This is a genomic window from Rouxiella sp. Mn2063 (assembly GCF_049319665.1).
Classification (GTDB): domain Bacteria; phylum Pseudomonadota; class Gammaproteobacteria; order Enterobacterales; family Enterobacteriaceae; genus JBMOUD01.
This window is the reverse complement of sequence record NZ_JBMOUD010000006.1, coordinates 1-57,671: the sequence shown is the minus strand read 5'-3', so window position 1 is coordinate 57,671 and position 57,671 is coordinate 1. Positions and strand designations below refer to the sequence as shown.

Genomic DNA, 57,671 nt, shown 5'->3' with positions numbered 1-57,671 from the left:
CTTCCAACTGCCAAAAGCTAATATGCGCCCGGCTTCGGTGACCACTAAATTAGGCGGTAACATGCGGGTACGGCGTAAAATCGCTTTGATTCTTGCCAGCAGCTCACGCGCGACAAAAGGTTTGATCAGGTAGTCATCCGCCCCCATTTCCAAACCAATAATGCGGTCAGTCTCTTCACTGCGCGCCGTGAGCATTAATACCGGTATCGCTTTATGTTTACCGCTGCGCATTTCTCGACACAGCGTTAATCCATCATCGCCCGGCATCATGACGTCCAACACCACAAGATCAATCGGCGTGGTGTCTAATAGCGCGCGCATCTGTTTGCCGTTAGCAGCAACCGTTACGCGCAGGCCGTTTTTTTTCAGGTAATCGGCGATTAAATCGCGGATATCGCGATCGTCATCAACAATAAGAATGTGGTCTACATGTTCCATTTATACGTCCAGCATTGAGCGTTGTTACTGATGTCATTATTCAGAGTGTAACGCAGCGCTGATGGGCGATATATTGGCTTTGTATCCTATTGTATTAAATGCCCGGACAGTCACATTTTCTTCCAAAAAAGTCATTACTGACTCCCCGCAAAGTGACCGCCGGGCATGATTTGGCGGGATATTACAAAGTAAGGCGCATTAATCTATACGGCGAGCAAATTCACGAGGCCGGAAGCCAAGTAATCCCAACATAGCGAAATAAGCCACCACGCCCGCCACAACAACAACGGCCAGGCGCAACATACGCATCATCATGTCGCCCTGCTCCCAATCAGGCATCAGAGTCATCACGCCGATTAAGGCTGCTGACATCGTCAGCACAGCAATCAGTAATTTAAACAGGAAAATACCCCAGCCCGGCTGAGGTTGGAAGATATCTTGTTTACGCAGTTGCCAATACAGCAGTCCGGCATTTAAACAGGCCGCCAAACCAATCGACAGCGAAAGTCCGGCATGTTTCAACGGGCCAATAAACATCAGGTTCATTACCTGAGTCATGATCAAAGTAACAATAGCAATTTTAACCGGCGTTTTGATGTCCTGACGCGAGTAGAAGCCCGGTGCCAGCACCTTCACTACGATTAAGCCCATCAACCCAACAGAGTAAGCCACTAACGCCCGTTGAGTCATGGAGGCATCAAAAGCGCTAAATTTCCCATACTGGAACAGCGCAACGGTTAACGGCTTAGCCAAAATCCCCAAGGCCACCGAGCTTGGCAGTGCCAACAGGAAACATAAACGCAGGCCCCAATCCATCAAACGATTGTATTGTGCGTGGTTACCGCTAGAGAAGCTGCGCGACAGTGACGGCAGTAAAATGGTACCCAGCGCCACGCCAAGCACACCGGATGGAAATTCCATCAAACGGTCAGCGTAATACATCCAGGATACCGAACCAGACGCAAGGAACGAGGCAAAAATGGTGTTGATGATCAGTGAAATCTGGCTAACAGAAACCCCGAGAATAGCGGGCCCCATCTGGCGCATCACTCGCCATACGCCAGCATCTTTCAAATTGATGCGCGGTAAGACCAACATGCCGATTTTTTTCAGGTGTGGCAGTTGATAACCGAGTTGCAGCACGCCACCCGCAACGACCGCCCACGCCATCGCCATCATTGGTGGATGGAAATACGGCGCGGCAAACAGCGCAAATAAGATCATACTGACGTTTAAAAACGTCGGGGCAAAAGCCGGAATCGAGAAGCGGTTCCAGGTATTGAGTATCGCGCCAGCAAGCGATGCCAGCGAGATCAGCAAAATATAAGGGAAAGTAATGCGTAGTAATGATGTGGTTAGCGCAAATTTATCCGGCGTATCGGCAAAACCGGGCGCAGTCACAAAAATCACCCACGGCGCGGCGAGCATCCCTAGCAAAGTAATCGCCGCCAGTACTAAGGTCAGTAATCCCGAAACAAAGGCAATAAAAGTACGCGTTGCCTCTTCACCCTTCTGGTTTTTATATTCGGCCAGAATCGGCACAAATGCCTGAGAGAATGCCCCTTCGGCAAAGATTCGTCGTAACAAATTAGGTAACTTAAACGCGACGAAAAAGGCGTCGGTCGCCATTCCGGCACCAAAGACTCGTGCCATAATGGCATCCCGGATAAACCCGAGGACACGTGAAAACATGGTCATTGAACTGACCGCAGCTAAAGATTTCAGTAGATTCATGTGACTTATTCTTGTGGCCGCACGACACAGTAACGCCTGCAATCGCAGGCGTTACATCGTTAGGCAGATTCTAAGAGCCCGATACTTTACCGGTTGATAACCAGCCGTTAGTCTATGCATCAAAAACACAATTGCTACCGGCAGTTGTTAGTTATTATTACTCGCCTTGTGCCGAGACAATCTCTAGCAAGTTATTGAGGCGTTCGCGCAGTTCTGCTACTTCAGCTTCTAGCGCATTCACCCGCAAAAGCAGGCTGTCATCAGCAACGCCAAAAGCAGGTTGCGTTAATAGCGGGGCATCTTCTCCCCCTGTTTCAACCTCGCCGCTAAACAGGTGCATATAACGGCTTTCTCGTTTGCCAGGCTCACGCGCCAGACGCACGCAGAACGGCCCGTCTTCACGATTAGCCAGTGCGTTCAAGGTTTGCTCTACCTCCGCCACATCAGAAAAATCATGCAGGCGATTAGTCCGAGTTCTTAATTCGCCGGGGGTTTGCGGGCCGCGCAATAATAAGGTGGCAACCGTAGCGACTTCTGCTGAGGAGAACTTCAGATTACCGAATTCCGAGTTACAGAAACGATGCTCATATTTCATGGTACGGCTGCCGCTCAAAGTGCGGATAATATGTTTGCGCAGCAGTAAATCCAGCGTTTGTTGCACTTCCGATTCCGCCAACTCCATCACCGGCTCACGGTTGGTTTTCTGATTACAGGCCGTGGTCAGGCCATTTAATGACATTGGATATTGTTCAGGAGTAGTAATTTGTTTTTCCAGCAAACAACCCACAACACGCGCTTCAATGGGGCTAAGTAAATATTTCATCCGTTTCCCTTATGCTTATTATTAACGCGGCGGTTGCCACTGCGGATCGGTTAAAGCCGTCAAGACGTGATCCTGCCAGACCCCATCAATCAATAAGTAGTTTTTTGCATAACCTTCACGCTCAAACCCCAAACGTGCCAATAAGTTACCACTGCGTTCATTATGTGGCATGTAGTTGGCCATAATGCGGTGCATGCGCTGTTGCCGCTGCATATAACGAATCAAAGATTGCAGCGCTTCGTACATCAGTCCTTGTCCTTGCCACTGTTCGCCGAGTGAGTATCCAAGGAAACAAGCATGGAAGGAACCGCGCAACACGTTACTAAAATTGGCCACGCCTTTAATATGATTCTCATCAGGATCGAGCAGAATGAAATAGTAAGCGCTGCCCTGTTTTTGCATTTCGCTAATCAGCCCTAACCGGGCTTGCCAACCAGAGGGATAACAGTGGCTTTCATCGCGGATTGGCTCCCAGGGTTTAAGAAACGCCCGGTTTTCAGCATAATAATCAGCCAAACGATGCGCATCGCGCTCATAAACCATGCGTACAACCATACGGTCAGTGGTCAGTCTTACCTTTGGCGCTGTAGAACGATAGCCAAACATCCCTTCCCTCCAAATCAATCAAGCGCATCCCCGGCCAACACTCGTGCAGACAAGCAGCGAGTTGTGTGGTGAGTCGATAAGAACCATTTATAGTCCCCGTATACTCAGGTCTTTTATTCATCCGCCGATAGCACTAAAAGCGCCTTTCTTTCGGTCATTTTAGCGCTTTTAGACGTCGTAATACTTAGCGCGCTAGCATTACAACAAATCAACACAGCAATCAGCGGATAATATCCCGATATTTCGATAATTTTGCCACTGTGTTAATCGGTTGACGATAAAAAAATATTATCTATAGCGCACTATCTAGTTAGCATTGAAAGGTTCAAACTGGCTAAATTGTTTTTACATTTTAGTCACCTGTCGGAACAGGTGCTATTCAGGGTGCAGCATGTCACTGGTATCACAAGCAAGGAACTTGGGTAAATACTTCCTGTTATTAGATAATGCGCTGGTTGTACTCGGCTTCTTTGTGGTTTTCCCCCTTATCTCCATTCGTTTTGTTGATCAGTTAGGTTGGGCTGCGCTGGCCGTCGGTTTAGCATTGGGTCTGCGGCAACTGACTCAACAAGGGTTAGGTATTTTCGGTGGAGCCATTGCCGACCGCTTTGGTGCTAAACCGATGATCATCACAGGCATGTTACTGCGTGCCGCCGGTTTTGCCGCCATGGCACTGGCTGATGAACCCTGGATTCTGGTCTGTTCCTGTATTCTTTCTGGTATTGGCGGCACGTTGTTCGATCCTCCGCGCACCGCGTTAGTCATCAAGCTAACCCGACCGCATGAACGCAGCCGTTTTTACTCCATCTTAATGATGCAAGACAGCGCAGGCGCGGTGATTGGTGCCTTAATTGGCAGTTGGTTGCTGCAATACAATTTTCATTTCGTCTGCTGGACCGGCGCGGCAATATTTGTCTTGGCGGCGCTGTCTAACGCTTGGTTCTTGCCCGCTTATCGCATCTCAACCACCCGAACGCCAATGCGCCAAGGAATGCTGTATGTCCTGCGCGATAAACGCTTTATCGCTTATGTGCTGACGCTGACCGGTTACTATATGTTGGCCGTACAGGTGATGCTGATGCTGCCTATCGTGGTCAACGATATCTCCGGCTCGCCTGCCGCCGTGAAATGGATGTACGCCATAGAAGCCACGCTATCCCTGACGCTGCTTTATCCTATCGCTCGTTGGAGTGAGAAACGCTTTAGCCTGGAGCAACGCTTAATGTTTGGATTGTTAATCATGACATTAAGCCTGATCCCTGTTGGCATGGTAAGTAGCCTAAATCCATTGCTGCTGCTAATCGGTTTTTTCTATATCGGTTCAATTATTGCTGAGCCGGCGCGAGAAACGCTGAGCGCGTCATTGGCCGATGCACGAGCCCGCGGCAGTTATATGGGCTTTAGCCGCTTGGGCCTCGCCTTGGGAGGGGTGATTGGTTATACCGGCGGAGGCTGGATGTATGACACCGGGCGTGCATTGCAGCTCCCGCAATTACCCTGGCTTCTATTAGGGATTGTTGGTCTGCTGACGTTAACCGCACTGTACTGGCAGTTTCATTTGCGGCGGATAGAGCCGGCAATGTTAAACGGCGGCTAATTCTCATCTTCTTGTGGTATCGCCGCAGGTTGACGGCATCTCGACATTACTGAGCTATAAGCTTTTATGTGGCATAAATCAGCGATGTCTGATTGGCCTCATCGGCGAAAATAAGGCATCCTTAGCCGCTGGCATCGTGCCAAGGAGCTATTCCTACCGTTCAGAACCAGTTAACTCAGGTGAACTACGTCTAAGAGGAAGTAATGAGAAAGTTATTTTTAGGGGCGGCTGCCCTGATTTTTACCGGCCTGTTGGTCGGTTGCAACCAGTTGACGCAATACACATTGAGTGAGCAGCAAGTTAACGAGTATCTGCAAAAACATAACGATTATCAGAAACAGCTTGGCGTTCCCGGTTTGGTGGATGCACGCATTACGCTGACCGATTTAACCAGCCAGATTGGCCGCGCAGAGCCGGGTAAAATCACCCTGTCAGGCCATGCCGATGTCGATATTTCTTCGCTGTTTGGCGCACAGAAAGCCAATATGGTGCTGACGTTAAAAGCGACCCCGAGTTTTGATAAAGCACAGGGTGCGATTTTCATGAAAGATATGGAAGTGACGGATTACACCATACAGCCAGAGAAAATGCAGTCGGTGATGCAGAATCTGATGCCATATCTTAATCGTTCACTGAAATCCTATTTCGATCAAAAACCAGTTTATGTATTAGATGGCGATCGCAGTAAAACCGAAGCGCTGGCGAAAAAACTGGCGAAAGGGATTGAAGTACAGCCGGGCCAACTGGTGATCCCGTTCACTGATTAGTTTTTATCCCCTATTAATGATAAAGCCCGCGAATTTAAGTCGCGGGCTTTTTTATGCCAAGCTTTTTGCTAAAGAATAGGGCTAACGCTTATTGCTCGTCATCAGCATCATCATCAATATCGTCTGGCAATGATTCTTCCAGCTCATCACGCATTGCCTGCAATGCTTCACGGCTGATCTCAGACAACGTACGATAAAAGCCGCTGGTCGCATGTGCTTCAACTTTGCCCAAGAATTTACCGCACCATGGGAAGAGATAATCATCAAACAGAGTAATCTGCGCCTGAGCCTCATCTTCCTGCGACTGATCTTCTAGCCAGGAAGCCGCTAACAGTAAAGAACCGAAATGATCGGCAGGTGTATCACCGAGCGGCATGCCACGTTGTTGTAAAAAGCTTCTGACTTCAAGCTCATTGGCATGCTCCACGTAATCGCTACGATACGGCGATACCGCGCACTCGGTCCCCACGAACAAGTGGTTAAACTCTGTTGCCAACGCTTGTGGATTGGCACTTTCCTGCAAACGCACCAACAGTGCGTCTTGCTCTAACGGCCAATGCTCCCGCAATTTTCCCGATTGAATCAGGGCAAATAACGGCTCCAACAACGGGTCTTGCGGCTGGCGATAAAACAGCGTGCCTAACACGCGACAGACGATGGAAAATTCGTTCATGATGACAATCCACTTGTGAGACCAGCTATAACATTAGCCGATACAGAGTAATACGTATTAAATTTTGCGTGACAATGTCACAACTGAGCGAATTCTGCAATGGCAGGACGGCCTCTCCCCTCAAGGAAATCAAGGAATCGGCGCGGACTGACGTTGAGAATACGATCTTCAGGGAAATCGACCTCACGCAGAATACGTTCACAATGCTCAAAACCACCCATCGAGTAAGCAATATGAGAATCCGACCCCAGCGCTAACCAGCCACCAGCCTCTTTTACAGCCGCAGCAATCGCGCGGCAATTAGGCTCGCTGCCTTTACGAGAATGTGTAAAGGACGAGTTATTAAGTTCCAACGCTACATTATACTTAGCAGCCGCTGCTGCAATCGCCGGAATATCGACCGGATAACGTGGATTGCCAGGATGGCTAATAATATGCACATCCCCACCGGCCATCGCAGCAATCATCGCTTTAGTATGCGTATCTTTATCCTGTGGCGGCATCACTGGCTCATGAAAACCGGCGATAACCACGTCGATATGATCAAGCATCACGCCAGTACAATCGATATCGCCATTAATATTTTTAATGTTGGATTCGATACCACGCAAAATGCCGACCCCATTAACTACGCGCGGCCAAACGTGGGTATTCATAAAATGCCAATAATGCGGTGCATCAGCCATATCCGGGCCATGATCGGTGATCGCAAATAGCTTGATGCCTTTTTGTTCTGCTTCGGCAATATAGTCATGTAACGTGCTATATGCGTGGGTACTGGCAACGGTGTGCATGTGTAAATCAACCGGGTACATATTTTCTCCTGGGTACGTTTAGCCAGCAACGGGATGCTGGCTAAAGAAACGTTACGCACTGTTAATGCTTAATGCTCGGTAAGTAGTCGGTAAATTAATACCCTCGCGCTCTATCCACCAATCCTACCGGTTCGCGCCCTGCTTCTATCGCCTGAATATTGGCAACGATGTTGTCCATCGCCAGCTCTGGACGCGTGTCGGCACCGATATGCGGAGTGATGCTAACACGTGGATGTGACCAAAATGGGTGCATGGAAGGTAAAGGTTCTTCAATAAACACATCCAACGTGGCGGCGGCAATTTGCCCATGCTGTAAGGCATTTAACAGGTCGCCTTCAACCAATTGCATCCCTCGGCCAAGGTTAATCAAATAAGCATGGCGCGGTAAGGCATTGAAAAGCGTCTGGTTAAGAATGCCAACGGTTTGTGGCGTATTCGGCAGAAGATTAATCAGTAATTTACAGCCGCTGGCAAATTTATGCAGTTGTTCAGCACCGTGGAAGCTTTCAACATCGGGAATATTTTTGGCGCTGCGGCTCCAGCCTCTGACGTTAAAGCCTAATTCAACTAACTTTTGCGCAACCTGTGTACCCAGGACACCTGCGCCAAGAATACCAATCGTGAAATTTTCGCGTTGATGCGCCACCAACGGTTTCCACTGTTTTTGCTGCTGCAATAATTGATATTCATCGAGGCGGCGGAAGTAGCGTAAGACGGTAGCCAGCGTGTACTCCTGCATTTGTAACGCCATACCGGTATCTTCCAGACGCATCAGCGGCACGCCTGCTGGCAGGGTTCCTGGCTGTTGTTGCTCCTGGCTCAGTAACGCATCAACGCCTGCGCCTAGTACAAAAATGCCTTTCAGTGAGGTGCGTGATGCCAGCATGTCATGCGGCGGTCGCCAAACTAATGCGTAATCAGCGTGTTCTTTATCTTCAGGATGCCAGGCTCGAATCTTGGCGTTAGGCAGACGTTTGCTAATGCCATCGATCCATTCTTTATTATCAGATTTAGGGGTATAGAGAATAATGTTCATCGGTTGCCTCCTTAGCCCCGTTAGATTTCAACGAATAGCATTTAGATGCAACCTTTTGTGCAAAAAAAAAGCCCTGATGAACAGGGCTTACTTCGCAAAATAACGCAAAGGGATCTGGACTCAGCTATCAGGCAGCAGCGCGTTGTTGAATCAAACGACGCAGCAGCGGGATAAGCACCAGCAACACGACGCCGGTCGCCACCGATCCCCAACCCAATGCGCTAAACACGGAGCTGTAACCAGGGTTAGTCAGCACCGGAGTGCTGCCGGTGTTGGTTGGCATCAAGCCAGAGATATAGCTGGCCAGTACCGAACCAACGCCAGTTACCATCATCCAGCAGCCCATCATGACACCTTGGTAGCGGGTCGGCGCGAGCTTACCAATCATTGCGTAACCGATAGGTGAGATCAGTAATTCACCGATACTCTGTAAGATGTAGCTGATGAAGATCCATTTAAAGGCAACCAAACCATCGCTTTGCGCCAGGCTAATACCCCACGGCAGCACCAGCATCCCCAAACCAATGAAGAACAAAGCGCCAGAGAATTGCAGTGGGATATCAATACGCCAGCCGCGATTACGCAGACGGTTAAACCACCACGCCATCAGCGGGCCACCGATAACAATCACTACAGTGTTAATGTCCTGAATCCATTGTGGCGCAATGCGGATACCATAGACATTCAGGTTAATATTGTTTTCAGAGAACAACATCAGGCCCATAGGCGCGAGCTGGTACAGCGTCCAGAACACCAGAGAACCGGCGGCCAGAATGAGATACGCCCCCATTTTGCGGCGCTCTTCGGCTTCGCGATGGCGATACGTGACCACGCCCATTGCCAGGAAAATCAACCCGCCCAACACCACGACGAAATAGCTACTAAATGCAGCGTGGGTCAGCAATACGCGGATAATCGGTACCAGCACAATCAGAATGGCAATACCTATCAACATACGGCGGATAAACTGGCTGCGGCCAACTTCAATCAGCGGGGTATTGATATCTTTGAGGATATTCCAACGTGACATTGTCACTATAATTGCCGCAATATTTCCCAGCGTGGCAAACAGGAACAGTGCACGGTAGTTATCGCTCAGCTGATAATAACCGGCGACCGCAAAACCTATGAAGAAACCGAGGTTCATCCCGGCGTAGTTCCATAGGAAAGCGGATTCGCGACGGTTGTCATCTGGCGCAAAGCGCTGAGTCAGCATCATGTTCAAACAGGTCACGTTAAGGCCGCTGCCGGTCAGGAACATCGCCAGCCCCCAATACAGCCCCCAAACGCCCTCCATCGCAATCAAGCCACAGCCCAGTACCTGCAATACCATGCCAAGCACGAACAGGTTACGGTTGCTAAGATAGCGCCCACCGAGATAGCCGCCGAACATATGCAGGCCGTAATTGAATGCCCCAAATACGCCCATGATGGCATCGGCATCTGCCTCACTGAAACCGAGCTTTTTGGTCGCATACAGTACCAGTGTGGAATACAGCACGGCGAAGCCAAGCGTGGCAAATGTCTGGATGAAGAATAGTGTGCCTGCCCCTGATGGGATTGCAGTGCGATGTTTTTGTGGTGTTGTGTTTGTAGAATGATTCAAAAGAAACCCCTGTACTACTTTCTGTATAAACAAATAGGCTCGGTAAAAATAGCCTTGGCAAAAATGAACCGCTTTAAAGTAAAAATCCGCAAGATTCTAGTCCTATACTTGCTATGACTAAATAGTTTTCTGCTTTTAATACGGTACTAAATGTTTCTAGATCAACAATGGCTGTATTTTATGCTGCCTTAAATCGGTATTCAGCAGCATAAAAAACCGTCTTATTGCATTTACCCTTCCTTTAGCCATCGATAACAACGCTCATAGCTAAAGCAATTTTTGCTCTGTAAATCAGCAAATTGCTTTAAGTTTGTCTCATTGAAAGGATTAGATGAAAAGAGTGTTGACGGACAGAGCAGTTTTCCCTACATTAGCGCCGATTGAGCAGCACGCGAGTGTACTCAATCATACGGTGAGGTGTCTGAGTGGCTGAAGGAGCACGCCTGGAAAGTGTGTATACGCGAAAGTGTATCGAGGGTTCGAACCCCTCTCTCACCGCCAAATATTCGAAAAAAGGTCCTGATGAAAATCAGGGCCTTTTTTCGTTTTGGGGCAATAGCAATAGATAGCAATAGAAGGAGCCATTGCGGGATCTCCTTATATACATTATTCAGTATTTCTATAAGAACGGTGTACGTTCGGTCGCTTTTCTCTACATTCGAATATGTCAGTGTTGGCGAACGCGACCGGCAAGGGTTTTAGGGCGAAAGCCCCTGCACCCAACGCCTGCGCTTAGCTTATCGGGTCGCTGCGCGACTGCCCGCGCTTACTACTTCGGCCTGTCGGGTCGGCTGGGACGGGCGTCCTGCCCGGCTCAACCTAAATCGGCCGGTCCATGGCCGATTTCCCCTGGCCTCATTCGTTCGCTTGGCCGATAAGATGCGCTATTGAAGGTCAAAGTCAAAAGATGAAGGTCAAGGTCAAAAGATAGGCTGAGGTGTTTGTTTTTGGGCATTAATTGGCGATGAAACAGGCAATGCGCTGGCAGGTTGAGCAAGTGAGCGGTTATCGAGAAATTCTTCTTGACCCATTGCGCTTGTCTCCCTATAGTAGCGCCCCGTTGCACCGCTAACGCGATGTGACGCCACGGTGAGGTGTCTGAGTGGCTGAAGGAGCACGCCTGGAAAGTGTGTATACGCGAAAGTGTATCGAGGGTTCGAACCCCTCTCTCACCGCCAAATATTCGAAAAAGGTCCTGATGAAAATCAGGGCCTTTTTTCGTTTTGGGGCAATAGCAATAGAAGGAGCCATTGCGGGACCTCCTCGTTTGATACCTACGTATTCTAGTAGAACGGTGCACGTTCGGTCGCTTATCAATACATTGTGAATATGCAGCGTTGCCGAACGCGAACGGCAAGATGCGCTATTGAAGGTCAAGGTCAACAGATCAACATAGTAGAAATGCAAAAGGCGACTCGAGGTCGCCTTTTAAAATCACTCAGCAATGTTGTTACTTGCTGGTGTCTAGCGCTGGGAAGCTTTTGACTAAGTCGTCGATGGCTTTCATTTGCACCAGGAACGGTTCTAGTTTATCGAGCGGCAATGCTGAAGGACCGTCGCATTTAGCGTTAGCCGGGTCTTCGTGTGCTTCGATAAATAGACCTGCGATACCCACTGCCATGCCTGCACGTGCCAGCTCGGCAACCTGCGCACGACGGCCGCCTGACGCAGCGCCGAATGGGTCACGGGTTTGCAGAGCGTGGGTCACGTCGAAGATCACTGGGTGACCGCCGGTCGCGTTAATCATTACATTCATACCCAGCATATCGACAACCAGATTGTCGTAACCAAAGTTACTGCCACGATCGCATAGAATAACCTGATCATTACCGCCTTCTTTGAACTTATCAACGATATTCCCCATCTGGCCCGGGCTAACAAACTGTGGTTTTTTTACGTTGATGACAGCGCCGGTTTTCGCCATAGCTTCAACCAAGTCGGTTTGACGTGCCAGGAAAGCAGGTAATTGAATAACGTCAACAACATCGGCAACAGGCTGTGCCTGCCAGCTTTCATGCACGTCGGTGATGATTTTCACGCCAAACGTCTCTTTCAACTCTTGGAAGATCTTCATCCCTGCTTCCAGACCCGGCCCACGGTAAGAGTGGATTGAAGAGCGGTTAGCTTTATCAAAAGAGGCTTTAAACACATAAGGGATACCGAGCTTCTGGGTCACGGTGACGTAATGCTCACAAACCCGCATTGCCATATCACGAGATTCCAGCACGTTCATGCCGCCAAATAAAACGAACGGCAGATCGTTTGCTACTTTGATGTCCTGAATGCTAACCACTTTATGTTTCATGCGTTGGCCTTATCGGTATTAATTAAAATTCTCTCTGCCACAAAGGCGGAGAAATAGTACAGAGATAGCGAAGAACAGACTCAGTGTAAAACGACCTGGTGATCTTCAATTGAATGAATCTGTAGCTTTATCACTTCAGAAATCGGGTCTTCTGGACACTGTTCAATAAAATAGTTTAAGTCTGAAATGGCGATGTGATTACAGCCAAGTTGGGCATAAATCAAACCACGGTCGCGGATTTCATACGGATCTTCCGGATCAAATTGCAATACGGTCTGGCTAGCACGCAGCGCCATTTCCATCTGCTTTTCTTCCATTAACGCCGCTTTAAGAGTATCGAGCATCTTTTGCACGATAACGGAATGTTCGGCTTCTTCAAGGTCGTCATCTTCAATTTCAGCGCTAACGCCCAAATTACCTTTCAGCCAAATTTCCAAAACATGTTCGTTCAGCGTTTCACCGTTGATTGGATTGATCAACCACATCTCTTCATCCATCCAATCGGCTCGCAAGATAAGCTGCGTCGGGAAAATCACCGGCATCAAAGGCAGCTCTAACGCATGGGCGATATGCAAGAATATCACGCCAAGAGAAACAGGCGTTCCACGGCGTGTCGCTAATACTTTATCCAGCCAAATCGCTTCGGACAGTAAATAAACCCCACCTGCGCCAGCAAAGCCCCAAGTGTGATAAAACAGGTCGATCAGGACTTCAAGTTGCTGGTCCTGATGGAGATCTTCAGGAACAAGGCGGCGTGCTTCATCCACCAACTCCTGGAGTTGACGCTGCACGTTATCCGTCTCAAAGTCTAAACGGATAACCTGACTTACCAGGATGACACCGTCGCTAAGTGGAGCGGAATTGAATTCAAAATCAGCAATGGCGGTCATAATTATCCCATAAATAACGATACTTTCGTCAACGCGAGCTTAAGCACTACATATAAGCAACCCATCGCCAAGATAAACGCAATCCAACGAATTTTCTGGCTACGAGGACGTTTGCTCAGCGCAATAAAGCCCAAGACGATGTAGATAATAACGCCAAAAAGCTTTTCGGTCAGCCATGTTCCATCCGCAGAGAACGGATAAGTACTGGTCTGAAACATCAAACTGAAACCACTTACCAGAACCACAGTATCGTTGATATGTGGCGTAATCTTCACCCATTTCTTTTGCAACATGGATGAACCAGACCACATCCAGAAAAAACGCAATACAAACAAAGAAATACTCAAAATAATAACGACAATATGCAGATTTTTAACCCATAAGAATGTCGACATTGCTGTGCCCTCATCTGCTAACTTTTTTGACTTTATTGCAATACGTCCATTTTGTGCGCAATGCAGTTATTGTGTGTCTATTCAGTCCATATGCTGCACTACGGCTCGGTTCCCCATTGAGCCAAGGTCACACGATCGTTATCGCCGTAATCTTTTACCGTTTCTATCTGCTGATAGCCAGCGTTGGCAAACAACTGACGTACGACTTCGCCCTGCTGCCAGCCATGCTCAAGCAGCAGCCAGCCAGACTTTTCAAGATAGGCGGGCGCGGTCTGGATAATATAGGCCAAATCCTTAAGCCCCTGCTCATCGGCAATCAACGCACTTGCCGGTTCAAAGCGTACATCGCCTTGCACAAGGTGAGGATCGGTGGCGTCAATATAAGGAGGATTACTGGCGATTAACTGAAAACGCTGCCCATCAAGCGGAGTAAACCAACTGCCACACACAAAACGGGCGTTGGTTATCTTAAGTTTTTCAGCATTATGCTGCGCCAGCGCTACGGCATCGGGTTGCAAATCCACGCCGGTAATCTGGCAATCAGGCCGCTCACTGGCCAGTGCTAATGCAATCGCGCCGGTGCCGGTACCCAAATCCGCGATATTGACCGCAGCAGAACTCAAGCGTAATAGCGCCTGCTCAACCAAACATTCGGTATCAGGACGGGGGATCAACGTGGCGGGAGAAACGCTTAACGGTAAAGACCAAAATTCGCGCTCACCGGTCAGATAGGCGATAGGTTCGCCCTGCTCGCGACGCTGCAATAATGCCTCGAGCTGTTGCAGCTGCGAGGCACTTAATACGGTTTCACCAAAGGCCATAATAAAGGTACGCGTACAGCCAGTGACGAAACCCAGCAGGATTTCAGCGTCACGCTTAGGGCTTTCGCCCCCGGCCAGACGACCTGTGGCAAATGCCAGCCAACGCTTAAAATCCATGCGTACTATTACTCCTGCTCAGACAACGCCGCCAACTGGTCAGCTTGATATTCCTGAATGATAGGTTGGATCAGCGAATCCAACTTACCTTCCAGCACTTCGTCCAAACGATAAATGGTCAAGTTAATGCGGTGATCGGTCACCCTTCCCTGTGGGAAGTTATAAGTGCGGTTACGATCCGAACGGTCGCCGCTTCCTAACAGATTACGGCGGGTTGATGCTTCTTCCATCTGGCGCTTAGCCACTTCCGCAGCACGAATACGCGCGCCCAGCACTGACATCGCTTTGGCTTTGTTTTTATGCTGTGAACGTTCATCCTGACACTCGACCACAATACCGGTTGGTAAGTGAGTAATACGAATCGCAGAATCGGTGGTGTTAACGTGCTGACCACCAGCGCCCGATGAGCGGAAGGTATCAATACGCAAATCACCGGCATTGATCTCTGGCAATTCTGCTTCAGGGATCTCTGGCATCACCGCCACAGTACAAGCTGAAGTGTGGATACGTCCCTGAGATTCAGTTTCTGGTACACGCTGCACGCGGTGGCCACCGGATTCAAACTTGAACTGCCCATAAGCGCCCTCACCGGACACTTTAGCAATCACTTCTTTATAACCGCCGTGCTCACCTTCGTTGGCGCTCACCAGCTCAACACGCCAGCGACGGCCTTCTGCGTAACGGCTGTACATGCGGAACAGGTCTCCGGCAAAAATTGCCGCTTCATCACCGCCGGTACCGGCACGCACTTCAAGGAAGCAACTGCGCTCATCATCAGGGTCTTTAGGTAACAGCAACAGTTGTAACTGTTGCTCCAGCTCTTCGAGCGTGGTTTGGCACTGCTTGATTTCATCCTGCGCCATTTCGCGCATTTCAGGATCGGCCAGCATTTCTTCTGCGCCTGCCAAATTTTCTTGCGCCTGACGCCAGGTCAGGTAACAGGCAGAAACATCAGAAAGCTGCGCATATTCACGAGAGAGATTACGAAATTTTTCCTGATCGGCGATCACGGTGGCATCGCCAAGCATCGCCTGAATTTCTTCATGGCGCTCTTGTAACGCTTCCAGTTTAGCAACAATAGAAGGCTTCATGCGTGATGTATTACCCTGTAAGAAGATGTATTACTTGAAAAAAGGGAACTATTGCTGATCCAGCCCCAGGCTGTCACGCAAAATATTTAAACGTTCCAAATCGCCGTCACTGGCGGCTTGCTGCAGAGAGCGGGTAGGCGCGTGGATAAGGCGGTTAGTCAGCTTATGCGCTAACTCGTGGATCACCGTTTGAATATCTCCGCCTTGTGCAATAGCGGCGATGGCTTTGGCTTCCATCTCGGCGCGAACGGCATCCGCACGCGAGCGATAATCACGAATGATTTCTACCGCGCCTTGTGAGCGCAGCCAAGCCATAAAATTAGAACTTTCTTGCTCAACAATAGATTCAGCCTGAATAGCTGCGGCTTTACGTTGCGCCAGATTATTTTGAATAATGCTATGCAAATCATCAACACTATAAAGGTAGGCGTTTGGTAATTTGCCTACTTCAGGTTCGATATCACGAGGTACAGCAATATCCACCATCAGCATTGGCTGATTGCGGCGCGCTTTCAGCGCACGCTCTACCATCCCTTTACCAATTATCGGCAACGGACTGGCGGTCGAGCTAATAATAATATCGGCTTCCGCCAGACGTGCATCAATATCCTGCAAAGTGATCACTTCAGCGCCCACTTCGTTAGCAAGCCCCTGCGCACGTTCACGGGTACGGTTAGCAATCATCATATGGCGAACGTTATGTTGACCTAGATGGCGAGCGACCAGTTCAATAGTTTCACCAGCGCCCACCAACAAGACATTGACCTCTGAAAGAGATTCAAAGATTTGACGTGCCAGCGTACAGGCCGCAAAGGCAACTGATACTGCGCTAGCGCCAATATCTGTTTCGGTACGAACTCGCTTAGCAACCGAGAAGGACTTTTGGAAAAGACGCTCAAGTTCGCCAGAAACCGCCTGCCCATGCTGCGATTCTGCAAACGCCTTTTTCACCTGCCCCAAAATTTGCGGTTCACCCAACACTAAAGAATCTAAACCACTGGCGACACGCATCAAATGGCTAACTGCCGCATTATCATGGTGCCAATACAGGCTTTTATTCACTTCGTCAGCATTGAGATGGTGATAATCGCATAGCCATTGCACCAGTTGCTGATGAACCTGCTCATTACGCAAATGCTCCTGTTGCTCAACGCTGAGATACAATTCAGTGCGGTTACAGGTAGACAGCACAACACCGCCTTGCACCAGCGGCTGCTGGAGGAGGCTGGAAAGGGCCTGTTCAATGCTTTCAGGTGAAAAGGTTACCCGTTCACGCAAAGAGATTGGGGCTGTCTTGTGATTAATACCTAATGCTAGCAGGGTCATAAGCGCGATGTCTGTCTAATAGGACTTATCTTGGTATGGGATTGCGTCTGCTGCGCATAATACAAGATGCGCGTGCCCAATAAAAGAGACAGCGCATTTAACATCACCATAATAAGCAGCCGTTACCTTTTAAAACGCATTTTTACGGCGTTGTTTTCGCACGAAACAGATAAACCTGCCGGTTGTATGTTAAAATCCGCTAGTCTTATTCGCATGATAAAAAGAAAGGATCCCAACGGTTATGCCAATGCCTAAAAAGCTTCTACTTCGCCTGCTACCCGCAGCCAGCCTGGTTCTCACCGCATGTTCGACCATGACGCCTTCATCAGGACCGGCGACCAGTGCAACCTCTCCGCAGTGGTTGGCGCACCAACAGCAGGTCAAACAGTTGGATCACTATCAAACTCGTGGCTCTTTTGCCTATATCTCCGATAAGCAAAAAGTATATGCGCGTTTCTTCTGGCAACAATATAATGCGCAAAGCTATCGCCTGTTATTAACCAACCCGCTTGGCAGCACCGAAATGGAGCTTAAAGTACAAAGCGGCGTGGCAGAGTTAACGAATAATCAGGGCAAGCATTACACCAGTGATAACCCAGATGACATGCTGCAAAAACTGACCGGCATGGCGATCCCACTCAATAATCTGCGCCAATGGATGCTCGGCCTGCCGGGTGATGGCACTGATTTCGCGCTCGATAGCCAATATCATCTGCATCAGGTTAATTTCACCCAAGATGGCAAGCCAGGCAAAGTGGTCTATCAAGGCTATGATTCCACCGTTACGCCAACCCTGCCGCAGCGTTTAGAGATGGATCAGGGTGAACAGCGTATCAAATTAAAAATGGATAGTTGGACGCTGAACTAAGATGACGTCAATGTGGCCCTCGCCGGCAAAACTCAACTTATTCCTTTATATCACCGGCCAACGTGCCGATGGCTATCACAATCTGCAAACCCTATTTCAGTTTGTCGATTATGGTGACAGCCTCGGCTTTACTGTGCGCGATGATAACGGTATTAATTTGCTCACACCGATTGATGGCGTCCCAAATGAGCAGAATTTAATTGTCCGCGCCGCCCGTCTATTACAACAGCATGTAATAAAGTCGGGCGAACTGGCGCCACGTTCACTCGGCGTAGATATTACACTCAATAAACGTCTACCAATGGGCGGCGGATTAGGCGGCGGCTCATCCAATGCCGCCACCGTGCTTATTGCGCTCAATTATTTATGGCAGTGCGGATTAAGCGATCGGCAATTGGCAGAACTTGGCGTCACACTGGGTGCCGATGTTCCCGTTTTTGTGATGGGGCATGCCGCCCTTGCCGAAGGGATTGGTGATATTTTGCATCCTGCATCACCGCAGGAAAAATGGTATTTGGTCGCACATCCTGGTGTGACTATTCCTACGCCGGCTATTTTCGGTGATGCCGAACTGTGTAGGAATACGCCAATACGCTCAATAGACGAACTTTTAAACTCCCCTTACGCAAATGATTGTGAACCTATTGCAAGAAAACGTTTTTCTGAGGTTGAACAGCTCGTTTCATGGCTGTTAGAATACGCTCCGTCGCGCCTTACTGGCACCGGAGCTTGTGTGTTTGCAGAATTCGACACCGAATCCGCTGCTCGTCAGATACTTAATCAAGCGCCAGCGTGGGTAAATGGCTTTGTTGCTCAAGGGATTAACCTCTCTTCACTTCATCGTTATCGCGCTGAACTGATGAGAGTTTCAGACAAAGCCTAGAGCGCCCTTCCCGTTAGGGTTTCTGCTCTTTGTCAGCCTCTCACCGATTAAGTCTGTGATGCTTAAGTTGTGATGTAAAATTTGCAAGTAGACGTATTGTAAGTAACCGAATTGTAAGTAATAAGTAACCCGTATGCGTATTGCTGTGGTTTCACTCACCGCCCAGTGATCCCAACAGCTGATATCTTCTCTGGACGCAAGCCTGAGGTTTTTCTCGTGCCTGATATGAAGCTTTTTGCTGGTAACGCCACACCGGAACTAGCACAACGTATTGCCAACCGTTTATACACCAGCCTTGGAGACGCCGCCGTGAGTCGTTTCAGCGATGGCGAAGTAAGTGTGCAAATTAACGAAAATGTTCGTGGCGGAGATATTTTCATTATCCAGTCCACCTGTGCGCCTACTAACGACAACCTGATGGAGTTGGTTGTTATGGTTGATGCATTACGCCGAGCTTCTGCCGGCCGCATCACTGCAGTAATCCCTTATTTTGGTTATGCTCGTCAAGACCGCCGCGTACGTTCAGCACGTGTGCCAATCACTGCAAAAGTTGTTGCAGACTTCCTTTCAAGCGTTGGTGTTGACCGTGTATTAACCGTCGACCTGCACGCAGAACAGATTCAGGGCTTCTTTGATGTCCCGGTTGATAACGTATTTGGCAGCCCAATTCTGCTGGAAGATATGTTGCAACAGAATCTGGAAAACCCAATTGTTGTTTCTCCAGATATCGGTGGCGTTGTTCGTGCACGTGCTGTCGCTAAACTGCTGAACGACACCGACATGGCCATCATTGATAAACGTCGCCCTCGCGCAAACGTTTCACAAGTGATGCACATCATCGGTGATGTCAGCGGACGCGACTGTATTTTGATCGACGACATGATCGACACCGGCGGTACGTTGTGTAAAGCCGCTGAAGCATTGAAAGATCGTGGTGCCAAACGTGTGTTTGCTTACGCCACTCACCCAATCTTCTCGGGTAATGCCGTAGAGAACATCAAAAACTCTGTTATTGATGAAGTGATTGTTTGCGACACTATTCCATTGTCACCAGAAATCCGCGCATTGAAAAATGTTCGTACTCTGACGCTGTCTGGAATGTTGGCAGAAGCCATTCGTCGCATCAGCAACGAAGAATCTATTTCTGCGATGTTTGAGCATTAATCAGCCCTGCCTGATGTAAATCGGGCAGTATGATAGATAATGCATCGACATTAAAACCGCTTAGCTTCGGCTTAAGCGGTTTTTTTATACCCGTAATATTTCAGGCTACGGCCAGAAATGACAAAGTCCAGCGTTATTAAGAACGCCGGACTTTCATATTTTATAGATCTACAGGTTATTCTTTAAATAAGAATTAGCGGCCCAAACAGCCAAATATCATTAGTTTACTTAATGTATCCATGAAAGAAACATTAAGGATGGCGATGATTCTTTCTGCAACGGGCGTCATATCTACGCACCCACCAATAATGATCGTGAACGCTTTCACGCCCGCTGATACTCGCGCCTGCCAGCCACAAAAGTGCACCGACAAAAATGCCCATTATCGCCGAATGAGCCACATAATCAGGAAAACCTAGATTTGGCAGCTGGTTCATTACGGTAAATGCGATACCGCCAACCATGCTGACTAATCCCAGCCCCATTAGCACATTACCGAATAAACTTGCAGTTTTACGTTTCATCATCGCCTCCCAGAATCCTTGAACTCATGAAAAAATAGAGTAGAAGTGCTTACCTATCATCCTATGGCGAAAGTATAGTGACTAAAGTGATAAAAATTTGCGCAAGCGATCACAAACGGTAAAGACAGAATGACAAATCTTTACTTATTTTCCGCACTTTTTACTGAAAAATGTATTTTAAACTGCAAAATGAATAATATAACTTCGCGACAATTCAACTTTTAACTAAAAATCATCAATATCGTTTGCCGATTTGGCAGCATCGCCTGCGACAGGTAAACTAGCGCCCTATTCACCCTTGTATAAAGAAGCGAAAAGAACGTGAGCAGCATTAAATTGATCGTCGGTTTAGCTAACCCCGGCGCTGAATATGCCCAAACCCGACATAACGCGGGAGCATGGTATGTGGATTTACTGGCACGACAACATAACCAGCAATTAAAAGAAGAGAGTAAATTCTTCGGTTATACCGCGCGACTGATGCTCAATGGTCAGGATGTCCGCCTATTAGTGCCGACAACCTTTATGAATTTGAGTGGCAAAGCCGTCTTAGCCATGGCGAACTTCTATCGTGTCGAGCCTGACGAAATCCTCGTCGCACATGATGAACTCGATATCCCGCCGGGCCTTGCCAAAATCAAACTCGGCGGCGGCAACGGCGGCCATAACGGCCTAAAAGATATTCAAAGCAAACTGGGTAACAACCCGAATTTCTACCGTTTACGTATTGGTATTGGGCATCCGGGCGATCGCAATAAAGTGGTGGGATTTGTTCTTGGCAAACCACCGGCCAGCGAACAAAAGTTGATTGATGATGCCATTGATGAGTCGCTGCGTTGCACCGATATTCTGATGAAAGACGGTTTAGCAAAAGCGGTAAGTCGATTACACAGTTTCAAGCCAACCGTTTAATTAATATCGCCTGAAAACATGGGTTATTTCAGGCGAGCAACCCTGTTCGTTATGAGGGAAACTACGCCTTTGGTGTGGTAGCGGGCTTGCCCGCCTACGTGCCCATAGGCGTATTATATGTAAGACAACGTTGTCAGCAAACTGAAGGCCCGAACTTCAGGCCAAATAGTTTACGTCCGCAATGTAAACGACTCTTCACCCACCTTTTTATCACTAGCCTGATAATCATCCTCGGCGATGTAATAATCTGGATCATCTAACTCGTGGCTACAGAATGGCCCCGCCTGCTTAAGTAAGCCAATACAATCGGCACTAAGGTGACGAAGGCGTAGCGTTTTACCCGCTTCCAGATAACGTGTGGTCAGCTTATCTATTGCCTCAACGCCACTGGAATCCATCACTCGGGTTTGTGCAAAATCCAGCACCACATTTTGTGGGTCTTGCTGCGGGTCAAACAATTCAGCAAACGATGTGGTGGAGCCAAAGAACAGCGGTCCATCGAGTTGATAAACTACGGTATCGCCCTGCTGATTGCGGCTTCGCACGGCAATACGCGCATGCTGCCAGGCAAACACTAAGGCAGAAATAATCACCCCGCTTATCACCGCTATCGCTAAATCGGTGAAAATCGTAATTAGCGTCACGCTCAACATAATTAATACATCAGATTTCGGCATCCGACGTAAGCGCTTAAATGAACTCCACTCAAAGGTGTTATAGCAGACGATAAACATGATCCCGGCTAACGCCGCGACAGGTAATAGACCAATATAGCCAGACAGGCTCACGACAAACAAAATCAATAATATTGCCCCAACAACGCCTGAAATACGCCCGCGCCCGCCAGAGGTAAAATTAATAATAGATTGGCCAATCATTGCACAGCCGGCAAAACAGCCGAACAGGCCACAAATTGTATTCCCCGCCCCTTGTGCAATGCTTTCGCGATTAGTATTGCCTTTCTTCCCGCCCATTTCGTCCAACACTGTCATTGTCAGCAAAGATTCGATTAACCCTACCAGCGCAATCACCACTGCGTAAGGCAACACTGTCTTCACCAAATCTAATGTCAGCGGTGCCGCGGGTAGCGCAAAACTCGGTAACGAACCAGAGATATCGGCCAAGTCACCTACCCGCAGCGTGTTAAGATGAAAACCAATCGCCACCGCAGAGACAATAATCAGCGCAGCAAGAGAAGAAGGGATCACTCGGGTGATCTTTGGGAATAACACAACCACCAGCATCGCCAATGCTACCAAGCCATACATAATTGGCCCCTGCCCGGCAATCATATGGAATTGCGCCAACATAATGACAATCGCCAGTCCATTCACAAAGCCATGGATCGCGGGTAACGGCACCAAACGAATAAACTTCCCTAAGCGCAGCACGCCAATCGTAATTTGAATCAGTCCGGCAAAAATCGTCGCCCACAGCACGTAACCCATGCCATGCTGCGCGGCCAGGCTCATTAGCACCACCACAATCGAACCCGCCGCACCTGAAACCATCCCAGGCTTACCACCAAACAGCGCCGTGACTAAGCCGATAATAAATGCAGTATGCAAACCTACGATTGGCGACAGCCCCGCCACCAGAGAGAACCCCACCGCTTCGGGGATCATAGAAACCGCCACCACAAAGCCGGCCAACACGTCATTTTTGACGTCAGCAGCTCTGAAGTTCTTCAGAGAAAACATAGGATATTCCGTATTTTTTATACCAAAGATAAAGCTGCACCTTGCACAATAAAGACAAGATGAACTTGAAATGATGAGCCGCAAAAAAGGGCTTAAGAGGGGTAACTCATGGTGGCGTAGGCGAGAAATACATCCAACACATATCCTGATTATTTATCGACGATGTACGCAGTATCTAAAAATGTGCTATCTGAGGCAAGTCTTAATCCCTCTTATGAGGCCAGTGCTATATCAGGATCGAGATAAATCCCCATTCTGTGTATAATGAGCGGAATTATGGTCATTACATCGCGCGATTACTCTTAGTCGCTTGATAATTAAGATATTTAAGGTGATAAAAACATGGGATTCAAATGCGGTATCGTGGGCCTGCCGAACGTCGGTAAATCAACTCTGTTCAACGCGCTGACTAAAGCAGGCATCGAAGCGGCTAACTTCCCGTTCTGTACTATCGAGCCAAACACCGGCGTTGTACCAATGCCTGATGCACGTCTCGATCAACTGGCAGAAATTGTAAAACCTCAGCGTATCCTGCCAACTACTATGGAATTCGTTGATATCGCCGGTCTGGTAAAAGGTGCATCCAAAGGTGAAGGCCTGGGTAACCAGTTCCTGACCAACATCCGTGAAACCGAAGCCATCGGCCACGTTGTTCGTTGCTTTGAAAACGACAACATCATTCACGTTAATAACAAAGTTGACCCGGCTGATGACATCGACGTTATCAACACCGAACTCGCTTTGTCAGATCTCGACACCTGTGAACGCGCAATTCACCGCGTGCAGAAGAAAGCCAAAGGCGGCGATAAAGACGCTAAAGCGGAGCTGACTGCGCTGGAAAAATGCCTGCCACACTTGGAAAACGCCGGTATGCTGCGTTCACTGGGCCTGAGCGAAGAAGATAAAGCGGCTATCCGCTACCTCAGCTTCCTGACCCTGAAACCAACCATGTACATCGCTAACGTCAACGAAGACGGTTTTGAAAACAACCCGTACCTCGACAAAGTGCGTGAAATCGCCGCTGCCGAAGGTTCCGTGGTGGTTGCAGTCTGTGCAGCGGTAGAATCTGACATCGCTGAGCTAGAAGATGCCGACCGTGAAGAGTTTATGGCCGAGTTGGGCTTAGAAGAACCAGGTCTGAACCGCGTGATCCGCGCCGGTTACGAACTGCTGAACCTGCAAACATACTTCACCGCAGGCGTGAAAGAAGTCCGCGCATGGACCATCCCAGTTGGTGCTACCGCCCCGCAAGCTGCCGGTAAAATCCACACCGACTTCGAAAAAGGCTTTATCCGCGCCCAAACCATCGGTTTTGACGACTACATCGCCTGCAAAGGTGAACAAGGCGCGAAAGAAGCCGGCAAAATGCGTTCAGAAGGTAAAGAGTACATCGTTAAAGATGGCGACGTGATGAACTTCTTGTTTAACGTCTAAACCTTATTTTAGATGTAAAAAATCCACGCTGCGGCGTGGATTTTTATTCTGCTAATAGCACTAACACTAACCTCTTTACTTGCTCTTTCATTCACTGACACGTAGAAAACACACAACTAATATTTAACTATATATCCTTCACACCTTTTTTTACCATTAAAGACAATATTTTCTTGCATTCATTATTATATTCCGTTCCTTCTTTAGAATCTTTTATTTGTCTTTTGACTACGGTTAATAATGAAAGGTTGTTAACGTTTACTGGGTTTGGATTAGCTCCTCGCGCCAACAATAACTCTACATGTGCAAATGATGAGCTAATAAAGGCACTCATCACTAATGTTTGTCCAAGCGAGTTTTTTATGTCTATATCTGCACCATAATCCAACATGACCTTTAACGTTTCAGTATTGGAGGCATAGCGGCTTTTAAACATAATGGGTTGGCCATTTATTTTATCCCTAGCGTTAGGTGATAGGCCTCCATCCAACATAGCTTTTATCCAAATCCCCCTATCGGCCTGCATTGCTGATTCGGCAGGACTTCCTGGCATATTTGGCTGAGGCTGCAGAGGGTCAGCTCCTGCTTTGACCAGATCAGTAATTATTTGTAGTCTTTCAGAGGTAGCATTGTCATCGAATGAGTTAGACATTGCCCAAAATAACAAGGTCATCCCTTCCTTCGCAGGATGGTTTAGTTCATTTTTATCTACAGATAAAAGCTTTTTCTTCAGTAGCTGCTCATTGCCATCATAAATTATCTGAGCAATTTCAAATTGCTTGTCTGAAAAAAAATCCTGTGGTTTGTATTCCATCTTTTTTTTACACCCCTGAATCACGAATACTGAAAGTAATAATAAAACTACAATCATCGCCCTTTTCATATTCTGCTCCTGATAGTGGCTGTATCATCATCCTTCTGTTCTTCGATACATCGGATGGCTTGGTCTATGCCATGTTTATCCACATCCGAGTTGAAATCATCAGAAAATAATTAACTCACTATACTTTATTGATTAAACACAATTTAGTAACGTCATACGATGACAAAGTGACCTACCCCAAATGAGTGAAGGAGTTTGTATGTCTGATTGGCAACTGGTTGATAAATGTATTAATGATTACGCGACTTATGCGGACAAACGTGATGCTCAGGCGCAGCGTAATCTGTTTACTCAAGATGGCAAAATGGTGGTTTACTATCCGTGGGGAGACCCAAACAAACCTGATATTGTTCAAGGAAATGCGGCGTTATTGCAGACGTTTGAAAATTTAAAACAGTATCAACATACCCTGCATGTGATTGGCCAAAAAACTATTACTCTTAATCAGGATAGCGCCACGGCTTATGTCTATACCGTTGCACACCACGTCACCTTGAATGACGATGGTTCACGTACTTTAATGGTCGCTTATCTGCGCTATGAAGATACCTTAGTGAAACAGGATGGCGTCTGGTTGTTTAGCGAACGTGTGTTATATGCCGACTTTATTGAAAATCGCCCGCTGAATTAATGTTCATGGCGGTAAAGATTCTATACATCGTCTTTACCGCCAATTTTAAAATACCGCAAAGAGACTTAACAATAATCTAGTCTGCTAAGCCCAACACCGGTCAGATTAAAAGGTTTCCCAATTATCTTTTTCTGTGTGGCTGAGTGCAGGAGCCGCTTTCGGTTTATTAATAACCGCACGCGTCGGTGTTGCTTTCACGTTCTTGCTACCGCTAAGCACAAACACACGGATACTATCGAGCAACAGGCGAGCCTGCTCTTTTAGTGAACCGCTAGCCGCTGACGACTCTTCTACCAATGACGCATTTTGCTGGGTCGTGGTGTCAATCTGGCCCATTGCCAGGTTGATTTGGCCGATGCCGTCACTCTGCTCATGGCTGGCACGGGCAATTTCGTCCACCAGCTGTTGTACGCGAGCGACATTTTCCACAATGTCTTGCATACCGCTGTCCGCCTGAGTCACCAGGCCTCGACCATCGGTTATCTTGCTGACCGATGCACCGATAATATCTCTAATCTCTTTTGCCGAGGCGGAGCTTCTTTGTGCCAGCGTACGTACTTCGCCAGCCACCACGGCAAAGCCACGTCCCTGCTCGCCTGCGCGAGCGGCTTCAACAGCGGCATTCAGCGCCAGAATATTGGTCTGGAAAGCGATGCCTTCAATAACGGTAATAATATCCGTCATCTTCTCCGCGGCATGATGAATATCCTCCATCGCCGCTGAAACAGAGTGCATACGGTCGCTGTTTGCTCTAACCATGTCGCCTGCTTCGGTAAACAGATTGTTTACGCTGCGCGCATTATCTGCCGTGCTTTTAATGGTATTGGTCAACTGCTCTAGCGTTGCCGCCGTCTCTTCGACACTGGCAGCCTGTTGTTCTGTACGCGAAGCCAGGTCTTGGTTGCCCGCATCAATTTCATCAGCAGCCAACGCAATACTTTCTGCACTGGAGTTGACGTTTCTGACGGTCAGATCCAGTGACTCCACCATATCTTTAAGAGACTGCATCAGTTGACCAAGTTCATCCTGAGAATGCACATGCACTTGCATCGTCAGGTCACCTTTGGCGACTTTGCCAGCAACGGTTACGGCCTCTTTCAACGGGCGAGTAATACTGCGCGTGATGAACCAAGCCACGAACCCACCCAGAATAACGCCGAGAATAACAAACACGATCATCAGAATTTCTGTTGTGCGAGATGCTTTCTGAATCCCTAAATGTGTGTCATCGATAAGTTTTTTCTGGAAATCCAACAGCGACTGGAGAGTGTCACGATACTCATCACTAATAGGTAGGAAACGTGAAGAAATAAACTCATCAATATTGCCGTGTTCACCACGGGACGCCATGTCGAGCCCCTGGTTGCGAATCACCAGATACTTCTCGCGGGCAGCTTTGATATTGTGAAGACGACGTACACCTTCAGGAAGCGTTATCATCGGTTCTAGCTGTGCCTGAATTCTTGAGGTTTGTGCTGAATTTTGGGAAATATAACCCATTAATTTTTCACGCAATGCCTTGTTTTCTGTCCCCATCGAAGCAATGGAGTTACCGCTATTTTTATCGACCTGAGCAAGCCATTCTTCTACTAGCCTTTCCTTAAGCAGTTGCCTGTTTATCATGTCATCCATGTCATGGACATTCGCCCGAGTGAATAAATCGGCACTAATTCCCATCAGTATCATCAGAAATAGTACTAGACAAAAACCAGCACTGAGTCGTGTTCCTACCCGCATATTACTCATTTTCATTCTGGCTCCTTAATGACCCCGCATCCTGAAGTGAACAGCCACATTGTTCCATAATGCTGTTAACTGACCGCATAGTTAATTGCTACGCTATCAACAGATATCGGATAAATATTTTTTTTCTGTAGTCAAAACCAGTGAAAAATTAAAATAAAGTCAGCAGATGTATAATAAAAATACTACTAAGATGATCTGTATATTGAAATGACGATAATCACTCAGCAGTATTAGTTTCAGCAATCGTCTGCAAAAAATGATTTCAGGAAATGAGAGGGACAAAACATCAGAGGGAAGAATTGTTATACGGGGGAAATGGCAAGCTATACCCAATAAACGTCGAGATGCAGGTAGGCGGCAACTGAGCCGGCTTAGATAACTAAGTGACTGGGTGAGCAACGGTAGCCACAACCCTGCATCTTGAAGTATGACGGGTATATACCAACTCCCCCAGTGTTGAGTATTTATTGGCTGAGTAACGTTTCTGTGATGGTCCACAGGCGCGCGGCATTTACTTCATCCAGCGCCCAGCCTGCTACCACTGAGAATTCAGCCATTCTGTCGCCGCTAGTATGGGTAATTAATTCTGCCTCATTACAGTCGGCAAAATAACGCCCGCCAATCCCTTCTAACGCAGGCGACGTTGCGACCAGGATAGAGGTTGCTGCACCCTGCTGAGCGGTTTTCCATAAATGCTCAGGTACCGGCAATTCCCCCGAATGGCGCTGCAGATTCGACTTAATGGCGCCTGGCATCACCGCGTTAACAAAAATCCCTTCTTCTTTCCAACGCTTGCTGGCCTCTACCGCAAATAGCACCAATGCCGTTTTAGATTGGGCATAGGCAGTCCAAGGATCATAAGGTCGAATATCGTAATGAATATCGTCGAAGACCAGCGGGCTAAAGTGGTGTGCGCTGGAACTGACCACCACGACTCTGGCGCCGTTGGCCTGTTTTAATGCCGAATGCAGGCCGCACGTCAGAGCAAAGTGGCCAAGATAGTTGGTCGCAAATTGCGCTTCCCAACCCTCTTCGGTACGCGTTTCTGGCATTGCCATCACACCGGCATTATTAATCAGCAGATGTACTGCGCCGGTCCATGAAGAGACAAAAGCAGCAATGGATTTTCTGTCTGTAAGATCCAGGTATGCAACGTGAATACTTTGATTACCGGTGGTTTGAATAATATCTTTAGCCGCCTGCTGACCCGCTTGCAAATTTCTTACCGCTAAGGTCACCTCTGCACCTGCACTCGCTAACGCGCGTGCGGTTTCCAGACCAATCCCAGAAGCAGCGCCCGTGACAATCGCGCGTTTACCGGTGAGATCCTGCCCACGGATCACGTCATCCGCCGTGCTATTAAAATTAAACTGGGTTTTAATTTTCATGATTATTTATCCTCAAAAATAGGCGAGCGGAAGAGCAGCAGTTAATAAACTGCCGGCTCTATTTACTTAAATACTCTATTTATTTGATAACGGAATATTAGTACTTATGCGGAAATTGCATTCCACATCATTCTAAAACCAAGCGCTAACAATGCTTCTTTCTCATCAGGCTTTTTTTCAATTTGATCGCTGGTTGCATCGGAAATATTCTGTAATACGGCATAAATAAACTCTTTTTCATCGGTAACAAAAAGAGAATGTTTAATTGCGCTGTCGAACATTCTATCCGCTAAATTTAGCGACTCTGGTGTTTTAGCCAGCGTTTCCGGCGTTAATAAATCGGAAACGGCCAATAGCCTAAGTACACGCTTTCCTGCCGGATTCCTCAGCGACCATTCGGTATAACTACGCCACACATGGATTATCTGCGTACGAAAATCGGCATCTTTGGGATAATCCGTAACCAGGACATCCGCCATGTCCGCTTTGAGCATCAGATACACATCGTTAAGCAGCTGCTCTTTAGTCGGAAAATAGGTAAAAAGCGTGCCAACCGCCACATCGGCGCGTTTGGCGATGCTTGCCGTTGTGGCCGACAGCCCATTTTCCGCAAGAGTGATAACCGCCGCATCAAGTAGTGCCGCATGCTTTTGCGGGCTGAGTGGTCTTGCCATAACAACATCTCCGGGGTCGGTAAAAAATTCCGGATAGTGTAATAGATTTAGCCACCGGTTTTTTAGTTTTACTCCCCTAATACGCAATAAGGAGCGTGATTTATACCAAAATAATTGGCGTTGCATCGAAACGGCAGGAGAGCGACAAATCAGCAGCAACGCCAAGTATGACGGGTATATTAGCCTGGAATAAACCCAGTCTTGCCTTCAATCGCGACAGAGACAGAAATCTCTTTCTGCGACTCAAGAGATTGCAGGCTCTTGGCATAGCTGCCTTGCAGGATTTGGAAAGCATCCGCTCCCAGCACGGTACGCAGTTCTGGCTGCTCTTTGTGGCTCAGCGTATAAATAGCGTCAGCCATTTTAATTGGATCGCCGGAGTTGTTTTCTTCTCCGTTCTCAATGATCCAACGGCGGAGTTGACCCACAGTGGCGTTTTTATAAGTTTCTGTTTCCGTTGTCCAACGGGCGTTAGCCTGGAAGTTAGTTTTAATCGAGCCAGGTTCGATAATTTGCACTTTAATATTAAATTCTGCCACTTCCTGAGCCACGGTTTCAGCAAAACCTTCCAAACCGTATTTAGCCGCGTGGTAGAATGCACCGCCTGGGAAAGCAATACGTCCGCCCATGCTGGTGATGTAGATCAAACGGCCCTGCTTTTTAGCACGTAAAGCGGGTAAGAACGCACGAGTAATATGTACCGGTGACAGCAGATTAAGCGCAAACTGATGCTCAATTTCTTGTTCGGTAAACTCTTCCATCGCACCGATAATTGCGCCACCGGCATTATTAACGATGATGTCGCTATCGGCATGCTTTTTGGCGATCTCCGGCAGGCTGGCATAATCGGTCACATCCAACTTCTCAACGATCAGCTGTGAACCAAATTGCTGCTGCAATTCTGCTAATGCGGCCGGACTGCGAACAGCGGCAACAACGGTATTGCCCGCCTCAAGCACGCGACGAGTCAACGCTAATCCAAGACCGCCAGAAGCACCGGTGATAAACCATTTTTCATTTTTCGACGTCATCTTTGTTTCCTCAGTTCATAAGTACGGCACGCCGCCAGAAAGGCGTCATACACAGATTATAACGGCCAACCATTAAATGACTGACCACTCAATCAATTATAGGCGTGGTTAGATTTTTTGCAATATACCAAAATGAAATTTGAGCAAATCGAAAGTAAGGAGAGCTATAAAAAATATAGTTATCAATAAATTATATTGATAACTTTTTATTTCACTGCGGAGATGTAGTGATTGAAATGCGAGATTTTACTTAAACATCACCAGAATATTTTCGCTGGTGAAGAAATTCCCCCCGCCCTTACAAGCACGGGGGAAAGACATTAACTCAGGGCATGCACCGCCGCGTTATGCCCTGCTAAGGTACCAAAGATAATAATATCGGCCACGGCGTTGCCGCCGATACGGTTAGCACCGTGAATACCGCCAACGACTTCCCCTGCAGCCCACACACCTTTGATCACCTGTTTTTGGCTATCAAGGACTTCGGTTTCAGTGTTAATGGTGACGCCGCCCATGGTGTGATGCACACCAGGTGCAATGCGAATCGCGTGGAATGGACCTTGGTTCAGTTCACAACGCAGCGCGGTAGTTCGCCCAAAATCTTCATCCTGCTTCTGCACCACAAACTGATTGTAACGCTCTAGCGTGGCTTGCAAATTGCCCGGTTCCATATTCAGTTTCAATGCCAGTTCACCGACAGAAGGTGCGCTGACCACAAAGCCGCGGGCAATATATTCATCGGCCGCTTTGTTGTTCTGGCGCACCTGATCGTCAAAGACTATCCAGGCGCTTTTCTCTGGCAGCGCGATAATCTGCGCAGAGACTTTGTCACGGGTTTCCATCTCATTATAGAAACGCTTGCCTTCCTGACTGACCAGAATAGCGCCGCCGCCGCGAATAGCCTCTGAAACCAGATAAGACGTGGTTTGCTCAACCGTTGGGTGGATCTGGATTTCACTCATATCCACGGTATCGGCACCAATATTCTGCAACAAGACAATGCCGCTGCCGGTCGCACCTTTATGGTTGGTCGTCACAAAACCGTCCAGTTCAGGACGATACTTCACCACCATTGCCCGGTTGGCACTGAATCCACCGGTCGCCACAATCACACTTTTGGCATTCAGGATATGGTGTTCATTGTATTCATTGGCAATTTTGACGCCGGTGACTACGCCATCCGCATGCAAAATTTCTTCAACCGAGGTATCGAGCAGTACATCGATATTGCGCTGATTAATGTTCTTCACCAGACCACTAATCAGGAAACCTCCCACCGCAGAACGGTCAGCCGGACGGTGAGTACGATCGATGCTCATGCCGCCGGTGATGGTAATATCATTCAGCTCGATATCATGGCTTGCTAACCATTCAACTGCTTCTGGCGCGCGCTCAACAAAGGTTCTCAGCAGGTCGTGGTTGTTTTTAAACTTACCGCCTTTGAGGGTCTCTTCGTAGAACAGCTCTTTACTGTCCTCAATACCTTTGAGTTTCTGGAAGCGAGTTTCAGCGGCGTTCATGCCGACAGAAGCTTTGATGGTGTTGCCCCCGATGCTCGGCATCTTCTCGACAATCACCACGCGAGCGCCTTCATCATAGGCTTGAATCGCCGCAGACAGGCCCGCACCGCCGCTGCCGATCACCACAACATCATAACTTTGCGGCGCTTCTGGATTACCGCCCTCTTCAATAACGTGTTCTTTAGTCGAAGTCGTCATCGCACGGGACACGGCTTTCTTCAGCGCTTCACTCTGTGCGGTTGCACCGGTGACCGCATCAACATAAGGGCTGTTAGCCACTAAAATACGCGAACGGAGAATTTCAAAACTGGTACTAAAATCGACATCCAATGTGTCGTCTTGCACCAGCGTGATGTCGGTAATACGGTCAGTATCCAGCGTGACGTTAATTTTTAGTTTCAGCGCCTCAGCTTCCACTTTTTCCTGGAATACACCGGCTTTATATTTACGGCCACCGCTGCTGACATCGCGGATCATGGCGTCCACCAGCGAGAAGCGCCACAGCGGTTCAGGGATAGTTAAGGCTTCGCGTTGAGTGCTATCAATAAACAGCTCTAGGTGTTCGTTTTTAAGAATACGATCGGCCCAGTCTGGATAGGCAATACAGGCTTTACCGACCGCAATCAGATCATAACCTTTGTCCAGCGCGCTTTCAGCATCGCTCTTATTAACCACGCCACCTACGCCAATAATCGGGATTCTTGCCAGCGTATCTGAACGTTGTGCATGATATTTTTCGATAAGCGTCGTGGTGTCAGCGGTGTCATTAATGGAAGTACGCAAATAATGGCCAACGGAGAAATGCAGATAATCAACGCCTCTTGCCGCCAGTTTCTCTAGCAAGTACATGGTATCGTCGAAACGGATCCCCGGTACTTCAATCTCCTCTGGAGAGAATCGGTAGCCGATAATAAAGGAGGAATCGGCAAAGCGCTTCGCCATCTTATGGGTGATTTCTAATACTTCCAGCGGGAAACGCGCACGATTGTCGCGGCTACCGCCCCATTTATCATCGCGCTGGTTAGAGTTTGGCGAGTAAAATTGTTGAATCAGGTAGGTATTAGCACCGTGAATTTCTACCCCGTCAAACCCGGCTTTAATCGCACGGTTTACCGCATCACCAAACTTAGTGATCATCACCTCAACTTCTTCACCGGTCAGCGCCTGTGGCGTGGTCGCCCCCTCACGCGGTGCAGCAATGGCACTTGGCGCAACAGGCTTTTTACCACCAATCAGCTCCGGCTCCACCATCCTTCCGCCGTGGTAAATCTGCAAAATCGCTTTTGAGCCTTTAGATTTTATCGCGCTGGCAATTCTCGCCAGCCCCGGAATTTTATTATCGCTATCAATGGCGATAGCCCCAGGAAACGCCGGACCTTTAGGATCGATAAAGCAGCATTCAACAATAACCGTACCGATGGTACCCGCGCGTGAGCGATAGTACTCAACCAGATCGCCGGTTACACCGCCATCAAAAAAGCCGGCGCATGTCGTCATCGGTGCCATCAACAGACGGTTTTTCAGTACCGCACCATTTGGGAGAGTCAGTGGTTTCAGGATTGGGGTGATGGTATTCATTATTAACAATTCCAAAATTTAAAAGCGTTGGATTCTATGGCCGGCGCATTTTCTACCGCAATCTGAGTGCCGAACAGTTTTTTATGAATAGAGCAGATGAATTGACGTATTTAACTTTTAAATGAACAGGAGTTGACTACTTTATAGAGATAAATAGATTCATCGAATACTAGCCTACAGATGAAAAAAATCAACGCTGAGAAGAGGCAATGCCCACATTAAGAACAGTGGTACTGTACATAAAAATTTCGTCTATCACACTATGATCGTTGGATTTTTTGTAAACCGTCCCTACAATGCCACAAGAATAATGCAGATAGAATGGCCATAAGCACAAACCTCTAAAAAGACTGATCTCGGTCAATATTTTCAATAAGATTTTTATTATTAATATCTACATTTAACAATGTACGAACCATAACATGCATACTGCAACTTTATAGCACGGGGCTATGGCAATAAAACCTATAAAGGGAGTTTCACCAATAGATAAGTCGCCAATCAATAAAACAATCGTAGGATTCAAGGCATATATCGCGTCCTTAAAATAACTTGAAGGCAAAAACTATGAACAAAGTATCAACAGTGAGTGAACCCCCAAAGGTAGCGCCCCCCTCTTCGGGACAAAAAAAGCACCTGATCATGCTATTTTTACCGGTAGTGATCGCAGTACTGTTATTGCTCGTGCCAGTTCCCGCAGGCTTAGAACCCTATGCCTGGCATTTCTTTGCCATTTTTGTTGGTGTGATTGTCGGTTTAGTCTTTGAGCCATTGCCCGGCGCGGTCATCGGTCTAACCGGTGTCGTGGTTATTGCCCTCTGCAGCCAATGGCTACTATTTAGTCCTGCGGAAATCGCCAACCCTAAGTTTAAAATGGCCACCGAATCCTTTAAGTGGGCAGTAAGTGGATTTAGTAACTCGACGGTTTGGCTGATCTTCGGCGCCTTTATGTTCGCAGCCGGTTATGACAAAACGCAGTTTGGCCGTCGTCTGGCGTTGATTCTGGTGAAATATCTCGGTCGTCGCAGCCTGACGCTGGGTTATGCGATCACCTTCGCCGACTTGCTGTTAGCCCCCTTCACGCCTTCCAATACCGCGCGAAGCGGCGGGACTATCTATCCTATTATTGCCAACCTACCGCCGTTGTACGGTTCGCTCCCTAATGATCCTAGTTCGCGTAAAATTGGCTCTTATTTGATGTGGGTAGCCATTACGGCGGCTTGTATCACCAGTTCGATGTTCTTATCCGCTCTGGCGCCTAACCTGCTGGCACTGGCGCTGGTGAAAAGCATCGTTGGCTTTGATATCTCTTGGGGAACCTGGTTCCTGGCCTTCTTACCGCTCGGCGTGCTGTTGATCCTTACCATGCCGCTGTTGGCTTATTTGTTCTACCCACCGGAAGTAAAAATCAATGATGAAGTACCGCGTTGGGCAAGCAGTGAGTTGGAAAAACTCGGCAAACTCAAACGTAATGAAATCTTACTGCTGGTGTTTGTCTGCTTTGCGCTATTGATGTGGATTTTTGCTACCGCCTGGATTGAACCGGCGATGGCGGCCATGTTGGTCGTGGTATTGATGTTGTGGACCGGCGTACTTAACTGGAACGATATTGTCAGTAACAAACCCGCCTGGAATACCTTTGCCTGGTTTGCAACGCTAGTCGCACTGGCAGATGGCTTGGCGCGCGTTGGCTTTATTGCCTGGTTGGGCGCGCAAGGTGGTCAGCTACTCGAAGGGATAAAGCCAGAAGTCGCTGCCGTCATGCTGCTGGTTGCTTTCTTCTTGCTGCACTATCTGTTCGCCAGCACCACCGCTCACACCACCGCGCTACTCCCTGCGGTGTTGACCGTCGCCGCCTCAATCCCCGGTATTAACATGCCGGTATTCTGCCTGATGATGTGTACATCACTGGGCGTGATGGGGATTATTACCCCATACGGCACCGGCCCAAGTCCGATTTACTACGGCAGCGGCTACCTGCCAACCAAAGATTATTGGCGACTGGGCACCATCTTCGGCTTTATTTTCCTGTGTGCATTGATGCTGATTGGTTATCCGTGGATGGTGATGATGTTCTAATATTGTGCCAATTAGGACTGAATTAGCACGTTTCAATCTGAATGCTTTAGCCATAAAAAATCCACGCGAGAGCGTGGATTTTTTATATACCTATCTCATATGCGATGAGTGTAACACCATCAAAGGTTTTATAAATCGATCAACGGAGTCCGGGTTTCTTTCGGCGGTTCAGGTTTTAGAAATTAGTTTAATGCATGCTATTTTCAGCACGAGTAGAAAGATCACCTTAAGAACCATGACCAACCAGAAACTTGACCAAATATTTTAAATAATGGGCCATTAAAAAATGGCCATTATTATTCTTACATCGTGGAATATAAACGACTTTATTATTTTTTATATCTATCGATATTTTTCGATAGTGATACTGGACGTTGGCGTGCTTAAGATACATTTGTTCACGGGTAGCGAGTTCATTTTTAACGGATAAAACGGTGGTTATACTCTCCTCCTTTTTTATCGGGCATTGCATCAAGTAAATAAATATTACCGATAATATCATTTTTACGATGAAAATTTTCATAAAAATTCTGAATATCAGGTGCTTTACCAGGCTATTTTTATTTGCCTTGCTCAAGGCCGAAATCTTAGAACGTATAATTTATTGCGACGATGCCTGTTGTACCGCCTCGTTGCATCACGATGGGACTATTGGCCACCGTTTTATCCAGCCAGGCGTAGTCTACGCTGAGCAACCCGCCCCAATTTTCAGTGAACTGGTGAGCCCAGGTCAGGCTTGCATCGGTTCCGTAAAACCCAGCGGAACTGTTATAACGGGCATAGCCTGAACGCGCGCTTTGCTCATCGTTAACGCCATACCAGGTATTTAAATAACGGGAATCGCCGAATAGTGCGCTAGCCCGCAAAGTGACGCTATTCTCGTCGCTCATAAGTGGGATGTAATCTATTGATGTGCTGTAGGATACTCCCTGACTCTCACTTAGCGGCAGCGTGGCCTTACCTTCCAAAACCAGCCATGGCGTAACGGCCCATCCTACGCTGATACCGGCATTAACCGACGCGGAAATATTCCCCATGCCTTTAAGTTTGTCGGAACCTTTGCGCCGCCCTGAGTTTTTATCAGTACGTCCTGAGTTATAACCAATTGTCGGTTCTAAATATAATCCGTTATCGTTTTGCAGATGAAAGCCAATGCCATTCATCGAATCGACATAAAAACTATCTTGTTGAAAATGAAATAGTGGAACGCCACCAACACTTTGTTCATTAGACCCGCTGTATCTTGGTGAGGATATAGCCCCCAGCCCTAAAGTGATAGCCGATTTATTCGTAGAATTCTCATTCGCCAACGCGGATGAAATACCAGACACAATGAGAGTAGATATTATATAGGTAACGTTTTTTTTAGTTAACATTATGATTCTCGTTGTCATGTATTTATATTTTCATGCATGATTAAAGCAGCAGGTGATAAGAATTATGCGAGGGAGTTATCAATGAACACTCAGGGAATTATCAAGAAATTGTCAAGGTTGCACTAAATGAAAAATAAAAGAGTATTGGTAATTGAAGACGATGCCGACGCGGCGAATGTTCTGGAGGCTTACCTCAAACGTGAAGGTTATAGCGTTGCGGTGGCCGGAAATGGGCTGACGGGCATGAATACCGTGCTAAGCTGGAAGCCTGATCTTATTCTGTTAGATGTGATGTTACCCGGCATGAGTGGCACAGAAATTCTGGCGGCGGTAAGACGCAAAGGGAATACCCCGATCATTATGATCACCGCAATGGGCGAGGCTTATGACAAGATTGGGGCATTGCGTTACGGCGCCGATGACTACATCGTTAAACCCTACAATCCCGGTGAAGTCATGGCTCGCGTACAGGCCGTGTTAAGACGTAGCAATACCAGCCAGGCAACCCAAGAGGAAGTATTGCGCTGGGAAAACCTCGAAATTGATACCGCCAATATCGTTGCTAAAGTGTTCCGTGAAAATGGCGATTTTATCCGCTTAGATTTGACACTGACTGAGTTTTCAATTTTGAGCGCGCTAATGCGTGCGACCAGCAGGCCGCTAAGCCGCCAGTTTTTACTTGAAGAATGTCTGCCAGAAAGTGATGCACTTGAGCGAGTTGTCGATACACACGTTTATAATTTAAGAAAGAAACTCGAAGCGGCTGGCATTGATAACATTATTCTTAATGTACGTGGCATTGGTTATAGGTTTTGTAAACCATGAGAAATAAAAAACACAAGTCACTTTTGCTATGGATATCTACGCGTATTATCGTTGTGGCCGCTAGTGTGTTATTTATTATTATGTTCGCGATGTGGAGTATTTATGCGGTGCAGTATTATTGGGTGATTCATCACATGTCACCTGCTGAATATCAGGAGTTTTTGACCCTTAGAGCAAACCCTCATATCAATATTTCGCGTTTTCATGAGATTGTGGATGCTGGCTGGGGAATTGGCTATAGCACGCCCTCAATTACCTCGCTTAATTGGGGATGGCTGTTAATATTTTTAATTCTGGCAACACCTTTTATTATTTTAAGATGTTTGCGTGCAGCACGCCCGCTCACCGCACAATTTAGCAGCCTTACCGAAGTAGCCGAAATCGTTGCCCAAGGGAATTTCAACCAACAGGCAAAACTGGTGACCGACGGCCCCGAGGAAATGCTCCGATTTTCTAATAATTTCAATAAAATGATTAGCCAACTCGCGCTCTACGAACGCGAGCTAAAAGCCTCACATGTCGCCGCTGCACACGAACTGCGCTCACCATTAACAGCGGCAATGGGCAGATTACAGGGGATGATAGACCATGTTTTCCCGGCCGATGAAAAGCAATTAAATATGGTGATGACACAATTAAAAAGCCTTAGCCATCTTACCGATGATTTACACTTTCTTTCGCTGGCCAGCGCCGGTCAATTAACGCTGCATAGAAACGTGTTAAATTTAGAAAGTGTATTAAAAGAGCGCCTGACATGGCTAAAACCGCAATTAGAAGCGGCTAATATGTCTGTATCTATAGAGGCTGACGATGAATTTTATTATGTCGGTGATGAGTTTAGATTAGGCCAGGTCTTTAATATTATTTTAGAAAACATGCTGCGCTATTGCAGTAAAGGCGATCGCATGTTTGTTCGCCTGCGTCATACGCCACAAGGTTTTGAAATAACATTCCAGGATACCGGGCCAGGAGTTGCTATTGATTACTTACCACATATCTTTGAGCGTTTTACCCGCGGCGAACGTTCCCGCGCCAGAGACTTAGGCGGCAGCGGGCTGGGATTATCTATCGCCAAAGAAATTTGTGTGGCACATCAGGGCTCGATAACGGCAACCATGCCAGTAGATAAAGGCCTGTTAATTACTGTCAACTTACCCATTTTGCCTCATAAGCTTATCGATAGCCTCCCGGAAGATACTGGCAGGTAAGGAAAAATCCTAAAGACGCTAAAAAAGAGGCGACCGTGGCGAGTGTTAAACCTCCCCTCGCCTCTTTTCTACCTGTTGTGCATCTCTTCATTTCTGGACAACTGGCGCTACGCCTGACTTTCCCTTCCGTACTGGACAAAACTCACAACGGTTTCACCTATCAGAGCAATTACACCGGTCATACCATATTTCGTTATATATAAGAGCATCGCTGCATAAAGCGGTCTTCTCTGCGGCGACGTACACTTTTATGGCTCAATGCCACTTTGCATAACGGTCACACTCACCCAACAAAATATAGGGATGACTATGTACATGCTTAAAACACTAAAACAGGCGATATGCCTTGCCGGCTTGATGTTTGCCGGTGTTTCCCAGGCGACAACCATTACCATGAATAACGTCGATGCGAACGGCGTATCTACCCCGGCAGGCACTATTGATGTACAGGCAACACAATACGGCGTGCTGTTTACGCCCAATCTGAAAGGGCTTCCGCCTGGTATTCATGGCTTCCATATGCATACCAATCCTAACTGTGGGCCTGCGATGCAAGACGGCAAGATGGTCGCTGGCTTGGCAGCCGGTGGACATTTTGACCCAGCCAATACCGGTAAACACGAAGGCCCGTGGGGCAACGGCCATTTAGGCGATTTACCGGCGTTGTACGTCGATAATAGCGGCAACGCCACCTACCCGGTGCTGGCACCGCGCTTACGTATGTCAGACATTAAAGGCCATTCATTAATGGTTCATGCCGGTGGCGATAATCACTCGGATCATCCTGCGATGCTCGGCGGTGGCGGTGCACGTATTGTTTGTGGAGTGACATCATGATGAAGAAAATCGTTATTGCTACCTGCGCGTCACTGCTGCTGAGTGGTATTTCAGCCGCCAACGCCGCTGAAACCTCGCTCGATGTAACAGCCGCTGAACATCTCCAAACTCAAGTCTATGCGCGTGGCGTACAAATTTATCGCTGTGCGGCCACCGGGCCAAAAGCCACTACCGGCAACTGGGTTTTCCAGGCACCGGAGGCGGATTTATTCAGTGACAAAAGTATGGTGCATTTGGTGGGTAAGCACTTTGACGGCCCGCACTGGCAAAGCACCGACGGCAGTATTGTTGCAGGCTCCGTTCGCGCTTCGCGCCCTTCCAATGAGCCGGATTCTATTCCGTGGTTATTGCTGACCGGCACATCAGCAGATCAACCGGGTATCTTCGCTCACGTTAGTAGTATTCAACGGGTCGATACACATGGGGGGGCAGCTGGCCCAACGAAATGTGACCAAGGGACCTTTGGTGCGACGTTAAAAGTGCCATATACAGCAATTTATCGTTTTTACACCAAATAATAGTCTGTAGTTGTTATGTCTGAGCTGTGCAGGTTCGGCCGCTTATCAGCATATGATGAATATGTCGGTATATACCCAAGAAACTTCAAGATGCAGGTAGGCGGCAATCGAGAGAATCCCCAGGAGCTTAGATAACTAAGTGACTGGGGTGAACGAGAGCAGCCAACAACCCTGCAACTTGAAGTATGACGGGTATAGTCGAACGCGACCGGCAAGGGTTTTAGGGCGAAAACCCTTGCATCCCGCGCCTTGCGCTTAGCTTATCGGGTCGCTGCGCGACTGCCCGCGCTTACTGCTTCGGTCTCACGGGTCGATTGAGACGGGCGTCCTGCCCGGCTCAACCTAAATCCGCCGTCCTTGGCGGATTTCCCCTGGCCTCATTCGTTCGCTTGGCCGATAAGATGCGCTATTTAAGGTCAAAAGATTGAAAAACAACTGCTAGGTCAAAATCAAAATAATTACTTTATTAACAAACTCATCATCACTTACTGATTGCTGGGGAAAGCGAACTGTGCGGCTTCGTGGGTTTCACGTTTCGGCCAGCGTTGGGTGATGGTTTTGCGACGGGTATAGAAGCGAACGCCGTCGGGGCCGTAGGCATGCAGGTCGCCAAAGAGTGAGCGTTTCCAGCCGCCGAAGCTGTGGAAGGCGACGGGTACGGGCAGCGGGACGTTGATGCCTACCATGCCAGCTTCGATTTCGTTGCTGAACAGCCGTGCGGATTCACCATCGCGGGTGAAGATGCAGGTGCCGTTACCGTACTCATGCTGGTTAATCAGCGCGATAGCCTGTTCCAGACTCGCTACGCGCACCACGCACAGCACCGGGCCAAAGATCTCCTCCTGATAAATACGCATCTCAGTGGTGACGCGGTCAAACAGGCAGCCGCCGATAAAGAACCCTTGTTCATGACCGGCAATACTGATATCCCGCCCATCCACCACCAGCTCAGCCCCGGCGGCTACGCCGTCATTGACATAACCGGTCACTTTCTCCAGATGTGCCTGAGTGACCAGCGGGCCCATATCCAGGCCGCACTGCGTCCCGGCACCGACTTTCAGCGCCTTGATTCTGGGTACCAGCTTGCTAATCAGCGCATCCGCAATATGATCGCCAACACAGACCGCCACGGAGATCGCCATGCAGCGCTCGCCACAGGAACCATAGGCCGCGCCCATTAAAGCGCTCACCGCATTATCCAGATCGGCATCCGGCATAAACACCGCATGATTCTTAGCGCCGCCCAGCGCCTGTACTCGCTTGCCACGTCGGGTTCCTTCGCGATAAATATATTCAGCAATCGGCGTCGAACCGACAAAGCTTATCGCCTTAACGTCCGGGCTGGCGAGTAATGTGTCGACGGCTTCTTTATCGCCATTCACCACATTTAACACCCCGGCAGGAAGGCCGGCCTGTAATAAAAGACTGGCAATCAGCAGCGTGGAACTCGGATCGCGCTCGGAAGGTTTAAGCACAAAGGTATTGCCACAGGCTATAGCCAGCGGATACATCCACAGCGGCACCATCGCCGGAAAGTTAAACGGCGTGATCCCCGCCACCACGCCAACCGCATGAAAATCACTCCAGGAATCAATATCTGGCCCGGCATTGCGGCTGAACTCACCTTTTAGCAACTCCGGTGCTGCCGTAGCATATTCCACGTTTTCAATCCCTCGACGCAGCTCTCCCGCCGCGTCTTCTGGCGTCTTGCCGTGCTCTTCACTAATCAGCGCAACAATTTTCGCTTCGTTCTCTTCCAGCAGGGTTTTAAAACGAAACAGGATTTGCGCCCGTTTTGCCGGTGGCAGATTGCGCCATGCCGGTAACGCCGCTTTTGCCGCTGCAATGGCCTCTTCGACCGTGGCTTGGCTAGCCAGCTCGACCTGACAAACGGCTTTACCGGTTGACGGGTTAAAAACATCGGCAACACGTCCATTAGCAGGACGCATTTCGCCATTAATAAGATGAGTAACAATGCTCATGGTCGTTTCCTTAACTGGTGTGATAATCAGTTTTAACGAATCTGGTGAAGCGTATCGCCAACGGCGTCGAACAGTCGGTCCAGCTCGGCGGTTTCGGTATTGAACATCGGGCCAAATTGCAGCGTATCGCCGCCAAAGCGCACGTAGAACCCGGTTTTCCATAGTGCGATACCCGCGTCATACGGGCGAACAATAGCGTCGCCATCACGCGCAGCAAGCTGAATCGCCCCGACTAAACCGCAGTTGCGAATATCGACGACATTCGGGCAGTTGCGTAGCGCGTGCAGCGCAGAGGCAAAATGTGGGGCCAGTTCGGCAGAACGGGCGATCAGGTTATCTTTTTCCATCAGTTCCAAGGTTGCCAAACCGGCGGCGCAGGCGACCGGGTGGCCGGAATAGGTGTAACCGTGGGCAAACTCTACTGCGTGCTCCGGCAGCGGCTGCGACATAAAGGTGTCATAAATTTCGCTTTTGACCACCACGCCGCCGAGCGGGATCGCACCGTTAGTGATCTGCTTGGCAAAATTGAGCATATCCGGCGTTACGCCAAAGAACTCCGCACCGCTCCAGCGTCCCAAACGGCCAAAGCCGGTAATGACCTCATCAAAAATCAGCAAGATGTTGTGCTGGTCGCAGATCTCGCGCAGGCGTTGCAGATAGCCTTTCGGCGGAATGATGGCTCCCGCAGAACCGGACAATGGCTCAACGATCAGCGCGGCGATATTCGAGGCATCGTGCAGTTCAATCAGTTTGAGCATCTCATTCGCCAGCTCAACGCCACCGGTTTCCGCCATCCCCTGCGTGAATACCTGATCGGCCTGCAAGGTGTGAGGCAGATGGTCAACATCCATAAACTGCCCAAAGGCTTTACGGTTGCCGCCAATCCCTCCCAGACTGGTACCGGCAATGTTCACGCCGTGATATCCCCGCGCACGGCCAATCAATTTCGTCTTGGCGGGCTGGCCCTTAGCACGCCAGTAAGCCCGCGCTATCTTGACCGAGGTATCAGCCGATTCAGAACCGGAGCCGGTGAAGAACACATGGTTGAGGTCGTCCGGCATCAACTGCGCAATTTTGTCAGCCAGCTGGAACGACAGCGCGTGACCATGTTGGAAGCCCGGTGAGTAATCTAAGGTGCCAAGCTGAGCAGATACCGCCTGTTGGATCTCACTACGCGTATGTCCCGCGCCGCAGGTCCACAGACCTGAAAGGCTGTCAAAAATCTGCCGACCTTTATCATCCGTCAACCAGCGCCCGTGGGCGGCGGTAATAAAGCGCGGATCGCGGTGAAAACTGCGGTTGGCACTGAATGGCATCCAGTGTGCTTTGAGGTTCAGTGAAGCATGCTGCCGATCGTTGTTCATAGCGTCTCTCTCTACAGATTCCCTACAGATGTCGGTAGAGTTTGCAATCAAACGACAGTTGAGATAAATATGTTTTATTGCATGATTAGTTATAAGTTTACTCACGTATCCCCGTCACACTTCAAGTTGTAGGGGTGTTGGCTGCTCTCATTCACCCCAGTCACTTAGCAATCTAAGCTCCTGGGGATTCATTCGATTGCCGCCTACCTACAACTCGAAGTCTATAGGGTATAAAACCTAAATATATGAAAAACAAATCACTCGGCCAAACCACTGATTTCGATCTTCGATTACTGCGAATTTTTAAAACCGTTGCGGACTGTAGGAGCTTCTCTGCGGCGGAGATTATGTTGGGCATCACCCGCTCAGCGATCAGCCTGCATATGAGTGATTTGGAGAAACGACTGGGGATGCGCTTATGCCAGCGCGGCAGAGCCGGGTTTTCGTTGACGGATGAAGGGCGGGAGATCTTAAAACTCAGCGAAACCATGATGGCATCGATTGAAGGCTTCCGTCAGCAGGTCAATGAGATGCATAAAAACCTGCGCGGTGAATTCAATATTGGCATCATTAATAATCTGGTTACTCAGCCTAAGATGCACATCACTAACGCGCTTGAGAAGCTCAATCGCCACGGTCCAGGTATTCGCATCAATCTGAGTATGAGCACCGAGTCAGAAATCGAACGAGGGCTAATGGACGGCAGGCTGCATGTCGGCGTATTACCGAAAGCCTCACCTATTTCCGGGCTAGATTACACCCAGCTCTACGATGAAAAATCCTATCTTTATTGCAGCGAAAAACATCCGTTGTTCGATTATGACGGCGAGCCTGATGCCAACACCTTTAGCCAGTATGACGCCATCATTCCCACTTATCGCATGACAGCCGACATCCTCGACATACTGCAATATTTCAATGGCACCGCCAGCGCCTCAGACCGCGAAGGCATCGCCTTTCTGATCCTCACCGGCAGATACGTTGGATTCTTACCGGATCACTACGCGGCCCTGTGGCAAGAAAAAGGCATAATGAAACCTATTGCCCCACAGCAGCTATGCGTGCAAACCGAAATTTCAGTAGTAACAAGGAAAGGCCGTAGACCTAACTCAATCCTGGAGTTATTCCTTAATTCACTTCCATTATAACCCCCTACCCATATTCACATGATGCAGTCCCCGATCGTCACCTATCAGTTGACCTTCATCAGTTGACCTTCAATAGCGCATCTTGTCGGCCAAACGAACGAATGAGGCCAGGGGAAAGCAGACAGGGAGGTCTGCTTTAGGTTGAGCCGGGCAGGACGCCCGTCTCAGCCGACCCGACAGGCCGAAGTAGAGAGTGCGGGTAGTCGCAAAGCGACCCGATAAGCTAAGTGCAGGCGTTGGGTGCAGGGGCTTTCGCCGAAAAGCCCCTGCCGGTCGCGTTCGGCAACGCTGATATATTGCAATATATTGATAAGCGAACGAACCTGCACCTACCCCCTATAAATCATCACAAAAATCTATCGCTACTTGATTAAGTAGCCTACCTAGTCACATGAATAGCTGGAACGGCATTGCCATTAAAGCGCCCTCCCAGCGCCCTCTCCAACTGCGCTGCCAACTGTAACAGTAAGCCGTCATTGGCCTGCCGGGTCTGGAAATGCATGCCTAGCGGGAGGCCCGACTGCTGCCAGGCAAGGGGAATAGAGATGCCCGCCGTACCGGTGAGGCTGGCAAGCGGCGTGTAGGAGAACAGTTCCCATAAGTCGTAGAACCAGCTTAATACGTCGGGATTATCGCTCAGCGTCAGGTAACGCATCTCCCCCATTAATGGCGTCGGACCGGAGAAAGTTGGGGTCAGGATGATATCCCACTGCTCATAAAACTCTCCGAGCTTACGGGAAGTGCTGTTGAACACATCCTGCATCAGCCAGCGGTCGCTGTAGGACATGTTTAGTCCTTTCTGCCAGATTTTGATATTGATCGGCTCGACCAAATCTTCCGGGGGAGCATTTAACCCCCTTTTTTCTAGCAGGCGCTGAATAGACTGGGCGAAGTTGCTGATGTAACACGTGGTCTGCGCACGGAATGCGGCGTCAAAATCAATATCAGGCACCAGCCATTCAACATGATGCCCCAACTCTTCGAGCAATCGTGCCGTGCGTTCTAGCTCTTGCACAAAGTGCGGGTCAGCGCGATAGCCGCCCCATTCATGAGACACGGCGATTTTTAACCGACCGGGATCGCGGGTAATCAGCTGTGAGTAACTCTCGTCACTGCGCCAATACGGCATAAACTCCCCCGGCGCACCGCCGCGACAACTGTCGATAAACAGCGCCGAGTCACGCACTGTGCGGCTCACGCAGCCCTGGGTCGAGACATAGCCGGTAATATCAGACAACGCGGGCGCAATAGAGAACACGCCGCGCGTACTTTTCAGGCCGATTAAGCCATGAGAACCAGCCGGGATACGAATCGATCCGCCGCCGTCGGTGGCATGAGCCAGCGGCAGCACCCCGGCCGCCACGGAGGATGCCGCCCCGGCTGACGAGCCAAAAGTGGTGTAATAGGTATTCCAGGGATTACGTACCACATAGACGTCCGGGTTTTCTGCCGATCCCGCTACGCCAAACTCTGGCGTGGCAGAACGGCCAATAATATTGATCCCGGCCTGACGGATTTTATGGGTTAAAAACGCATCTTCCGTAGGCCGATTGCCGCGCATAAACTTAGAGCCTTGCTCCTGTAAACGCCCTTTCAATCCCGGCCCCAGATCTTTCATCAACATCGGCACGCCGTAAAAAGGCCCGTCCAATTTTGTGCCATCGGTGGCAGGATCGGCAATCGCATCATCAAACAGCTCAACCACAGAACTGATATGCGGATTAACCTTGGCCGTGGCGGCGGCGGCCTGTGCCGCCAGCTCAGCCGCTGAGACGTCACCTTTTTTTACTAGCTCCGCCAACCCGGTTGCATCATGGGCCGCCCATTGTTCCCAGCTCATTACGTTGTTCATATTTCAGCACCCCGCCACTAATCTGATTAATGATTCTTTGAGAGACTTAAGCGGTTTTCGCCGCCACCAGCGACGTCATGTGCCGTCTTTCTTTGATCAGGATGACGGAAGCAAGACAGAGAATATTGGCGGCGACCAGGTAATATCCTGGCGACACTGGATTCCCCGTGACCTTAATTAGCCAGGAGAAAACGATTTGCGCCGTGCCGCCAAAAATGGTGATGCCAAAGGCATAAGCGATAGAGAAACCGGTGGAACGCACGTATTTGGGGAAGTTTTCGCACAGCACCACCAGCACACCGGAACCGCTGATGCATTGCAGCGCCGCAAACACGGCGATGACCGAGAAAAACACCGTTTCAGTACGATAGGCATTTATCATTTGCAGACCGGGAAGCAGCAGAATCAACAGCACAATGCGCGGCAAAATAATGGTGACTTTTCTGCCAAACCGGTCTGCCATCCAACCGCCCACCAGCGAGAAGATCACCACACAAACGCCGATCAGAATGGTCGATGTCATGGCAATACCGGAAGCGAAATGCAGCTCGTTGAGCGCATAGGTGGTCATATAGTTGAGGAAATACTGGGTAATGGTACTGCCAGAGAGCATAAAGATACCGAGTAAAATCAGCCCACGATGGTTTTTCATCACCTCAGATAACAGGCTACCGGTAGATTTAGCCGCCGCATGATCTTGTGCGTTGAAAGTTTCCTTCAAGTGACGGCGAAGATACATAGCAATAGGCAGTACGATAAGGCCAAACGCGAAAGGAATACGCCATCCCCAACTTGCCAACTGCGCGGGAGTGAGTATCACCGTCAGTGTATAGCCAATTAAACCGGCGGTGATCCCAGCCAACCCTTGGGCCACAATCTGCCAACTGGTGTAATAAGCTCGTTTACCCTGTGGTGCCGCTTCCATGATAAAGGTGGTGGCTGGCCCCGCTTCGCCTCCCCACGCCAGCCCCTGCATCATTCTGCCCAGTACCAGCAAGATAGGTGCAGCCATGCCAATGCTGGCGTAACCAGGCAAAATGGCCAGCCCTGCGGTACCGACAATCATCAATACCATGGTTAATAACATCGCCGGTTTGCGGCCGGCGCGGTCGGCATAACTGCCAATAAAAATCGCCCCTAACGGACGCACAACAAAGCCAATACCAAACACCGATAGCGATAACAACAGGCTGACGAACGGATTATTAGAGGGGAAAAATGCATTGCCAATCATGACGGCAAAAGTGGCATAAGCACTGAAATCGAAAAACTCGACGGCTGCGCCAAGCACCACGGCAAAGACTTCTTTGCGTGTCGCTTTTCGCTCCGGACCGTCCTGACTGATTTGATTCGACATGTTAGGCCTTCCTGAATGTAATAGTCGTGCACATTACACCGTTCTTCTTAAAGAAGAATCGAGTTTGATAACAACGTTGCCTTTCACACCGGGATATCCGGGCTTGGTAAACGTGGGAGCGCCGGTGAGACGGGTTGCCGTTGAGATATATCAAACGCGCTGGCACGCGACTATCACCAATGAGCAATTTCAGTGTATAAAAAATGTGTGCACTCAAAATCTGGCTTACGATAAGTTAATAATATGCATAATGTTATCTCAATGATTATTATCACTTTTTAACTTTACCCCTATCACTGCAAAAATAAACGGAGGACTAATCGCCATAGCGTCTCGCCCTGAATGTGTGCACCCAATCAAAACCTCACCATGATATTGCAAACAGCCAAAATCATTAACCTGCTGATAAATTTCTAAAATAATAATCCGCGTCCTTTTTAATTCAGCCTGCCGGTAATGGTTGCACGATAATAATCGTCCTACGCCCTTAAAAGGAGCGCCGCACCTTATGAAACAGAGTGATTAATGGGAAATTGATCTCAATAAAAATAGACGCAATGATGCAGCAATAAGTTGTGTCATTGAGATCATGGAGATGAGCAATGCAGCTCAGAGCGTTGAGATATTTCAGCCAGGTTGCCAAATCAGGTTCACTGCGGGAAGCGGCAGACAAGCTGTTTGTCACGCCGACGGCGGTAACACGCCAAATTGAGCTGCTCGAGCATTATTATGGCGCATCGCTGATCGAACGCAGCCCGCGTGGCATCAAGCTGACTCGTGAGGGGGAATATCTCGCCCAGGCGGTACAGGCTACCTTAGTGGAGCTGGACACCGTAAAGGAGAAAATTTCCGCCTCACAAAGTATTGTCTCCGGCAGTATCCGCATCAGTTCGGCGGAGAGCCTGATTGCTGCCTTTATTGCCCCGACCATTAATGACTTTCGCCTGCTCCACCCAAAAGTCACCTTCGAAGTCGAAGTCGGCAGCGCGCCGCATCTGGCGGAAGCGTTGATATCCGGAAAAACTGACATTGTGATTAGCTTTTATATGCCGGTAAGCGCGGAACTCCAAATCACCCACTCCTGTTCGCTTAAGCATAAAATCCTGATGTCGCTACACCATCCGCTTTCCGGTAAAAGCTTTCTCACCTTGCGAGACATCGCGCAATATCCGCTGGCGATACCGCCCTCTAATTTCTCTGTCCGTCAGCTGTTGGAATCGGCCGCCAAACGCGAGGCACTGAGTCTGGATCTGCGTTTTATTACCAACTCCACCGATGTACAAAAACGCCTTGCGGCAATGGGATTAGCGCTGATTATCATGCCGCAACTCAACGTTGACGATACGCCGGACCCAGACAAATTGATTGCCGTCTCGCTCTCCGATGCGGTAATGGGCACGGTCAAAGTCGATCTCGGCCTGCCTCGTCAGAGAACGATTTCAATGGCCACCAAGTTATTCCACGAGATGCTGGCGAGAAGGGTTGAGGCGCAGAATTAAGAACAGACGCATTGATAGATAACGGAAATCGGCTACCCTCTTTAGGTCATCAATGTGTAACCGAGGTATCTATGAACTTAATAAAATATGCGTTTATTCCCTTTCTCGCCTTACTGAGCGCCTGTTCATCCAAACCAATTGAACAGCCAAGACAAGAAACGCCAGAATGCATGAACTACCGCGGAATGATGACCGCACCAATGGCACCCGACGCCATGCAACGGCTTAAAGCGGCGTGTGAGCAGTCTCAAACAAGGTAAGCAAGGCGGTATTTTGTACCGACATTGTGCTTGCGAATTACCTGTAAGGAATAGTCATTTGAAAGTTTACTGTGTAAATAGAATAGAATTATTTACGGGTAATTATATTGTGAGCTGATAAAAAATATATTTACAGATTCATTGACCACAATTACTTTCATCTAATAATTTAGATGATATTTATCAAGCAATACATTACCCAACCGCCAACCATTTTATTTATTTTTCACGAGACAAGCTCCAATTTATTTCGCATTATACATCATCTATACATTAATATTTTTTGTTGGATTATTATTGGCAGTCAGCGTATTGTTTATTTAGTTTTTAATCAGTCGTCACAGTTAATTAAACAATCGAAATAGACATACCCTAAATAATTGGAGTTGTATCAAGGCGGCAAGCAAACGCGTCCCGATAAGCTTACTCCAGTAAGTGATTCGGGTAAGTGAGCGCAGCCAACGCAGAGACAGCTTCAAGTATGACGGATATATACCCTAAATAATTGATGTTACATCAAGGCGGCAAGCAAACGCATCCCGATGAGCTTACTCCAGTAAGTGATTCGGGTGAGCCAACGCAGAGACAACTTCAAGTATGAAGGGTACATACCCTAAATAATTGGAGTTGTATCAAGGCGGCAAGCAAACGCGTCCCGATGAGCTTACTCCAGTAAGTGATTCGGGTAAGTGAGCACAGCCAACGCAGAGACAACTTCAAGTATGACGGGTATCGCGAGGTTGAGGTGTTCGAGCACCCCACCTCGCTAACCAAACCAACTAATCGAGGTAGTCAATATGGCTAAGGCAGAGTGTAATGCAATTCCCCGCGCAGACAAAATATTGCGCCATTATATTGTGGGTTATATTCCAGACCGTTACGAGTATCCGCAGCTGTGTATCAAAGGGAAGTGGCTGCGAGACGCCGGGTTTGCCATCGGCGGCAAAGTTCATGTGCGGGTGATGCAAGGTTGTCTGGTAGTCACCGCGCAATATCCACAGCCGGGAGACACAGAGATCCAGGCTGGTTTAAAAGCCGCCAGCAAGCTATCCGAGAAAAGTCAGGATGAGTTAATTAAAATCATTCAAGCAATGATGCTGCGCGATAAGGTGCTGCCGAAATAGCGAGGGTTGATGTGGGTAGCCCCGGTGGTGGCCGGGGCTAAATTGAAGGGAATTAAATTATTAATATTCAAACCTCCCCCACCTAAAGCATTGACATATTTCGTCAATAGATTGCCGCATGGATGATATAAACCTATGGAACAGGGATAATAAATGACATCTTCTTCTGAGCATCTAATTAAAAGACAACTGGCGCTTGGTCTGGCCAAGGTTCAAATTGTGAAAGTTTTGGGCGGTATTATTAAACCGGAAGGAACAGCAGAGAACGTCGATTTCGATAAGATTAATCATTTACATTGCAAAGAAGTGAATAACAAATGGCGAACGTCGATAGCACGACAAGGTATTACGCTAAACTGGCATAAAAAAATCATAAAAAGACGTGAAAAAATCGATGTGAGTATTCACTGTAATGGTTTTTTGTGCGGTCTGATGCTGGCGCAATACTCAAGAAATAAGATAAACGTGAATCTCCGTCTTCTTGAAGGATGCCCATATCCAAAAGAAAACCCTTTATTAGGAAACCTGATACCCATTGCATTGATCGTAGCCGAGCAGTTTGCTCTCGCTTATGCAGCCTTGCAGGTAACGATAAGCAATCCTGAAAAGGGCCTTATTTCACGCTATAGGCAATATGGTTACGAACTCATCCCAAAAGATCGAGACAGGGAAAGAAGAAACTGTCCAATTAGAGGTAAGTTATTGATTAAAAATACTTAAAAACAAAATGGTTAAATTTTACTCATTCATGATAAAATTCACGCTAGCATTTTTGACAGAGAGGTATGTATGCCAAAGACAACTAATAGAAAATCAGGGAACAACTTTGATCTGGTAAGGACTGGCATAACCCGTAAACAAATTACCGGTAAAGTACCACACTTCCCGCTTCTGGAAAAAATCCCCCCCAAGCCTAAATTTATAAAGAAAGAAAATAAATTCAGTATGTTATCAAATACTGAACTTGATGAAAGCTATCATGATTTGCTACTTAAAACGTTGAAAGACGTGACTTATCACTGTTACTCAACAGGTGAGGCATTGACTGAGACTGCTCTTGAAACAGTGCAGGCTGCACTTATTACGGTAGTCTCGGCGGCTCAAGCAGGCCAAATTCCTCCTGAAAAATTACGGACTATGTTGGCCCAGTCCGCACGTCAATCCCTGGTATATGCTCGCTGGGAACCTCAGGCTGGACTAGAGAGTTATCATAACCTGATGATCGGTTCTTCAAAGACTGTAAAAGTGTATTGATCGGCCGCAGAAACCGAATTTGTTTTTCTATTTACCGTTTTCAATACGAAAATTTATACCCAAGAAACTTCAAGATGCAGGTAGGCGGCAATCGAGAGACAAAGAGATCCAGGCCGGTTTAAAAGCGGCCAGCAAGCTATCCGAGAAAAGTCAGGATGAGTTAATTAAAATCATTCAAGCAATGATGCTGCGCGATAAGGTGTTACCGAAATAGCGAGGGTTGACGCGTGTAGCCCCAGAAGAACGGGGTTACACCAAGCACCACTTAACCATATGAATTTCATACACAAAATACTTCACCACAAAAACGTCCGCACCACCGTCGTCAATATCCTTGCGCTAGATCATGAAGATGGCTCATAGTTCAGTGAAATTAAATCACTTTTACTCAATCAGTGACTCTGGCATAAGATATGCTTTATTATCAACGGCTGACAATCTGAAGACGACTGGATAATAAAACCAGAAAAGAAAATTGGAAAATCCAGGTAAATCAAGAAATAAATTCAGATTTTATCTCAAATAATTAGGGTAATAGATCACAATGAGTAACGAGTTTACATTTACGGTTAAAAGCATTTCTTTCGATGAAAACTATCATCCTTCAGACAATACGCGTATCACCACCAACTTTGCTAACTTGGCCAGAGGCACAAGTCGCCAAGAGAACCTGCGCAACACCTTGAAAATGATGGACAATCGTTTCAATGCCCTGGCGCATTGGGATAACCCAAAAGCCGATCGTTACAGTGTCGAACTTGAAATCATTTCCGTTGAGATGAAGATTGGTGCTGAAAGCAGTGCAAGCGCCCTGCCTTTGATTGAAATATTGAAAACCAAAATTGTTGATCACAAAACCAATGAACGCATTGATGGCATCGTCGGTAATAACTTCTCCTCTTATTTAAGAGATTATGATTTTAGCGTCGTACTGCCAGAGCATAATAAAGATAAAGCCGCCTACAGCACGCCAGATAATTTTGGTGATCTGCACGGTAAGCTATTTAAATGCTTTATTAACTCAAATACCTATAAAGAAAACTTCAATAAAGCACCGGTTATCTGCTTAAGCGTTTCTAGCAGCAAAGTCTATCAGCGCACTGCAAATCAGCACCCTATTCTGGGGGTTGAATACCAGCAAGATGAATATTCTTTAACTGATGAATATTTCAAAAAAATGGGCTTAAAAGTTCGCTACTTCATGCCTGCAAATAGTGTTGCGCCTCTGGCGTTCTATTTCTCTGGCGATTTGCTGAGCGACTACACCAATCTTGAGCTGATCAGCACCATCAGCACCATGGATACCTTCCAAAAGATTTATCGCCCAGAAATTTACAACGCGAACTCTGTGGCAGGCGCATCCTACCAGCCAAGTTTGCAGCATCAGGATTATTCATTAACTCGCATTGTTTATGACCGAGAAGAACGTAGCCGTCTGGCTGTTGAACAAGGAAAGTTTGTTGAAGAACAATTTATCAAACCCTACAAAGCTATTCTTGAACAATGGTCCGCTAATTACGCTGTTTAATTAATTTAAAACACAAGGTCATCTATTATGAAAATTTTGTTACCGACTTCTACTGCTGGCAGCTTACCTAAACCGACGTGGTTGGCAGAGCCAGAGACACTTTGGTCACCTTGGAAACTACAAGATCAAGAATTAATCGATGGCAAACAAGACGCGCTGCGTTTGTCATTGCAAGAACAACAGCACGCTGGCATTGATATTGTCAGCGACGGTGAACAAACTCGCCAACACTTTGTCACGACCTTTATCGAACACCTTAACGGCGTTGATTTTGAGAAGCGTGAGACCGTTCGCATTCGTAATCGCTATGATGCAAGCGTGCCGACAGTAGTTGGCCCGGTGTCCCGCCAGAAGCCTGTTTTTGTTGAAGATGCTAAGTTCTTACGTCAGCAAACCAAGCAACCGATTAAATGGGCGCTGCCTGGTCCAATGACCATGATCGACACCCTGTATGATAACCACTACAAAAGCCGTGAAAAATTAGCGTGGGAATTTGCCAAAATTCTTAACCAGGAAGCTAAAGAACTCGAAGCGGCTGGCGTAGACATCATCCAGTTTGATGAACCGGCATTTAATGTGTTCTTTGATGAAGTGAACGAGTGGGGTATTGCCACTTTAGAGCGCGCCATCGAAGGCCTTAAATGTGAAACTGCCGTACATATTTGCTACGGTTACGGCATCAAAGCCAATACAGATTGGAAGAAAACGCTGGGTTCAGAATGGCGTCAATATGAAGAAGCCTTCCCGAAACTGCAGAAATCTAATATCGACATCATCTCACTGGAATGTCATAACTCTCACGTTCCAATGGATCTACTTGAACTGATCCGTGGCAAAAAAGTGATGGTTGGCGCAATTGACGTGGCAAGCCACACCATTGAGACCCCAGAAGAAGTTGCCGATACCCTGCGCAAAGCGCTGCAATTTGTTGATGCCGACAAACTCTACCCTTGTACCAACTGCGGCATGGCTCCCCTGCCTCGCCATGTAGCAAGAGGCAAACTGCAAGCGTTAAGCGCTGGTGCAGAAATCATCCGTAAAGAATTGTTGGCTAAATAATCCCGCCAGATAGCTGTGATTGATTTATATGCTTAGCCCCGAAATATCGGGGCTAATTAATTTATGGGTTTATGCTGTTATGTATCAATAAGTACAACCTACCGATACATTTTCCCCTCGATTCCCCTATACAGTCTTCACGACCTTTAATATCTGCCCCTCCATCATCTTTGAATCAGAAGTGCTTAAGGTTGATAGATTGTTTCATCCTTATTTTATTAATTAGTCTCATAGTTAAAATATAAATGACTGTCGTGATAGAGAAGACAGTGATCACTGAGATGAAAAAATAGAGATCATAAAAATTATCAGCACCTATCTCACCTGGCCCATAAATCATATGACCAAGCCGGGAAGAATAATTATGGCTCATCCATTCCTCAGGATTTCCTAATGTCCGTGCAATAACCAGAGAAAGAATGACGTAAAATATGACTTTAGTCATTCTACGGACAAGTGTTTGAACCATTCGCTACTGCCTCAATCCACTGGACTGTTTAGTAGTACATTTGATTTTTTTGATTAACTTCATTGTTATTAGATAAATAATGATAGTAATACTCATTACAAAGGCGACATCAATGTAGAAATAAGCATCGTAGATTGATTCTGCATTTACATCCCCACTAACTAACTGAGCTAACTTACTTGCGAGATCGTGATTTACGTAAATCTCTGGATTACCAATTGAGCGAGCAATGACAAACATTACAACTAAGAAAAATGCCGTTTTAGCCGTTCTACGGGCAAGTATTCGAACCATTGGTTATAATATCACTGGAAACATACCAACCTTTTATGGAACAGGAAATTTGCGTCCTAATTATCAAACTTTCGCTAGCTTCAAAGGTGGTTTTATAACCAAATATGATTGATTATTTGAAAATAAATACGCACAATGCCATACAACGTTCTTAAGTGTGAAACTTATAGTTATCAGAGTATAAATCTGGATGGGTTCGGCCTTGAAATTTTCCTGTAAAAATTGAGGCATTGGTGACTATGGTAATCAATTATCATGTGATAGGACAAGATTACATTAAAAATGTGGAGTGAAAGTTGAGCGCCAAAGAAACACTTAACTTATTGAAAAATAATGAAAACAATCTATTTATCATCCATTATTCTTGTGAGAACTTGAATGACAATAATGAAAACTACTCACCTCGAATAACATCCATTGCAGTACTTCACATCGGTAGTTCTGCAATGCATAGTTTCTCGATTCATCTATTTGCGGAATTTAAAAAAATAAATAGGGAAGATATCCATGAGCATTATGATGTTCTTGAAGGCGAAATGCTAAAACAGTTTTTTGACTTTGTCGCTGAAAATGATGATGGATACTGGCTTCATTGGAATATGACTAATATCAACTATGGCTTTCAAGCTTTAGCTCATAGATATAAAGTTTTAACTCAGCAAGATTCAAAACGCATTCCTGACACAAGAAAATATAACTTATCAGCTTTGATACTGTCTATATACGGTAAAAATTGTGTTAATCATCCTCGAATGGCGAGTTTTATGAAACTCAATGATGGAGAGCATAGAGATAATCTTACGGGAAAGGATGAAGTAGCAGCATTTACAGCGAAAGAGTATGTCAAGTTACATAAGTCAACCATGTCCAAAGTATATTGGTTTCAACATATGTATTTTTTATTAAAGCAAAACAAAGTAAACGTGCATAACAAAAATTGGGGATATAAGATAAATAATTTTCTTGAGAAGCCTTATATAAAAATTCTGGGTTTTATCGCTGTGCTATTTTCAATTTTTCAACTTTTACAATTCGGTTGGTCTACGAATGAAGTATTTAGACAAAAAAATAATTTAGAACAAGTTGAAGTTAAACCTAGCACGGAAAAACATACGCCTAAAAGCTAAGATATTAGAATGACGACACATAAAAAATAGACTCTGTAAATAATTTTGTGTAACTGCTAGTATATTAAAGGTGGTCGCTCAGGCGATCACCGAACGACTCACTGTCAGCAGCAAATTTTGAATCGACACTTCATTTTCGAAAAAATCTTGCTCGCCAGATAAATGGCGTCCCTTACCAAATTATTCATCGGGAACACCTTACATTTATTACTATTTATTCACATGATGCTGTCAATAGCTAATAGCGCCGATAACTTTATGAGTACAGCATCATCTAGTGGATTACTCTATCAGTACCTGACATGTCGTTAGGAATACGAGTACTTAGGCTTGAGTATTTTTGTGTAAAAATAATATGTTAGTTCTGCATTAGGTACTGTTTGGACATAGCGTTTCGTCAACATACGAGTAAGCTTGTTGAAATAAGCTTCTGTCTTAAGTAGCTTAGCCGATTAAACTGTAAGTACCCCGTCAAAACGGTCCATTCACTTTTAGAGATCTTCCGACATACTGATTATGTCCCCTGAGGAGATCG

Annotated in this window: 50 protein-coding genes and 2 tRNA genes (1 of these 52 running past the window's edge); 25 read left to right on the top strand and 27 right to left on the bottom strand. The window is 47.5% G+C overall.

The window, feature by feature from the left end; all coding sequences use genetic code 11:
• The 4 genes from ACL9RG_RS11005 to rimJ form a co-directional block, all read right to left on the bottom strand.
• Positions 1 to 438 carry the 5' portion of a response regulator gene (locus ACL9RG_RS11005; RefSeq protein ID WP_422792656.1) on the bottom strand. Its footprint begins 303 nt before the window's first position, so 438 of the gene's 741 nt are visible here — the first part of the coding sequence; it begins with the start codon at positions 436 to 438; its stop codon lies off the left edge, out of view.
• Positions 439 to 636: 198 nt separating this feature from the next.
• Positions 637 to 2,172, bottom strand: coding sequence for a murein biosynthesis integral membrane protein MurJ (gene murJ, locus ACL9RG_RS11000; protein ID WP_422792655.1), 1,536 nt, complete (start codon positions 2,170 to 2,172; stop codon positions 637 to 639).
• 157 nt (positions 2,173 to 2,329) lie between these two features.
• The gene (locus ACL9RG_RS10995; RefSeq protein WP_422792654.1) at positions 2,330 to 2,995 is read right to left on the bottom strand and encodes a DUF480 domain-containing protein; all 666 of its coding nucleotides are present in this window, start codon (positions 2,993 to 2,995) and stop codon (positions 2,330 to 2,332) included.
• A 21-nt stretch (positions 2,996 to 3,016) separates the two neighbouring features.
• Positions 3,017 to 3,601, bottom strand: a complete 585-nt coding sequence (gene rimJ, locus ACL9RG_RS10990; RefSeq protein ID WP_422792653.1) for a ribosomal protein S5-alanine N-acetyltransferase — start codon at positions 3,599 to 3,601, stop codon at positions 3,017 to 3,019.
• Positions 3,602 to 3,992: 391 nt separating this feature from the next.
• On the opposite strand from rimJ, the gene mdtH reads away from it, so the two are divergent.
• Both mdtH and ACL9RG_RS10980 read left to right on the top strand, forming a co-directional pair.
• On the top strand, positions 3,993 to 5,198 hold the full coding sequence (gene mdtH / locus ACL9RG_RS10985; RefSeq protein ID WP_422792652.1) for a multidrug efflux MFS transporter MdtH: 1,206 nt from the start codon (positions 3,993 to 3,995) through the stop codon (positions 5,196 to 5,198).
• 203 nt (positions 5,199 to 5,401) lie between these two features.
• Positions 5,402 to 5,965 (top strand): lipoprotein, encoded by a 564-nt coding sequence (locus ACL9RG_RS10980; protein WP_422792651.1) that lies wholly within the window; start codon positions 5,402 to 5,404, stop codon positions 5,963 to 5,965.
• A gap of 88 nt (positions 5,966 to 6,053) precedes the next feature.
• Here the strand turns inward: ACL9RG_RS10980 and ACL9RG_RS10975 are convergent, their stop codons facing one another.
• The 4 genes from ACL9RG_RS10975 to ACL9RG_RS10960 form a co-directional block, all read right to left on the bottom strand.
• Positions 6,054 to 6,638: a TorD/DmsD family molecular chaperone gene (locus tag ACL9RG_RS10975; RefSeq protein WP_422792650.1), complete on the bottom strand. Its 585-nt coding sequence runs from the start codon at positions 6,636 to 6,638 to the stop codon at positions 6,054 to 6,056.
• A gap of 77 nt (positions 6,639 to 6,715) precedes the next feature.
• On the bottom strand, positions 6,716 to 7,453 hold the full coding sequence (locus tag ACL9RG_RS10970; RefSeq protein ID WP_422792649.1) for a phosphatase: 738 nt from the start codon (positions 7,451 to 7,453) through the stop codon (positions 6,716 to 6,718).
• A 94-nt stretch (positions 7,454 to 7,547) separates the two neighbouring features.
• Positions 7,548 to 8,489 carry a glyoxylate/hydroxypyruvate reductase GhrA gene (gene ghrA, locus ACL9RG_RS10965; RefSeq protein ID WP_422792648.1) on the bottom strand — a complete coding sequence of 314 codons (942 nt, stop codon included), beginning with the start codon at positions 8,487 to 8,489 and terminating at the stop codon, positions 7,548 to 7,550.
• A gap of 127 nt (positions 8,490 to 8,616) precedes the next feature.
• On the bottom strand, positions 8,617 to 10,095 hold the full coding sequence (locus ACL9RG_RS10960; RefSeq protein WP_422792647.1) for a peptide MFS transporter: 1,479 nt from the start codon (positions 10,093 to 10,095) through the stop codon (positions 8,617 to 8,619).
• Positions 10,096 to 10,506: 411 nt separating this feature from the next.
• Between ACL9RG_RS10960 and ACL9RG_RS10955 the strand changes: the two genes are divergently transcribed.
• A tRNA-Ser gene (locus tag ACL9RG_RS10955) sits at positions 10,507 to 10,596 on the top strand.
• A 587-nt stretch (positions 10,597 to 11,183) separates the two neighbouring features.
• A tRNA-Ser gene (locus ACL9RG_RS10950) sits at positions 11,184 to 11,273 on the top strand.
• Positions 11,274 to 11,545: 272 nt separating this feature from the next.
• Here the strand turns inward: ACL9RG_RS10950 and kdsA are convergent.
• The 6 genes from kdsA to hemA form a co-directional block, all read right to left on the bottom strand.
• Entirely contained in the window at positions 11,546 to 12,400 is an 855-nt protein-coding gene (gene kdsA / locus ACL9RG_RS10945; protein ID WP_422792646.1) for a 3-deoxy-8-phosphooctulonate synthase, read from the bottom strand.
• An 80-nt stretch (positions 12,401 to 12,480) separates the two neighbouring features.
• Complete coding sequence (gene sirB1 / locus ACL9RG_RS10940) at positions 12,481 to 13,290, bottom strand: invasion regulator SirB1 (protein ID WP_422792645.1); 810 nt, start codon at positions 13,288 to 13,290, stop codon at positions 12,481 to 12,483.
• Positions 13,291 to 13,292: 2 nt separating this feature from the next.
• Entirely contained in the window at positions 13,293 to 13,685 is a 393-nt protein-coding gene (locus ACL9RG_RS10935) for a SirB2 family protein (protein WP_422792644.1), read from the bottom strand.
• 98 nt (positions 13,686 to 13,783) lie between these two features.
• Positions 13,784 to 14,623: a peptide chain release factor N(5)-glutamine methyltransferase gene (gene prmC / locus ACL9RG_RS10930; RefSeq protein ID WP_422792643.1), complete on the bottom strand. Its 840-nt coding sequence runs from the start codon at positions 14,621 to 14,623 to the stop codon at positions 13,784 to 13,786.
• 8 nt (positions 14,624 to 14,631) lie between these two features.
• A complete protein-coding gene (gene prfA / locus ACL9RG_RS10925) occupies positions 14,632 to 15,714 on the bottom strand; it encodes a peptide chain release factor 1 (RefSeq protein WP_422792642.1) in 1,083 nt (360 codons plus the stop codon).
• A gap of 48 nt (positions 15,715 to 15,762) precedes the next feature.
• On the bottom strand, positions 15,763 to 17,040 hold the full coding sequence (gene hemA / locus ACL9RG_RS10920) for a glutamyl-tRNA reductase (RefSeq protein WP_422792641.1): 1,278 nt from the start codon (positions 17,038 to 17,040) through the stop codon (positions 15,763 to 15,765).
• A 241-nt stretch (positions 17,041 to 17,281) separates the two neighbouring features.
• On the opposite strand from hemA, the gene lolB reads away from it, so the two are divergent.
• The 3 genes from lolB (at position 17,282) to prs (ending at position 19,955) form a co-directional block, all read left to right on the top strand.
• Entirely contained in the window at positions 17,282 to 17,908 is a 627-nt protein-coding gene (gene lolB / locus ACL9RG_RS10915; protein WP_422792640.1) for a lipoprotein insertase outer membrane protein LolB, read from the top strand.
• 1 nt (position 17,909) lies between these two features.
• Entirely contained in the window at positions 17,910 to 18,791 is an 882-nt protein-coding gene (ispE, locus tag ACL9RG_RS10910) for a 4-(cytidine 5'-diphospho)-2-C-methyl-D-erythritol kinase (RefSeq protein WP_422792639.1), read from the top strand.
• 216 nt (positions 18,792 to 19,007) lie between these two features.
• The gene (gene prs / locus ACL9RG_RS10905; RefSeq protein WP_422792638.1) at positions 19,008 to 19,955 is read left to right on the top strand and encodes a ribose-phosphate diphosphokinase; all 948 of its coding nucleotides are present in this window, start codon (positions 19,008 to 19,010) and stop codon (positions 19,953 to 19,955) included.
• Positions 19,956 to 20,206: 251 nt separating this feature from the next.
• Here the strand turns inward: prs and ychH are convergent, their stop codons facing one another.
• Complete coding sequence (gene ychH / locus ACL9RG_RS10900; RefSeq protein WP_422792839.1) at positions 20,207 to 20,479, bottom strand: stress-induced protein YchH; 273 nt, start codon at positions 20,477 to 20,479, stop codon at positions 20,207 to 20,209.
• Positions 20,480 to 20,800: 321 nt separating this feature from the next.
• Between ychH and pth the strand changes: the two genes are divergently transcribed.
• Positions 20,801 to 21,391 (top strand): aminoacyl-tRNA hydrolase, encoded by a 591-nt coding sequence (gene pth / locus ACL9RG_RS10895; protein WP_422792637.1) that lies wholly within the window; start codon positions 20,801 to 20,803, stop codon positions 21,389 to 21,391.
• A gap of 170 nt (positions 21,392 to 21,561) precedes the next feature.
• Here the strand turns inward: pth and ACL9RG_RS10890 are convergent, their stop codons facing one another.
• Complete coding sequence (locus tag ACL9RG_RS10890; protein ID WP_422792636.1) at positions 21,562 to 23,091, bottom strand: SulP family inorganic anion transporter; 1,530 nt, start codon at positions 23,089 to 23,091, stop codon at positions 21,562 to 21,564.
• A gap of 342 nt (positions 23,092 to 23,433) precedes the next feature.
• Here ACL9RG_RS10890 and ychF point away from each other — a divergent pair, with 342 nt between their 5' ends.
• Positions 23,434 to 24,525: a redox-regulated ATPase YchF gene (ychF, locus tag ACL9RG_RS10885; protein WP_422792635.1), complete on the top strand. Its 1,092-nt coding sequence runs from the start codon at positions 23,434 to 23,436 to the stop codon at positions 24,523 to 24,525.
• Between the two features lie 127 nt (positions 24,526 to 24,652).
• Here the strand turns inward: ychF and ACL9RG_RS10880 are convergent, their stop codons facing one another.
• Positions 24,653 to 25,408 carry an ankyrin repeat domain-containing protein gene (locus ACL9RG_RS10880; RefSeq protein ID WP_422792634.1) on the bottom strand — a complete coding sequence of 252 codons (756 nt, stop codon included), beginning with the start codon at positions 25,406 to 25,408 and terminating at the stop codon, positions 24,653 to 24,655.
• 199 nt (positions 25,409 to 25,607) lie between these two features.
• Here ACL9RG_RS10880 and ACL9RG_RS10875 point away from each other — a divergent pair, with 199 nt between their 5' ends.
• Positions 25,608 to 26,039: a nuclear transport factor 2 family protein gene (locus ACL9RG_RS10875; RefSeq protein ID WP_422792633.1), complete on the top strand. Its 432-nt coding sequence runs from the start codon at positions 25,608 to 25,610 to the stop codon at positions 26,037 to 26,039.
• 105 nt (positions 26,040 to 26,144) lie between these two features.
• On the opposite strand, the gene ACL9RG_RS10870 is transcribed toward ACL9RG_RS10875, so the two are convergent.
• The 5 genes from ACL9RG_RS10870 to ACL9RG_RS10850 all read right to left on the bottom strand — a co-directional run bounded on the left by ACL9RG_RS10870 (position 26,145) and on the right by ACL9RG_RS10850 (position 33,976).
• A complete protein-coding gene (locus ACL9RG_RS10870) occupies positions 26,145 to 27,791 on the bottom strand; it encodes a methyl-accepting chemotaxis protein (RefSeq protein WP_422792632.1) in 1,647 nt (548 codons plus the stop codon).
• A gap of 458 nt (positions 27,792 to 28,249) precedes the next feature.
• Positions 28,250 to 29,173, bottom strand: coding sequence for an SDR family NAD(P)-dependent oxidoreductase (locus ACL9RG_RS10865; protein ID WP_422792631.1), 924 nt, complete (start codon positions 29,171 to 29,173; stop codon positions 28,250 to 28,252).
• A gap of 104 nt (positions 29,174 to 29,277) precedes the next feature.
• Positions 29,278 to 29,973, bottom strand: coding sequence for a TetR/AcrR family transcriptional regulator (locus ACL9RG_RS10860; protein ID WP_422792630.1), 696 nt, complete (start codon positions 29,971 to 29,973; stop codon positions 29,278 to 29,280).
• A 53-nt stretch (positions 29,974 to 30,026) separates the two neighbouring features.
• Positions 30,027 to 30,878, bottom strand: coding sequence for an SDR family NAD(P)-dependent oxidoreductase (locus ACL9RG_RS10855; protein WP_422792629.1), 852 nt, complete (start codon positions 30,876 to 30,878; stop codon positions 30,027 to 30,029).
• 320 nt (positions 30,879 to 31,198) lie between these two features.
• Entirely contained in the window at positions 31,199 to 33,976 is a 2,778-nt protein-coding gene (locus tag ACL9RG_RS10850) for a flavocytochrome c (protein ID WP_422792628.1), read from the bottom strand.
• Positions 33,977 to 34,543: 567 nt separating this feature from the next.
• Between ACL9RG_RS10850 and ACL9RG_RS10845 the strand changes: the two genes are divergently transcribed.
• Positions 34,544 to 36,055, top strand: coding sequence for an anion permease (locus ACL9RG_RS10845; RefSeq protein ID WP_422792627.1), 1,512 nt, complete (start codon positions 34,544 to 34,546; stop codon positions 36,053 to 36,055).
• A gap of 587 nt (positions 36,056 to 36,642) precedes the next feature.
• Here the strand turns inward: ACL9RG_RS10845 and ACL9RG_RS10840 are convergent.
• The gene (locus ACL9RG_RS10840) at positions 36,643 to 37,431 is read right to left on the bottom strand and encodes a MipA/OmpV family protein (RefSeq protein ID WP_422792626.1); all 789 of its coding nucleotides are present in this window, start codon (positions 37,429 to 37,431) and stop codon (positions 36,643 to 36,645) included.
• A gap of 126 nt (positions 37,432 to 37,557) precedes the next feature.
• Between ACL9RG_RS10840 and ACL9RG_RS10835 the strand changes: the two genes are divergently transcribed.
• The 4 genes from ACL9RG_RS10835 (at position 37,558) to ACL9RG_RS10820 (ending at position 40,819) form a co-directional block, all read left to right on the top strand.
• The gene (locus ACL9RG_RS10835; RefSeq protein ID WP_422792625.1) at positions 37,558 to 38,256 is read left to right on the top strand and encodes a response regulator; all 699 of its coding nucleotides are present in this window, start codon (positions 37,558 to 37,560) and stop codon (positions 38,254 to 38,256) included.
• On the top strand, positions 38,253 to 39,464 hold the full coding sequence (locus tag ACL9RG_RS10830; protein WP_422792624.1) for a sensor histidine kinase: 1,212 nt from the start codon (positions 38,253 to 38,255) through the stop codon (positions 39,462 to 39,464). Before ACL9RG_RS10835 ends, ACL9RG_RS10830 begins: the two co-directional genes overlap by 4 nt.
• A 309-nt stretch (positions 39,465 to 39,773) precedes the next feature.
• Positions 39,774 to 40,301 (top strand): superoxide dismutase [Cu-Zn] SodC, encoded by a 528-nt coding sequence (gene sodC / locus ACL9RG_RS10825; RefSeq protein ID WP_422792623.1) that lies wholly within the window; start codon positions 39,774 to 39,776, stop codon positions 40,299 to 40,301.
• Positions 40,298 to 40,819 carry a DUF3455 domain-containing protein gene (locus ACL9RG_RS10820; RefSeq protein WP_422792622.1) on the top strand — a complete coding sequence of 174 codons (522 nt, stop codon included), beginning with the start codon at positions 40,298 to 40,300 and terminating at the stop codon, positions 40,817 to 40,819. The genes sodC and ACL9RG_RS10820 overlap by 4 nt, the downstream gene beginning before the upstream one ends.
• 485 nt (positions 40,820 to 41,304) lie before the next feature.
• Here ACL9RG_RS10820 and ACL9RG_RS10815 read toward each other — a convergent pair whose 3' ends face one another.
• Both ACL9RG_RS10815 and ACL9RG_RS10810 read right to left on the bottom strand, forming a co-directional pair.
• Complete coding sequence (locus tag ACL9RG_RS10815) at positions 41,305 to 42,801, bottom strand: CoA-acylating methylmalonate-semialdehyde dehydrogenase (protein ID WP_422792621.1); 1,497 nt, start codon at positions 42,799 to 42,801, stop codon at positions 41,305 to 41,307.
• Between the two features lie 32 nt (positions 42,802 to 42,833).
• Positions 42,834 to 44,165: an aspartate aminotransferase family protein gene (locus ACL9RG_RS10810; RefSeq protein ID WP_422792620.1), complete on the bottom strand. Its 1,332-nt coding sequence runs from the start codon at positions 44,163 to 44,165 to the stop codon at positions 42,834 to 42,836.
• Between the two features lie 245 nt (positions 44,166 to 44,410).
• Here ACL9RG_RS10810 and ACL9RG_RS10805 point away from each other — a divergent pair, with 245 nt between their 5' ends.
• A complete protein-coding gene (locus tag ACL9RG_RS10805; protein ID WP_422792619.1) occupies positions 44,411 to 45,313 on the top strand; it encodes a LysR family transcriptional regulator in 903 nt (300 codons plus the stop codon).
• 379 nt (positions 45,314 to 45,692) lie between these two features.
• On the opposite strand, the gene ACL9RG_RS10800 is transcribed toward ACL9RG_RS10805, so the two are convergent.
• A complete protein-coding gene (locus ACL9RG_RS10800) occupies positions 45,693 to 47,165 on the bottom strand; it encodes an amidase (RefSeq protein ID WP_422792618.1) in 1,473 nt (490 codons plus the stop codon).
• Between the two features lie 46 nt (positions 47,166 to 47,211).
• Entirely contained in the window at positions 47,212 to 48,522 is a 1,311-nt protein-coding gene (locus ACL9RG_RS10795; protein ID WP_422792617.1) for an MFS transporter, read from the bottom strand.
• Between the two features lie 602 nt (positions 48,523 to 49,124).
• Here ACL9RG_RS10795 and ACL9RG_RS10790 point away from each other — a divergent pair.
• From ACL9RG_RS10790 to ACL9RG_RS10750, 9 genes are all read left to right on the top strand, one after another.
• Positions 49,125 to 50,021, top strand: coding sequence for a LysR family transcriptional regulator (locus tag ACL9RG_RS10790; protein ID WP_422792616.1), 897 nt, complete (start codon positions 49,125 to 49,127; stop codon positions 50,019 to 50,021).
• 71 nt (positions 50,022 to 50,092) lie between these two features.
• Positions 50,093 to 50,281: a hypothetical protein gene (locus ACL9RG_RS10785; protein ID WP_422792615.1), complete on the top strand. Its 189-nt coding sequence runs from the start codon at positions 50,093 to 50,095 to the stop codon at positions 50,279 to 50,281.
• Positions 50,282 to 51,078: 797 nt separating this feature from the next.
• Complete coding sequence (locus tag ACL9RG_RS10780; protein WP_422792614.1) at positions 51,079 to 51,405, top strand: SymE family type I addiction module toxin; 327 nt, start codon at positions 51,079 to 51,081, stop codon at positions 51,403 to 51,405.
• A 153-nt stretch (positions 51,406 to 51,558) separates the two neighbouring features.
• Positions 51,559 to 52,125: a hypothetical protein gene (locus ACL9RG_RS10775; RefSeq protein WP_422792613.1), complete on the top strand. Its 567-nt coding sequence runs from the start codon at positions 51,559 to 51,561 to the stop codon at positions 52,123 to 52,125.
• 69 nt (positions 52,126 to 52,194) lie between these two features.
• Entirely contained in the window at positions 52,195 to 52,659 is a 465-nt protein-coding gene (locus ACL9RG_RS10770; RefSeq protein WP_422792612.1) for a hypothetical protein, read from the top strand.
• 544 nt (positions 52,660 to 53,203) lie between these two features.
• Positions 53,204 to 54,187 carry a DUF1852 domain-containing protein gene (locus ACL9RG_RS10765; protein WP_422792611.1) on the top strand — a complete coding sequence of 328 codons (984 nt, stop codon included), beginning with the start codon at positions 53,204 to 53,206 and terminating at the stop codon, positions 54,185 to 54,187.
• A 27-nt stretch (positions 54,188 to 54,214) separates the two neighbouring features.
• Positions 54,215 to 55,246, top strand: a complete 1,032-nt coding sequence (locus tag ACL9RG_RS10760; RefSeq protein ID WP_422792610.1) for a methionine synthase — start codon at positions 54,215 to 54,217, stop codon at positions 55,244 to 55,246.
• A gap of 698 nt (positions 55,247 to 55,944) precedes the next feature.
• On the top strand, positions 55,945 to 56,121 hold the full coding sequence (locus ACL9RG_RS10755; RefSeq protein ID WP_422792609.1) for a hypothetical protein: 177 nt from the start codon (positions 55,945 to 55,947) through the stop codon (positions 56,119 to 56,121).
• A gap of 184 nt (positions 56,122 to 56,305) precedes the next feature.
• A complete protein-coding gene (locus ACL9RG_RS10750) occupies positions 56,306 to 57,136 on the top strand; it encodes a hypothetical protein (protein ID WP_422792608.1) in 831 nt (276 codons plus the stop codon).
• The last annotated feature ends 535 nt before the right edge of the window (positions 57,137 to 57,671 follow it).

Coding starts and splice junctions, on each gene's coding strand:
- murJ (WP_422792655.1), bottom strand. CDS start 2,172: ATGAATCTACTGAAATCTTTAGCTGCGGTCAGTTCAATGACCATGTTT.
- ACL9RG_RS10995 (WP_422792654.1), bottom strand. CDS start 2,995: ATGAAATATTTACTTAGCCCCATTGAAGCGCGTGTTGTGGGTTGTTTG.
- rimJ (WP_422792653.1), bottom strand. CDS start 3,601: ATGTTTGGCTATCGTTCTACAGCGCCAAAGGTAAGACTGACCACTGAC.
- mdtH (WP_422792652.1), top strand. CDS start 3,993: ATGTCACTGGTATCACAAGCAAGGAACTTGGGTAAATACTTCCTGTTA.
- ACL9RG_RS10980 (WP_422792651.1), top strand. CDS start 5,402: ATGAGAAAGTTATTTTTAGGGGCGGCTGCCCTGATTTTTACCGGCCTG.
- ACL9RG_RS10975 (WP_422792650.1), bottom strand. CDS start 6,638: ATGAACGAATTTTCCATCGTCTGTCGCGTGTTAGGCACGCTGTTTTAT.
- ACL9RG_RS10970 (WP_422792649.1), bottom strand. CDS start 7,453: ATGTACCCGGTTGATTTACACATGCACACCGTTGCCAGTACCCACGCA.
- ghrA (WP_422792648.1), bottom strand. CDS start 8,489: ATGAACATTATTCTCTATACCCCTAAATCTGATAATAAAGAATGGATC.
- kdsA (WP_422792646.1), bottom strand. CDS start 12,400: ATGAAACATAAAGTGGTTAGCATTCAGGACATCAAAGTAGCAAACGAT.
- sirB1 (WP_422792645.1), bottom strand. CDS start 13,290: ATGACCGCCATTGCTGATTTTGAATTCAATTCCGCTCCACTTAGCGAC.
- ACL9RG_RS10935 (WP_422792644.1), bottom strand. CDS start 13,685: ATGTCGACATTCTTATGGGTTAAAAATCTGCATATTGTCGTTATTATT.
- prmC (WP_422792643.1), bottom strand. CDS start 14,623: ATGGATTTTAAGCGTTGGCTGGCATTTGCCACAGGTCGTCTGGCCGGG.
- prfA (WP_422792642.1), bottom strand. CDS start 15,714: ATGAAGCCTTCTATTGTTGCTAAACTGGAAGCGTTACAAGAGCGCCAT.
- hemA (WP_422792641.1), bottom strand. CDS start 17,040: ATGACCCTGCTAGCATTAGGTATTAATCACAAGACAGCCCCAATCTCT.
- lolB (WP_422792640.1), top strand. CDS start 17,282: ATGCCAATGCCTAAAAAGCTTCTACTTCGCCTGCTACCCGCAGCCAGC.
- ispE (WP_422792639.1), top strand. CDS start 17,910: ATGACGTCAATGTGGCCCTCGCCGGCAAAACTCAACTTATTCCTTTAT.
- ychH (WP_422792839.1), bottom strand. CDS start 20,479: ATGAAACGTAAAACTGCAAGTTTATTCGGTAATGTGCTAATGGGGCTG.
- ACL9RG_RS10890 (WP_422792636.1), bottom strand. CDS start 23,091: ATGTTTTCTCTGAAGAACTTCAGAGCTGCTGACGTCAAAAATGACGTG.
- ychF (WP_422792635.1), top strand. CDS start 23,434: ATGGGATTCAAATGCGGTATCGTGGGCCTGCCGAACGTCGGTAAATCA.
- ACL9RG_RS10880 (WP_422792634.1), bottom strand. CDS start 25,408: ATGAAAAGGGCGATGATTGTAGTTTTATTATTACTTTCAGTATTCGTG.
- ACL9RG_RS10875 (WP_422792633.1), top strand. CDS start 25,608: ATGTCTGATTGGCAACTGGTTGATAAATGTATTAATGATTACGCGACT.
- ACL9RG_RS10870 (WP_422792632.1), bottom strand. CDS start 27,791: ATGAAAATGAGTAATATGCGGGTAGGAACACGACTCAGTGCTGGTTTT.
- ACL9RG_RS10865 (WP_422792631.1), bottom strand. CDS start 29,173: ATGAAAATTAAAACCCAGTTTAATTTTAATAGCACGGCGGATGACGTG.
- ACL9RG_RS10860 (WP_422792630.1), bottom strand. CDS start 29,973: ATGCAACGCCAATTATTTTGGTATAAATCACGCTCCTTATTGCGTATT.
- ACL9RG_RS10855 (WP_422792629.1), bottom strand. CDS start 30,878: ATGACGTCGAAAAATGAAAAATGGTTTATCACCGGTGCTTCTGGCGGT.
- ACL9RG_RS10850 (WP_422792628.1), bottom strand. CDS start 33,976: ATGAATACCATCACCCCAATCCTGAAACCACTGACTCTCCCAAATGGT.
- ACL9RG_RS10845 (WP_422792627.1), top strand. CDS start 34,544: ATGAACAAAGTATCAACAGTGAGTGAACCCCCAAAGGTAGCGCCCCCC.
- ACL9RG_RS10840 (WP_422792626.1), bottom strand. CDS start 37,431: ATGTTAACTAAAAAAAACGTTACCTATATAATATCTACTCTCATTGTG.
- ACL9RG_RS10835 (WP_422792625.1), top strand. CDS start 37,558: ATGAAAAATAAAAGAGTATTGGTAATTGAAGACGATGCCGACGCGGCG.
- ACL9RG_RS10830 (WP_422792624.1), top strand. CDS start 38,253: ATGAGAAATAAAAAACACAAGTCACTTTTGCTATGGATATCTACGCGT.
- sodC (WP_422792623.1), top strand. CDS start 39,774: ATGTACATGCTTAAAACACTAAAACAGGCGATATGCCTTGCCGGCTTG.
- ACL9RG_RS10820 (WP_422792622.1), top strand. CDS start 40,298: ATGATGAAGAAAATCGTTATTGCTACCTGCGCGTCACTGCTGCTGAGT.
- ACL9RG_RS10815 (WP_422792621.1), bottom strand. CDS start 42,801: ATGAGCATTGTTACTCATCTTATTAATGGCGAAATGCGTCCTGCTAAT.
- ACL9RG_RS10810 (WP_422792620.1), bottom strand. CDS start 44,165: ATGAACAACGATCGGCAGCATGCTTCACTGAACCTCAAAGCACACTGG.
- ACL9RG_RS10805 (WP_422792619.1), top strand. CDS start 44,411: ATGAAAAACAAATCACTCGGCCAAACCACTGATTTCGATCTTCGATTA.
- ACL9RG_RS10800 (WP_422792618.1), bottom strand. CDS start 47,165: ATGAACAACGTAATGAGCTGGGAACAATGGGCGGCCCATGATGCAACC.
- ACL9RG_RS10795 (WP_422792617.1), bottom strand. CDS start 48,522: ATGTCGAATCAAATCAGTCAGGACGGTCCGGAGCGAAAAGCGACACGC.
- ACL9RG_RS10790 (WP_422792616.1), top strand. CDS start 49,125: ATGCAGCTCAGAGCGTTGAGATATTTCAGCCAGGTTGCCAAATCAGGT.
- ACL9RG_RS10785 (WP_422792615.1), top strand. CDS start 50,093: ATGAACTTAATAAAATATGCGTTTATTCCCTTTCTCGCCTTACTGAGC.
- ACL9RG_RS10780 (WP_422792614.1), top strand. CDS start 51,079: ATGGCTAAGGCAGAGTGTAATGCAATTCCCCGCGCAGACAAAATATTG.
- ACL9RG_RS10775 (WP_422792613.1), top strand. CDS start 51,559: ATGACATCTTCTTCTGAGCATCTAATTAAAAGACAACTGGCGCTTGGT.
- ACL9RG_RS10770 (WP_422792612.1), top strand. CDS start 52,195: ATGCCAAAGACAACTAATAGAAAATCAGGGAACAACTTTGATCTGGTA.
- ACL9RG_RS10765 (WP_422792611.1), top strand. CDS start 53,204: ATGAGTAACGAGTTTACATTTACGGTTAAAAGCATTTCTTTCGATGAA.
- ACL9RG_RS10760 (WP_422792610.1), top strand. CDS start 54,215: ATGAAAATTTTGTTACCGACTTCTACTGCTGGCAGCTTACCTAAACCG.
- ACL9RG_RS10755 (WP_422792609.1), top strand. CDS start 55,945: ATGACAAACATTACAACTAAGAAAAATGCCGTTTTAGCCGTTCTACGG.